Here is a 57,671-nt window from a genome sequence, read left to right as displayed (position 1 = left end):
CGACGAACAGGGCCGAGTCACGCTGCGCAGGACAAGAACGTTGAGCGGCACAGTTCTCGCCTGGCACTTCCAGTGGGACCCAGAAGATCGCCTCACTGATGTGCGTACCCCTCAAGGAGTGCACTGGCGCTACCTCTACGACCCTCTGGGCCTCGCACCGGCGATCAATCACTACGCATACGTCCCCAACCCCCTGGTGCTTTCCGACCCTCTGGGGCTGGCCGGATGCACGGCGGATCCCACGTGGGGCGGGCAGGTTCGGTGGACCCTCGATGACCACGGCCGTCCGTACGAGATGAACGCCATCGTGACCCGGAACATGCTTGACGAGGGCACCGACGCACGCAACACCATCATCCCGCCGGGCTACCAGTCGGGAGTGGGACAAGCCCGCGGGCACATGCTGGCCAATCAACTCGGCGGTTCCGGGGATGAATGGAAAAATCTGTTCACCATCTCGCAGAACCCGACAAACACGCCGTGGATGAGTATGTTCGAACAAAGAGTATACGACGCTGTCGCGGATGGTGACGTTGTCACATACAACGTCTACCTGGAATACGTGAACGATGACCCGGACTCACCGCCGAAGACGATTCATCTCGAGGCCTTCGGCCACCGGAAGGGACCAGATGGAAAGCTCCGGTTCGACCAGGAGGAAATCCGCTCCAACCCAGCTCACGACGAACCTCGCCCCTGACACTTCCCCGGAGTCACCATGACCACCCTGACCGCCCTGACCGCTGTCTGCCCGCCCCCTGCTTCACCTCCCTCAGCCCCCGATTGGAGCCGAGTCGAGACAGAGCTCGGCACCCGGCTTCCCGAGGACTATAAGCAACTCATGGCCACATATGGTCCTGGGGAGTTCTGTAATTTCCTCTCTCTGCACTATCCGCACGCCCCCCGCGAAGCGGCAAGTCTCACCGGGCCTATGCCCGCGCGGCTTCGGCAACAGATCGAAGAAGTCAGGCACAATGCCCGACAGCCCTGGCCCCTGCCCCACCCCCCTGAGCAACTCTTCGCCATGGGGGTCACCGGGAACGGTGACTACCTCTTCTGGGTCACCCAGCCCTCGGACAAGCCGGACGCGTGGGACGTCGCGGTCAACCAGGCGCTGCGCGCGCCCTGGTACACCTTCGCCGGAACGCTCACCGAGTTCCTCCTCGCGGTCGTCAGTGGCGCGATGCGGGTCCCCTTTTTTCCCGGGGACCTCCTCGACAACGGGCCCACGTTCACCCCCGCCCGCCCGATCGTGGAGCCGACCACCCCAACCGACCAGCAGGGCTCCATGAACCCGGCCGAAATCCGCGCGTGGGCCCGCGCCAACGGCCGTTCACTTCCCGACCGCGGCCGCATCCCCATCGAGATCATCGAGGCCTGGAAGCGGGCCAACGCTGTCTGAGCCACGACTGAACGGCCAGGGTCGTCGTACACCTGTCGCATGTAGCGTCCCCGCAGTGCCGGCAGGGTCATGGCCTTCAACCCAGATGCGATCCACGACGGCCGGGAAGCCGGGGAACTGGGGTGCCACTAGCGGATCGTGCGCATCGGGCGATCCGTTGTGCGTGACGTGCTGGTCGACGCCACCGAAGGGCGCTTCGGTGCGCTGCCCTGTTCCCGGGTCCAGTACTGGGCCGACTCCTCGCCCGGCTGCACGCCGCGCGCATCAGCGATGCGGACCCTGATGCGCGATGAGCGACTGACCGCCGCCGTCATCGCCATGGCGTGCCCGGGCGCGTCCCACGCGCCCGCGGATGCTGCCCGGCACCGGAGTCCCAGCGATCAAGATGATCGGGGGATCTGCCATGCATCTGAGCCGCGTGAAGGTGAGCGGTCTGCGCGCGAGCGCAGAGACTCCCATGAGCTGTGAGCTTCCCCGCAGGTTCAGCGTGCCGATCGGTGCGAACGGTGGTTCGGTTCAACACGCGGCGGGCCCTGACGCCCTGCTGCGGGTTGGCGTCGACCGTGCCCACGTCGAGCAGGGCATCGGCCACGAAGCCCTGACCGGCCGTTTGCGGCCGGTGACACGGTCCTTACCGGCACCCGTATACCGACAGTGACGACCCGCACGGTCGCGTCTCCGCGGGCCCCTCCGGCGCTGGGGTGGCGACGTACGAATTCCAGCTTCGGATCAGGCTGGTCGATCGGAGGCATAGCGGGCGAGCGTGGTCTCTACCGCTTGCTCGACGGCGTAGCGGATGTCGGAGGCTGTGGGGTTCCAGTCGGTCAGCAGCATGCGGGGCCACAGGACGTAGTTGGCGATCATCCCGAGGAACTGGTTGGCGGCGCTCTCGGCGTCCGGAACGTCGGCGTTTCCGGCCTCGTGCTCCGACTCCAGGTAGCGCTGGACAGAGGTGAAGTAGGGCAGCTTGCCGAGCTGGAACTGCATCCGTCCCAGTTCGGGGAAGCGAGGCAGCTCGGCGATGACGATGCGGAACAGGGCTGTCATGCCGGGCCGGCTGATCAGGTCGGCGTAGCGGTGGCCGATGGAGGTCAGGCCGGAACGCAGATCTCCGGCCTGAGGTCGCGCCACGGCGTCGGTGGCGTCACGCTGCCATGACTCGGTGACGATGGCCTCGAAGAGGGCTGCCTTGGTGGGGAACTGCTTGAACAAGGTGGACTTCGAGACTGCCGCCCCTTCGGCAATGCGCGCGAGGGACGTGCCGTCGTAACCGTGGTTCAGGAAAAGGTCCGTGGCCGCGGAGATGATCGCCTCACGCTTTTGCTGGGCGAGACGGCGGTGGTGTGCGGAGAGCTCTGCTGCCATGCGTGCAGTATGCCCTGGATCCGAGGCGAGTCACTTGACTCGCCTCTTCGAGGCTGCCTACGCTGCAATGAAAAGGCGAGTCAAGTGACTCGCCTCTTATAGCGGTGCCTGATGTCTCTCCGGTGCCGTGTGATGAGGGAGTAGCGGATGACTGCCGACAGGATCGCTTTGGTGACCGGTGCGAACCGTGGTCTGGGCCGGAGTACGGCTCTTGCGCTGGCGGCGCACGGGGTGCGGGTCGTGGTCACTCATCGCGGTGATGTGGCCGGGGCCGAGGAGACGGAGCAGCACGTGCACGCTGCGGGTGGGACCGCCGCTGTCGTGCGTCTCGACATCAGCGACGTCTCCTCTTTCGGAGCCTTCACTTCCGAGCTGAGCGGACTGCTTGAGCGCTGGGGGGCTTCGCGGCTCGATATCGTGGTCAACAACGCGGGGGTGGGTGTCTTCGGCCCACTGGAAGCTGTCACGACCGACGACTTCGACACGGTGTTCGGCACGAACGTTCGGGGCACGTTCTTCCTCATCCAGTCGCTTGTGCCGCTGCTGGCGGAAGGCGCGCGCGTCATCAACGTCTCGTCGTCGTTGACTCGCCACACCAGCCCCGCGACCTCCGTCTACTCCGCCTCAAAGGCCGCCGTCGAGGCCCTGAGCCGCACTCTGGCCGCAGAACTCGGCCCCCTGGGTATCCGGGTCAACAGCATTGCCCCGGGGCCGACCGCCACCGACTTCAACGGCGGTGCCATGAGGGATGACGCCGGTATGCGCCAGGGGCTGGCCGGGCAGACCGCGCTTGGCCGCGTCGGCGAACCCGAGGAGATCGGCGACGCCATCGCCACGCTGGCCTCCGGCGGCCTGCGCTGGATGACCGCCCAGCGCATCGAGGTCTCCGGCGGTGCCCTCCTGTGACCGACCGTGCGGGTCTGTTCCGGGTCACGGGCAACGGCGCGCCGGATTCATTCCGCACCAGTCTCGTCTTCATCCAGCTCCGACGCGTCCGGGTCGCGCAGCGGGCGTAGAGCGCCGGCGGCCGGGACGCCGGCGGTGGAGCTGTAGCGGCCGAGTAGGTTCAGGTTGCGGTGCTTGAGCGGGGAGAGCCGGGCGATGTCCTCGTCCCGGATCTCGTGGCCCTCGGCGCGGAGCTGGGCGACGGCGGCGTCGATGTACTCCGTGGTCCACAGCACGATGGCGTTGAGGACCAGGCCGAGCGCGCCGAGCTGGTCCTCCATCCCGTCCCGATACGCCTGGTGGATGGTGCCGCGCTTGCCGTGGCACACGTCCCGGGCCAGCTTGTGGCGGGACTCCTGGACGGTGAGCTGCCGGTTCATCTGCCGGCGGTAGGCGTCGTCCACCGGCTCCACCACCCGCAGCAGGTGCTCGGTCTTGGCGATCCGCCCGTACTCGGCGAACGCCGCGCCGAGCGGGGTGGTTCAGGGCCCGGTGCAGCTGCTCCAGCACGCACACCACATACGCGTCCCGGTCCACCGCGCCCTGCGGCAGATCGGGGTTGGCATACCACCGCCTTGCGCCACGCCGGCGGCACGAGCTTGTCGTCCACCTCGCGCGGCAGCAGCGGCTTGACCTCCGTCTTCCTCCTGGCCAGTGCCGGAAGGCCCCGGCCCTCGGCCAGGACGCGTTTCCCGGCGCTCGCCGCGTCCAGTGCCTTCTACTCGCCCAGCAGCGCGAGGAACGGGGGTGCTTGGTTCGGTTCACGGCCGGGTCGGCCCGCCGGGTGTTTCGGGGCCGACGGAGAGAACGTGATCGACGGCTGCGTTGAGGGTCTCGATCTCGGCGATGAGGGCGGATTCGCGGGTAGGCAGGGCGCGTTCGAACGAGAGTCCGTTGAGGATGGTGAGAAGGAACCTGACGTGGCGAGTGTGGTCTCCCGGGGGCAGTGCGCCTTCCTCGGCGAGCACGGTCAGCCAGTGTTCGACCCGGCGCTCCGCCTCCCGCTCGAGGCGGAGGTACGCGGCGCGTACCGGTTCGGTCGCCTCGGGCTCGATGAAGTTCCGGTACGTGGCGCCCCATGCGGTTCGCGCGTCTTCGTTGGTGCCGGTCAGGGCGAGAACCTGCCGCAGGCAGTTGAGCAGCCGTTCGCGGGGCGCCAGGGTCTGATCCCGGATCGGGTCGCCGGGCAGCAGGTGTTCGTAGATCCGCTCGAGCAGGCTGTCCTGCAGCGCGCGCTGAGTGGGGAAGTGGAACCTCAGGGAGCCGATGCTCACTCCCGCACGCGCGGCGACAGCTCGCACGCTCAGCTTCGCCGCTGCATCCTCGGCGATCATCTCCGCAGCGGCCTTGAGGATCTTCTCGCGTGTTTCCATGTCCCGCTCTCCTTCGCTTCTCCCAGCGCCTTTCACTGTACTAGCACGCCGTACTAGTACAGTGTGCTAGCGTCTCCACTAACACGATGTACTAGTGGCGGTGCGGCCGATGCGCTCAGGAAGGGCGGATCATGGCGTTGAAGCAGTGGGCGGCGTCAAGGCGCCTCAAGCCGGGCGACGGCAGAGTACTGCAGCGGTTCCGCTGGTGGCAGCTCCCCGTGCGCTCCCTGTTCTGGTTACGGCTTCCCGGTGACGGCGGGCAGGAACGCCAGCACGCCGTCGACGTACGGCACTGGGCGCGGTTGGACAACAGCAGGATCCGGGCGCATCTGTTCCTGGACGGCAGGCATGTGGCCGAGTCGAAACTGCCCGCACTCTTCCCTGTCGACGGGGGCCTCATCGAGGTGGCGATGAGCAGCTACGGCGTCAAGCGCTGCCACTATCGCCCCTGGGGCGGACAGCCGTCTCAGCTCACGCCCGACCCTGCCTCGGCGGAGGGGCGGAGGGCGCGCTTCGGTGCCCGCCATCCGGGACTGAGCCGGGCGGTCGCCTTCGGATCGGCGTTGCTGCTGGTCATAGGTGTGGGACTGAACCTGTTGCAGCTCGCCGAACCCGTCTCTCACATCCCCCCCGTCACACAGCGGGTCGGAACATTCGTGTCGCCGATACACCTGCCGATCTGGCTGAACCTCGCACTGGGGGGCGGGGCCGTTCTGGCGAGCATGGAGCGCGCACTCCGCCTGCGGTACTCCTCCCTGCTCGACGCCGCCGGTCACTGACTCATCGAAGCGAGGAAGGCGCGACCACGTCACCCCTTTTCGGCCGGCCTCTCGCGCGACCGGCACGGCCAGGGTGCAGGGAATGTCACACGTAGGACGAAAGGAAGATGATCATGATCCGGTTGAGGCCATGGGCCGCCGCCAAGTACGGGGCTGCGTTCGCCACAGCCCTCATGGTCCTGACGGGGTGCTCATCCGGCACCTCGGGACTACGCAGCACAACCGCAGCGGGCGCGTCGGCTCCGGTCCCCTCCCCGGACCCGCTCACTTGGAGCACGTGCGGGAAGGACTTGCAATGCGCCACGATCAAGGTGCCGCAGGAATACATCGAGCCCGAGGGCGCGCAGATCCCGCTCGCGGTCATGCGGCACCGGGCCACTGATCCCGACCAGCGCATCGGCAGTCTGATCTTCAACCCGGGCGGACCCGGGGTCGCCGCCACCGAGACACTGCGTAATCTGCCCAAGACAGCCGGCACTCCGGGCGCTTTCTCGCCCGCTGTGCTCGCCAGATTCGACATCATCGCGATGGACCCGCGCGGCGTCGGCCAGTCGCAGGCCGTTCGCTGCCTGACCGACCAGCAGCGAGCCGACGCCGCCGGTACCTCCTTCGACCCCGCGATCCCCGGGGGCAAGCCTCTGCCGCGACTGCTGGCCGATGCCGCCGCGTTCACCGACGGCTGCGCCAAGCACCAGAACAAAAAGTTCCTGGCCAGCCTGTCCACCGACAACGTGGCCCGCGACATCGACCAAGTCCGCGCCGCGCTCGGCGAGAAAAAGATCACGTACTACGGCTTGTCCTACGGCACCGTGGTCGGCCCGATGTACGCCACCCTCTTCCCTCACCGCATCCGCCAGATGGTGCTCGACGCGCCCGTCGACACCAACCAGTGGTTCGGTAACTCCCTCCCCTTCCAGAACGACGTCGCCGTGGCAAGCGAACGAACCCTCAACGCCTGGTTCAAGACCTGCCGCGCCGAAGGGGCCGCAGTGTGCCCGTTCGGGGCAGGTGACCCGGAGGCGGCGTTCGACACGCTCATGGACACGTTGGAAGCGAAGCCGCTGAAGATCGCATCCGCCAAGGGGGACGCCACTCCGAGCGGCGAACTCGACGGTGCCATGGCCCTGGAGACCACCCGAGCCCTGGCCGGCGACCAGAACACCTGGCCCTTGCTGACCTCGGCGCTGCTGGCCGCGCAGAAGGGCAACGGCGCACCCCTCTACACCCTGTGGAACAGCGTCACGGTATCCCCCTTCCCCGTCCCCACCGCGATGTTCGAAACCCACACAGCGGTACGCTGCGCCGACTGGAAGACCCCGTCCGGCATCGCCGCGCACAAGGCCGCAGCCACCAAGGCCACTACTGAGGCGAAGCGGATCGGGACCCGGGCCGCCTACTCCGCCCTCAACTGCGCTCGGTGGCCCGCGCCGAACAAGGACCGCGTCACCAAGCCGCTCACAGGTGCCGGTGCGCCACCGGCACTGGTGGTCGCAGGCCGACTGGACCCCGTCACCCCCCACCACTGGGCCGAGAACACGACCCGGACTCTGGACTCCGCGGTCCTGCTCACACGTGAGGGAGTCGGACACGGCTCCTACGGCATCAACTCGTGTGTCGACAGAGCAGTTGACGCCGCACTCCTCCACGGCACCCACCCCACCGACGGCACCGTGTGCAGAACGGATACGCCCGCGACCACCCGCCCCCTGGTCCCTGCGAAGCAGTGAGTCACAGCCGACCGTCACCCGCCCACGCATACGCACGGCACGACCTCAGAACAGCGGAATGACTTACTCACGGGGCTGACTGATGTTCAAGGCCACAAGCTAAGGGCCGGCCCGCATTTCCCGCCGGGTGCCCGACGACCTCGGCACGTTGCCGGAGCGTCCCCGTACATCCAGCATGCGGATGCTCCTTCGCCGTGCGATGCACCGCGTCTGGGCGCCACACGCTTGATCCACCGGGAATTGCGGGACAGCCCTCACGCAACCCACTTCAGGGCTGCTCCGCCTGTGCTTGATTCTGCGCCGGCTCGGTGAACTTACGCGCTGCAAAAGCGGGCGGAGAACAGGTCCCGCGTTCTCAACCACGGCGGTCTCGGCGATGTAATACGCGGTTTCTGGCGGCACAGGTCAAACAAGGCAGAAGGAAAACCCGTGCCTTGCCCTCGTCGCCACCCCGCTCACAGCACACCACCTGGCCAGCTCAGGGGGGTAAACCGCCCCCTCATCGGCGACTCCGGTTGCACCAGCGGTCCCTCCCGCTGGTGCAACCGCACGTCCAGCACACCCTTCGCTGGCGTCGACTCCAGTCTCCACACTACCGCGGTACTCCGACCCGCCCCGGTTTGATGGACCGCCCCGGCGACACGACCGGGATCCGCCGGGAGCCCGGCAAGAGAACGTTCATGGCTGCGGTCCTGTGCATCTCGCACGTCTGTCGGGACGCCCCAGGCGCGAGGCGGACGCCAGTTACGCCTCTGTCACGACGGCGGTATGGACGCGCCGTGCAAGGTCACGAAATGTCCATTCTTCAGGCCGTGCAGAACTATGCCGTAACGTCACCAGTTTCACGGCTCGAACCGGAGGTAGGAGAACCGCTGAAAAGCAAATCAGGGGCGAGGGCGTAGCGGTTACTCCGCGAGAGATGCGCGAATGCCACATTCGCTCCATCTAATCCTTGACAGGATTCAAAGAAGGGAGGGCGCAACCAATGATCCTTTTCCCTGCGCGCATTTCAATCTTTTATCGGCGATAGAACCTCTTACTCACTTCAGCTAGCACACAGGGGAGTTCTGATGCCCACGACACTCGCCCAGAAGCTGTATCTGCTTTGCTACACCGTCAAGAAAGAGAAATTCCAGCTCGACAACGTTCAGGGGCTCGGCCAGCTGCTGCGGGCCGGGGCGATGACCGAGTTGGCCCGCGAGGGCCTGCTGGACGCGACCGGGGGGGGAAGGTTCGGCGGCTCCCCGGCAATCCGCCTGAGGATTCGTTCACGGCCTCGGTCTGGTACGACCTGCCCGAGGACAAGTCCAAAGGCTGGCTGAAGTTCCCGCACAACAAGGCGCACACAGCCGAAACCCCGGTCCGCGACCAACTGCTCGCCTCCGGGGATGTCGCCATCGAACGGCAGAAGAGGCTGGGGGTCGTGTCCACCAACCGGGTCACCGTGGTGCACCCGGACCTGGTGCACGCCCTGCAGGACCGGGTGCGCGCGATCGTGCTCGACGGCGCTGGCGCCGATGACCTGACGGACGAGCTGGCGATGGCCGTCCTGGCCGTCGAGCTGGAGCTCACCTCGGTGTGGAGCAAGGAGGACCGTCGCACCCACAAGTCCGCCCTCAAGGCGCAAGCGGCACGGTTCGACGCGTTCGTCCCCGACTGCGCAAGGCGCTGCGCGACTCCTACCTCGCGAGCCGGGCCGTGGGAGGCGGCTGGAGCGCCTGAACCGCACCACGACCGTGACGAGGAATACCCGAAAGACGCTGCAACCGCAGCACGTGACCAGGAGTGATCGATGACCCGACTCGAAGGCGAGCACGCCCCCTCCCCAACTCACAACCGGGGCAACGCGAACGCACCGCCCCCCGCCCCGGGATCGCCCATGCTCGACTCCATGGGCGGCACCGCGGGCTTCGTCTACTCGACCGTCCCGGTCGTGGTGTTCGTGATCGCACTCACCTTGCTGTCGACGAAGGCAGCAGTGATCGCGGCAGTGGCAACCGGTGCGGTACTCACCGTGGCCCGGCTGGTGCGCGGGGAACGGCTCCTCGCCGCCTCGGGCAGCCTGACCGGCGTTCTGGTCGCGGCAGGAATCGTCGCGCTCACCGGCTCCGCCAAGGACTTCTTCCTGTTGGGCATCTGGGTGGCCTTCGCGGGATTCCTCGCCACCTTCGGTTCGGTTCTCTTTCGTCGCCCCCTGACCGGTGTGGCGTGGAACCTCCTGTACGGGGGCACGCACGCGTGGCGCAGGGACCGTCAGGTTCTGCGGGCACACGACATAGCCACGCTCGCAGCGGCGAGCGTCCTCGGCGCCCGGTTCGTGGTCAAGCAGTGGCTCTACGTGCACGACGCCCCCGGCTGGCTCGCCTTCGCGAAGATCGCCATGGGCACCCCCCTCACCGTGGTCGCCGCGCTGGTCGTCGCCTGGGCTTTCCGTGCAACGTCCAAACGTCTGGTGGACAGCCGACCGGTCCCGACCATCGCTCGGCACGAGGCCGAACTCCCCCCTCGTCAGGATGCGTCCAGGTAAGCGAGTAGTCACATCACCTCAGCGAGGAAGGGGCCTCATGTCGAGCAGCCACACGCAGTCGGAGATCGCGAGGGAACTCGGAGCCTTCGAGCGGACCATCGATCTCTACATGCACCGAAACCCTGTCCAGTTCTCCCTGATCGCCGAGATCGACCGCAAGGTCTGTGGCAGACGCTGGCGCGGGCACTGCAGAAGGTGCAGGCACAGCACCCGCTGCTCCGCGTCTCGGTCGACCGCCGAGCCCCCCAGGCCCGGTACCGCTGGGCAGAGGGCTCGATCAGGATCGAAACCGCCACACGCGGCCTCGCTGGGCTCTTGTTCGTGGGCTGCGCCACTTCAGACCTGTGAGGGGGAGTCAGGGTGGCCGGTGTAAGGCGAGGCCAGGTCTCGCAGGTCGTGGCACGGCCAGGGGCCGCGGACGTGGCGGGCCAGTATGCGCCGTTCGGTCTCTGCGGTATCGCATAGCTGGTGGCGATGTCGCGCCGCCCACCCTCGAGGGTGACTCCGACCTGATCTACGCCCACTACGCCATCACTACGCTCCGGCCCCCTGGTCATCAAAGCGCGGTCCAGGTCCACAGGAGTTCCCCGGTGAGCATTCGTGCGCACCACTCAGTTGGCGCGGCCGGGCTCCCCCTCTACAGTCCCCCCGAAGCGACCCACTATCCGAAGAAGCTCAGACGCACCTGCCGGTCCGCATTGTCGACGTTCGTGTCCACCAGACAGACGGACTGCCACGTCCCCAGCTCCAGCCTCCCCCCGATGACCGGCAAGGTGGCGTGCGGCGGTACCAGTGCCGGGAGCACGTGGTCGCGGCCGTGTCCCGGGCTTCCGTGGCGGTGGCGCCAGCGGTTGTCGGCGGGGAGCAGGGTCTGCAGGGCGGTGAGGAGGTCGTCGTCGCTGCCGGCGCCGGTCTCCAGGATGGCGATGCCGGCGGTGGCGTGGGGCACGAAGACGTTGAGCAGGCCGTCCCTGCCGTGAGCGTTGCGGGCCAGGAACTGCGTGCAGTCCTCCGTCAGGTCCATGACCGTTTCGGTCCGTCCCGTGGTGACGTTCAGCAGGTGTGTGGCAAAGGTGTCGGGCATGGCCCCATTCTCCCGTCACCGGTGATGGTCTCGCCCACGGGAAGATCCAGGGCACGAGTACGGTTAGTAGAAAGGTGAACAACTTCGGGGCGCGTGAGCTGGACGTGGTCGTCATCGGTGCCGGTCAGGCCGGGCTGTCCGCCGCCTATCATCTGCGCCGAGCCGGCCTGACCCCCGACAGGGACTTCGTCGTGCTGGACCGTGCGCCCAGGCCCGGGGGCGCCTGGCAGTTCCGCTGGCCCTCGCTCACGTACGGCAAGGTGCACGGGATGCACTCCCTGCCCGGCATGGAGCTGACGGACGCCGACGACAGCAGGCCCTCCTCCGAGGTGATCGGCGCGTATTTCGACGCGTACGAGCTCCGCTTCGGCCTGCGGGTGCACCGGCCGGTCGAGGTGAGCGCCGTACGCGAGGGCACGGGCAGCCGACTGCTCGTCGAGACGTCCGAGGGTGCGTACGCCACGCGCGCGTTGATCAACGCCACCGGCACCTGGGACCGTCCGTTCTGGCCACGTTATCCGGGCCAGGAGACCTTCCGGGGGCGGCAGTTGCACACCGTGAACTATCCAGGGCCGGAGGAGTTCACCGGCCTGCGGGTGGTCGTGGTCGGCGGTGGCGCCTCGGGCACCCAGCACCTGATGGAGATCGCCGAGGTCGCCGCGGAGACGTACTGGGTGACGCGGCGCCCTCCGGTGTTCCGGGAAGGGCCGTTCGGCGAGGAGGAGGGGCGGGCCGCGGTGGCAATGGTGGAGGAGCGCGTACGCAGCGGGCTCCCTCCCCGGAGTGTGGTGAGCGTGACCGGGCTGCCGCTCAACGATGCCGTGCGGCACGCACGCGAGCAGGGGGTCCTCGACCGGCTCCCCATGTTCGAGCGGATCACACCGGACGGGGTGGCCTGGTCCGACGGGCGTACGGTCGAGGCCGACGCGATCCTCTGGGCGACCGGCTTCCGGGCCGCCGTCGATCATCTGGCACCGCTGAAACTCCGCGAGCCGGGCGGCGGCATCCGCGTCGAGGACAGCCGGGCGGTGCGGGATGCACGCGTCCATCTCGTCGGCTACGGCCCGTCCGCCAGCACCATCGGCGCCAACCGGGCCGGCCGGGCGGCGGCCCGTTCGGTCACCCGGCTGCTGGATCGCACACATGCCTGAGGTGACTCAACGGGGTCGATGCCGGCGAGGGCTCCGGCCCGCCACCGGATGAGCTGAGCCCTCGTGCACCGAAGCCGGTACGGGACCCTTGCGGCGTTGGAAGAAACGCAAGGAATCCGGACTCCGCGACATCGCGGCTTCGGGACGATCGCGGAGCCTTCGCCCGGTCGGCGGCCCCATTCCACCCCATTCCAATAGAACAGCCTCGCCTGGATCCGGTTGGACACGACGCCTCGGAGCAGCGCTCCATCCACAACCGCCTCCAGGGGACTTCCTCACCCTTCGGGACAGTCACTGCCGGGGGCGCTGGCGCGGGTGATGCGGCGGCCGATCTCCCGCAGTTGCCTCTGCTGGGGCTTGGTGAGCGGGTCGAAGACCAGACGACGCACTTCCCCCACGTGGCCGGGGGCCGCAGTGAGGACCTTGCCCCATCCCTCGCCGGTGAGCGTGGCCAGGGTGTAGCGGCCGTCCGCAGGATCTGAGGCGCGGCAGACCCACCCCTCCTTCTCCAGCCGTTTGACCGTGTGGGAGAGCCGCGACAGCGACCCGTCGACGAAGTCGGCCAGGACGCTCATGCGCAGCGTGCGCTCAGGTGCGGTGGAAAGACCGGCCAGCACCTGGTATTCGAAGTGACTGATGCCCGCGTCGCGCTGCAACTGGGCGTCCAGGGCCGCCGGCAGCCGAATGACCGTGCCGGCCAGCGCCCTCCAGGTCGCCTTTTCATCATCATCCAGCCACCGAGGCTCATCTTCGCTCACGCTCTCCACCCTAACTTGAATCATCAAGCTGAAGAGCGGCCCTCCCTCGGCTCGGTCACCGGGCTACATGTCTTGACCATTCAAGTGATTGAGCCTTACCTTTCAACTTGAAAGTTCAACTCATCGGTCAGAGGGGAGCTTGATGAACGTCACCTTGTGGATCATCGCGGCTCTCCCGACCGTGGCCTTCCTTGCCGCTGGTGCCGTGAAGCGGAGTCGGCCCAGGCAGAAGCCGGCCGGCTCGGGAATGATCCGGGCCGAGTACGTCCCGGAAGGGACTGCCCAGACCATCGGCGCCCCGGAAGTCCTCGGAGCGCGGGGCGTGTTCCGTCCGCCGCGGTCGTGGCCGGGGGCCGTTTCGGTTCCTTACGCATTCTGAGCGTCAGCCGTCTCTTTGCACCCTCTTATCCCCCCTCTTGCCGCGACTGCCGGCAATTTTGATTGGACGACCTATGCCGACCCCGTCCTCGACTTCCGTCACCTCCACGTCCGCGTCCCAGCCGTCCCCTCTGAAGGTTGCCGGGCTGCTGGCGGGTGCGGTCGTGGCATCGTGCCTCGCCAACACTCTTGTGGCGGTCATCGCGCTGGCCGCCGGAGCCTCCGACAACTTCCAGCCGCTGCAGCCGGGCGCCTACATCTCGTTCACCGTCCTCGGCGTCCTGATCGGCGCCGCCGGCTGGGCCCTCGTCCGCCGCCGGCCGAACGCCTCCAGGCTCCTCAGCATCCTCGTTCCCGTCGTTGTCGTCGTCTCCTTCGTCCCTGACCTGGCGATGCTCGTCAGCGACTACACGCCTGACGCCGACGCCACCGGGGTCGTCGCCCTACTGCTCATGCACGTCGTTGTCGCGGTGATCAGCGTTCTCGTCTACCGGCGCGCCCTGCCCGTCCACTACCGCGACTGACCCCCGAGCGGCGCCGGTCGATACCGGAGGCTCCCGCCTGGGCCGTTGCGCACTCACACACGGCGGCCGGTGCCCCTCCACGCGCCCGGGACTCGCGGCTCCGCGGTACACGACGTACTGAACCGCAGAACAGCTACACCCCAAGGCGGGTTCAGCCGGGCCGAGCCGCTCCGCTCGGCCGAACCCGCCCTTCCCAACTGCGCACGCTCGCGTACCGCACCGCACCCGTCCCGAGGGACGAGCACCCCGACGGCGTCTCCACGCAGCAGGTATCGCTCGGTCTCGAAAAATTCGACCGCAAGCGCCGGGGCGCACTGACAGTGACTCCAGCAGGAGAACACACGAACACGGGATCGGATGTTCGCTCGAACGCGTGATCGTTCGAGTTTTGATTGCCCAACCACCGCCCACTGATCGATGATTACTGCACGCACACGGCGGGCTGCAGACCGCTACTGCGCATGTCCCACAGATGCACCATGCACAAGGAGAATCACCGCATGAACTTCCTGACCGACCTGCTCGCCGGCGTCGTCCACTTCGTGGGTTGGCTCGTCTGACCACCTCCGGACAACGGCGCCGCCGCTCCCCGTCCCACGGGAGCGGCGGCGCTGCCGTGCGATCGCCTTGCCTGCGTCCTGGCGAGAATGTGCGACACCCCGCGAGTTCCTCTGAGCCCCGCTGAGTCCCTGCCCTCGGCCAGGGGGTGTTCCTCATTCGTGTGCTCCGTGGTCTTGTGGCGTGAACTTCGTAATTCCTGCGGCGTTCTCACCGTGTCCGACCGATTCACAGTCGGGCCGCGCGACGAAGTCCAACCGCGCCGGCGACCACTGGATCAGCGCGAACGACTCGCCGACCTGGACGACGAGTACGACATCCTCGAATACGGCGACAGGACATCGGCACACGTCGACGCCGAGGTTCTGACCGAGGCTCATCGGCTCACTCAGCATCCGCGTGTTACACCCGAACCACGGATCCACTGAGCTGAAGCACACCGGTGGGCCCATGGGTTCGCACTGAAGAGACTTCGGTTTCCATGCGCCCAGGGGACTCTCGGGGTCCGAGGAACATCGGTGTCAGAACGTGCGCCGAGCCCATGTCGGCCCTGGTGGGTGAGCGGTGGGCCATCGACGGCAAGGCCGGCCTGAAGTCGCCCACATAGAGCGCCCTGTCATCCGGGGAAGTTCGTCCTGTCACCTGCGGTGGCGTTCTCCGCCTGCTCGCCCCTGGCGACAGCAGACGATGAAGCACACGTGGTCCGTCGGCGGGGAATGCCCGCCGTCAGTTCACCTCCGGACCGAACCGGCGCTTGTACGCCGACGGTGTGACGCCGGTCTCGCGGCGCATCAGCCTGCGCAGATTGGCAGCGGTGCCAAGCCCGCTGCGTCGCGCGACCACCTCGAAGCGCGACTCACCTCGCTCGATCAACCGGCACGCCAGAGAGAGCCGTTCCCCCGTCAGCCACGCCAGCGGCGTCGTGCCCAGTTGCGCCTGGAAGCGGCGATGCAGCGTCGCCGGACTCACCGCCGCACACGCCGCAAGGCCGGACACGGTGAGCGGCGAGTCCAACCGCTCCTGGGCCCAGGCCAGAACAGGCGCCAAGGACTCGTCCGGCAGGTCGGGCATGGGACGCTCCACGAACTGCCGCTGCCCACCGTCCCGGTGCGCCGCGAAGACCAGCCGCCGGCTCACGGAGTTGGCGACCTCCGCGCCGTAGTCGCGACGGACCACATGCAACCCGAGATCGAGCGCAGCCGCACTGCCTGCCGCAGTGAGGATGTCACCGTCATCCACGAACAGCACGTCTGATTCGAGCCGGACGGAGGGGAAGCGGGCCCGGAAGGAATCCGCCCACTGCCAGTGCGCGGTGGCCCGGCGCCCGTCGAGGACTCCGGCCTCGGCCAGTGTGAAGGCACCGCTGCAGAAGCCGACCAGGCGAGCACCGCGTGCGTGTGCCCGGCGGACAGCATCGAGCACGGCCGGACGGCGGGGCACCTCGATGTCCGGACGGTTGGGGACGATCAAAGTGTCCGCCGCATCGGCCGCTTCCAGATCGGCGACTCCCGTGAGCGTGAAGAATCCGTCTCGCATCAGGGTGCTGGGTTCGGGGGAACAGAGCCTGAAGTCGTAGAGATCACGGCCGATCTCCGGTCTGCGCAGACCGAATACCTCGGTCGCGCAGCCGAGCTCGAAGGGGTTCGAGTTCGCGTCCACGATCACGACGACCCGGTGTACGCCCGCCGTGTGAACTGCGTGCGAGGATTCTTTCGGCATGTGCCATTCCTAGCACTCACGGTGGTCAGGCGAAACGGCTCAGGATGAGCCCATGAGCAGCGAACCCATCCCTCTCAGCAAGGCCCTGGCCTCCTTCGACGCCCTGTGGAGTCCCCGTATCGTCATGCGCGTCAACGACTACGACGTCCGCATCGCCAAGGTCGAGGGCGACCACATCTGGCACGTGCACGACGACACCGACGAGTTCTTCCTGGTACTCGACGGCGAGCTGCGCATCTCCCTGCGCGAGCCCGACGGGGAGCGCACGGTCCTGCTCCCTCGGGGGGCGGTCTTCACCGTCCCCCGAGGCACGGAGCACAAGCCGTACGCTCCGTCCGGCGCCGCAATCCTCATGTTCGAGCCCACCGGGACACCGACCGTGGGCGATCGCCACGACGAGATCCCAGAACACGTCGACTCGACAACCGGACACGCACTCGGCACCTGACCCGACAGGCTTCGGGCACGCCCCTTTAACCGTTGGCGAGTGCGTTGCCGTGCCCAGAGAACTGAGACCGTGAGCACGATCGCGGGGCGTTCATAGCGGCCGGGAGGCTCAGGAACCAGCCACGTTTGTGGGCGCGGTCCAGCCGGTAGCTCGGATCCACTCGACCAGATCCAGGGTGGCCGGCTCGATCGAGCGCACCACCGCGAGGTCCGAAGGGCATTCCGCCGCCTTCGCGAACTCGCGGAACATCGCCTTGTCGAGGTCGTTGGGAAGCACGCTCAACGGGAGGACCTCGTACCGTGCCGGGAGCCCGGCGCACACGCCGAACGCAGCGGCGATCTGGGGGCCCGTCAGCTCGTCGCCGACGAGCTCGACGACTCCGCCGGGCGCCTCCGCGGTGTCGAGCAGGAGCGCGGCGGCGACCCGGCCGATGTCCCTGACCGAGACCATCTTCAGGGCGACGCCCTCCGGCAGCGGCAGCCTCAGCACGATCTCCCCCTGCTCCAGGCTCGGTGCCATCACGCTCGCGAAGTTCTCCATGAAGGCGGTCGCGCGAACCATCACGGCCCTCAGGCCGGACTTCCTCAGGTGCTCCTCGATCCGGTGCTTCGAGTCGTGGTGCGGCACACCCGACTCCCGGTCCGCCCCGAAGACCGAGTTGAACACGACGTGCGGGACGCCCGCCTCGACCGCCGCGTCGACGAGCGCGGTACCGATGCGGACCTCCGTCTCGACCTCTTCGAGGCTGTTCGCCTCCGGGGTCATGAAGTAGAACCCCTCGACCGTCGCCAGCGCGGCGGCCAGCGACGCCGGGTCGTCGGCCCGGATGGCCGCCAGCTCGACGCCGCGGGCGGCCAGCGCCTGAGCCCGGTCGGACTGCGGGTTGCGGACCAAAGCCCGCACCCGCGCCTTGTGGTCCAGCAGCGTGTCGACCACCGCCCCGCCCTGTTGCCCCGTCGCGCCGAAGACTGCGATCGTGCCGGTCGTCCGTGTGCTCATCACTGCCACCCTTCGTTAGTTCACGCCATGAACGAAATTAGTTCATGGCGTGAACCTCGTCAAGGTCCGGGTGTGGCGGGACCTCACGGTGTGATGGGTCAGTTCGAGGTGGGCGAAGAGAGGTCCGAGGTCTCCACGACGGCGGTGGCCACGCGCTCGAAGTCGCGCTGGTCGTCGGCGTCGAGGTTCCTCGCGATCTCGGGCAGACGCTTGGCGACCTCGGCGTAAATGGCCTCGGCGAGCACCTTCCCCGTGGGCGTCGCACTGAGCATGACGACCCGTCGGTCCTGCGCCGAGCTCGCCCGGCCGACCAACTCGCGCCGCGCGGTGCGATCGACCAGCTGGCTCAGTGCGTTCTTGGTCATACCCAACGACGCGGCGAGGTCAGCCATCTGCCGCGGCTCGTTCCTGACTGCGCAGAGCAGCGTGGCCTGCGAGGGGGTCAGGTCGAACTCGGCGCAGATCTGCGCGTACTTGCGTTGGATCAGAACCGAGAGCCAGAAGAGCTTGTCGCCATAGTCCACGCCGACCTCCCCGGTCCGATGACGAACGATCAGCCTACTCGTCGCGGGCCGGCAGACCCACGTCACTCACCAGGAGATGCACACCCCTGCGAGACCGGCCTGGCACTCCTGCCCCGACCACTTTGATCGACTTGCGTGTCCCTTCACCCTCAGTATCCGGCAAGGGTTGTCGACATCCTCCACTGGCCCCCGCAGCGGGCGGATCGGCACCGACGGGACGGATCAAGCTCGGATCAGATCCGGTGAGAAGAGACCAGCCCACTGAGAAACTACACATGCAGGCGCCGCCGGCACCTCAGGTGGCGGCCGGGGCGGGCCGGCTGTCGCGGCGGATCAGGGCGGCATAGCGTCCGTCCCGCGCCAGTAGTTCCTCGTGCGTGCCGCGCTCGACAGTGCGCCCGTCGTCCAGCACCACGATCTGGTCGGCGTCCCGGACGGTGGAGAGCCGGTGCGCGATGGTGAGCGTGGTGCGGCCCTTCGACAGGGCGTCGATGGCCTGCTGCACGGCGTGTTCCGTACGTGTGTCGAGGGCGCTGGTCGCCTCGTCGAGGATCAGCACGGGCGGGTCCCGGAGGATCGTGCGGGCGATCGCCAGCCGCTGCTTCTCGCCGCCTGAGAAGCGGTACCCGCGTTCGCCGACGAGGGTGTCGTAACCGTCGGGCAGTCCGGCGATGTGGTCGTGGATCTGCGCCGCGCGGGCCGCGGCCTCGATGTCCTCGTCCGTCGCGTCCGGTTTGGCGAAGCGGAGGTTCTCGGCGACCGAGGCGTGAAAGAGATAGGTCTCCTGGGAGACCACCCCGACGGCGCGGGCGAGGGTGTCGAAGTCCAGGTCGCGCACATCGACGCCGTCGATCGTGACCCGGCCCGCAGTGACGTCGTACAGCCGCGGCACCAGATAGCTGAGCGTGGACTTGCCGGATCCGGTGGGGCCGACGACGGCCAGGCTGTTCCCCGCGGGCACGGTCACGTCGATGCCGCACAGGGTCGGGCCGTTCTTCTCGTCGTAGCTGAAGGTGACGTCCTCGAAGGCGACCTCGCCGCGGATCTTCTCCAGCCGGACGGGGCTCTCGGGCTCGGTGATGTCGACGTCGAGGTCGAGGTACTCGAAGATGCGCGCGAACAGGGCGAGGGAGGTCTGCATCTGCACACCGGTGGAGAGCAGGCTCACGGCCGGCCGGAACAGGCCCTGCTGGAGCGAGACGAAGGCGACGAGAGTACCGATGGAGACGGCCGTGGCACCCGACTGGAGGGTGAGGCCCGCCGCCCAGTAGATGACCGCGGGCATGGCGGCCATCACGATCCCGATGGTCGACATCCTCCAGCGCCCCGCCATGTTGGACCGCACCTCGAGGTCGACCAGGCGCTCCGACTCCTCGGAGAACGCCTTGGTGAGGGAGTCCGAGCGCCCCATGGTCCGGCCGAGCAGGATGCCGCTGACCGAAAGCGACTCGGTGACCGTGGCCGCCATCGTGGCCATCTGCTTCTGGCGCTGGGTGGTGATTCTCTTGCGCTCCCGGCCGACCCGCCGGCTGATCCAGACGAAGACGGGCAGCAGGAGCAACGAGACGACGGTGAGCCGCCAGTCCAGCGCGAGCATGGCCACCACGGTGGCGATGACGGAGGTCAGGTTGGAGACCAGGGAGGTGGCGGTGGAGGTGACCGTCGCCTGCATGCCGCCGATGTCATTCGCGATGCGGGACTGGACCTCGCCCGTGCGCGTCCGGGTGAAGAAGGCGAGCGGCATCCGCTGCAGCTGTGTGTAGACGGCGGTGCGCAGGTCGTGCATGACGCGCTGGCCGACCGTCGTGGAGATCAGGGTCTGCAGGACTCCGAAGACGCTGTTCATCACGGCGGTGAGGATCATGCCGAGCGCGAGCAGCGTGAGCAGGCCCGTGCGCCCCTGGGGGATCGCGGTGTCCAGGATCTCGCGGAGCAGGAACGGGGAGGCGACCGACACCAGTGAGGAGGCACCCACGAGCAGCCCCACCACGGCAAGTCGGCCGCGGTAGGGACGGAAGAGCCGGAAGATGCGGCGCAGCTCGGCGGGTGGCTGCCCGGAGTCCGCGACCGGAGGCGTCCAGGTGGGTTCGTCGGGTTTCATGAGCTCCTTCGAGAGCGTGCGGCGGGTGGGATGCCCGGCCATCCGGCAGCCTAGGGCGGGTCGGGCCGTGGAGGCTGACAGGAGGGCTAGCCATTGAGAGCGTAGCTCATTGTTACCTCTATTCACAATGAACCAGGTCCTGATATTGTTCCCTCATGGACTCCCCCGATTCCGACGGCGTGCTCGCCGAGCAGCTGCTGCGGCTCACTCGCCGCCTCCAGCGCATCCAGAGCCGGCAGCTGGAACCGATCGGCATCACCCCGGCCCAGTTCCGCCTGCTGCGTACGACCGCGCACTACGACGGCGCGCCCCGGATGGCCGATCTCGCCGAGCGCCTGGAGGTCGTCCCACGCGCCGTGACCACGCTGGTCGACGGTCTGGAGGCGAGCGGCCGGGTGCGGCGCGCCCCGGATCCGGCCAATCGCCGGGTGGTCCGCATCGAAATAACGGAGGAGGGCCGGGGGGTGCTCCGTTCGATGCGCGCCGCGCGAAAGGCCGCCGCGGAGGAGATCCTGGCTCCATTGACCGCCGAGCAGCGTGAGGTGCTCGGCGGCCTGCTCACCGCTCTGGTCGACGGAATGCCGGAGCGCCGCCGCTGCTGAGGCACGCGGTGCGGCCGCCGCACCGCAGCGTCGAGGGGACCCTGACATGCCGCTGCTGGAGCCGGAGCCGGAGGCCCTGCGCCCCCGTACGCCACGCGCGCCGTCCCTCGACCGGGTGCCGGACCGGAAGGCCTCCGGGACCCCGGCGGAGCTGCGGGCCGACCTGACCTCTCTGCTCGGTCCGGAGAAGGTGCTGTGGAAGGTCTCCGACCTCGTGCGGTACGCCTCCGACGCCAGCCCCTACCGCTTCCTGCCGCAGGTCGTGCTGGTGCCCGAGGATCTCGACGACGTCTCGGCGATCCTCTCCTACGCGCACGGCAACGGCCGCGGTGTCGTCTTCCGGGCCGCCGGCACCAGCCTCAACGGCCAGGCGCAAGGAGAGGACATCCTCGTCGACGTACGCCGTCACTGGACGGGGATCGAGGTGCTGGAAGGCGGCGCCCGGGCCCGCATCCTCCCCGGGACCACCGTCATGCGGGCCAACGCCGCTCTCGCCCGGCACGGCCGGATCCTGGGCCCCGACCCCGCCAGTGCCATCGCCTGCACCATCGGCGGCGTCGTGGCGAACAACGCCTCGGGAATGACGGCGGGGACCACGAGGAACTCGTACCGTACGGTCTGCTCGCTGACCTTCGTCCTGCCGAGCGGGACGGTCGTCGACACGGGTGAGGAGGAGGCCGACGAGCTCCAGCGGCAGGCGGAGCCGCGCCTGTGCGACGAGCTGCTGGCCCTCAAGGCGGAGATCGAGGCCGATGAGCGGCTCACCGCCCGGATCCGCGCCAAGTACGAGATCAAGAACACCAACGGCTACCGCCTGGACGCGTTCCTCGACGGATCGACGCCCGTGGAGATCCTGCGGGGGCTGATGGTCGGTTCCGAGGGAACCTTCGGCTTCATCTCCGAGGTCGTCTTCGACACCCTGCCCCTCGACCGACAGGTCACCTCCGCCTTGCTGTTCTTCCGCTCGCTCACGGCGGCAGCGGCGGCGGTGCCGCGGTTCAACGAGGCCGGAGCGGCGGCCGTGGAGCTGATGGACGGCAACACCCTGCGCGCCTCGGTGCGGGTGGACGGTGTCCCGTCGGACTGGCGGGGCTCCCGCAGGGCACGACAGCACTGCTGGTGGAGTTCCGCGCCCCGGACGAGAACGCGCTGGCTGCGTGCGAGCGGGCGGCGGCCGCGGTCCTCGCGGAGCTCGACCTGGTGGCTCCGGCCGTCTCGGTCACCAACGAGTTCACCCGGGACGCCGCCACCGTCTCCGGGTACTGGAAGGCACGCAAAGCGTTCGTCACCGCGGTCGGCGGCTCCCGCCCTTCGGGCACGACGCTGATCACCGAGGACTTCGCCGTACCCCCGTCCCGGCTCTCGGAGGCCTGCGAGGCGCTGCTCGGTCTCCAGGCCGTCCACGGTTTCGACGCCGCTGTCGCAGGACACGCGGCGCACGGGAATCTGCACTTCCTGCTCGCCTTCGACGCCGCGAAGCCGTCCGACGTCGACCGGTACGCCGCGTTCATGGACGAGTTCTGCACGCTCGTCGTCGACCGTTTCGACGGATCACTGAAGGCGGAGCATGCCACCGGCCGCAACATCGCCCCCTTCCTGGAGCGGGAATGGGGCCCCACCGCGACCGAGCTCATGTGGCGCACGAAGCGGGCCATCGACCCTGACGGGGTCCTGGCCCCCCGGGTCGTCCTCGACCGGGATCCGGCGGCGCATCTGCGAGGGCTCAAGACCGTCCCCGAGGTCGAGCCGGTCGCCGACCCGTGCATCGAGTGCGGGTTCTGCGAGCCGACCTGCCCCAGTGAGGACCTCACCACCACACCCCGTCAGAGGATCGTGCTGCGCCGGGAGATGATGCGGCAGCCGGGCGGTTCCCCGGTCGAGGCAGCGCTGCTGGACGCCTACGGCTACGACGCGGTGGACACCTGCGCGGGCGATTCCACGTGCAAGCTCGCCTGTCCCGTAGGGATCGACACCGGGGCGATGATGAAGGACTTCCGCCATCACCGGCACTCCCCTCGTGAGGAGCGGGTCGCGGCCCTGACCGCGCGGCACTTCAAGACCGTCGAGTCCTCGGCGCGGGTCGCTCTCGGCGTGGCGGACGCGGTCACCCGCCATGCGGGTGACCGGCTGCTCGCGGCTGTGACCCGGCTCGCCCGCAAGGCGGTGAATCCGGATCTGATCCCGGAATGGCTGCCCGAGATCCCCGGCGCCGCCCGCCGCGCCCTGCCGCCCACCTCACGGACGGGAGCGAGCGCCGTCTACTACCCGGCCTGTGTGAACCGCATCTTCGCCGGCCCCTAGGGCACTGACGGTGCGGGGACGCTGTCGCTCGCCGAGTCCCTCGTCTCCCTGTCCGCACGGGCAGGAAAGCCCGTCTGGATCCCCGAGGACGTCGCCGGGACCTGCTGCGCCACGATCTGGCACTCCAAGGGGTACGACGCGGCCAACGCGGTCATGGCCAACCGGATCGTGGAAGCGGCCTGGGGCTGGACCGCCGGCGGCGCGGTCCCGCTGGTCGTCGACGCGTCGTCGTGCACCCTCGGCCTGGCACACGAGGTGGTTCCGTATCTCACCGAGGACAACCGGGCACTGCACCGGGAGCTGACCGTCGTCGACTCACTCGTCTGGGCCGCCGACGAACTGCTCCCCTCGCTGACCGTGTTCCGCCGCACGGGTTCCGCCGTACTGCATCCCACCTGCTCGATGGAGCATCTGGGCGATGTGGCACAGCTGCGTACGCTGGCCGAGGCGTGTGCCGAGGAGGTCGTCCTGCCGGACGACGCGGGCTGCTGCGGCTTCGCGGGCGACCGCGGCATGCTGCACAAGGAACTCACCGACTCGGCGGCCGCCAAGGAGGCGGCGGAGGTCAACTCCCGGCGGTACGACGCCTATCTGTCGGCGAACAGGACGTGCGAGATCGGGATGGACCGGGCGACGGGCCACCGCTACCACTCGGCGCTGATCGAGCTGGAGCGGGCCACCCGGCCGGTCCTCTGACAGCGGGGGTCCCGCCGGTCCCTTCCTGACTCCCCCGGCCCCGGCCCCGCGCGGCGGCCCGGCCGTTTCCCCGTGCCCTTCACCATCCGTCCGGGGCCCGCCGCAGCAAAGTCCATGGGTTACGCACGAGAGTCCACATCGCATCCCTTGCGCGACAACAGCCTCTCCCTCCAGGGTCCTTACCAAGGTCCGGGTGCCCGCGTCCTCGCGGGCTGCCGGCACCCGTACGCGCACCGTCGGATCGCCCTTTCTGGAGGCTCGATGAATGACGACGCACCACAGGATCTGGACACACAGACCACGGACGACGGCTCGATGAGCCGTCGTTCCGTGCTTCGCACCACCGCCGGGGCCGCCGGAATCGCCGGTGCGGGGCTCGGGTTCGGATCCCTCGGCAGCGGCACCGCGTCGGCGGCGGAGAACCGACCGGCCGCCACCTCCGTCCCCGCCTCCCCCGTCCGCGAGGGCGTCACCATGGCCGGCGTTCCCTTCGACCGCCGTTCCACCGTGCGGGTGGGCATCGTCGGCCTCGGCAACCGTGGCGGCAGCATGATCGATCTCTTCCTCGCCGTCACCGGGGTGCGGGTCGTCGCGCTCTGCGACCCCGTGAAGGCCAAGGTCGAACAGGCCGCCGCGAAGGTCGCGGCGGCGGGTCAGCCCACGCCCGCCGTGTACACGAACGGCGAGGACGACTACGAGAACCTCTGCAAGCGTGGTGACATCGACTTCGTCTACGTGGCGACGCCCTGGGACTTCCACTTCGAGATGGCGAAGACCGCCATGCTCAACGGAAAGCACGTCGGCGTCGAGTGTCCCGTCGCACTGCGGCTCGACCAGCTCTGGCAACTGGTCGACCTCTCCGAGCGGACCCGGCGGCACTGCGTGCAGTTGGAGAACTGCTGCTACGGCCGCAACGAGATGCGGGTGCTGCGGATGGCGCACGCCGGGCTCTTCGGCGACCTGCTGCACGGCGCGGGCGCGTACAACCACGATCTGCGCGGGCTGATGTTCGATCCCGACTACTACGAGGGCCCGTGGCGCCGGCTGTGGCACACCCGGCTGCGCGGCGATCTCTACCCCAACCACGGGTTCGGGCCCGTCGCGAACTACATGGACGTCAATCGCGGTGATCGCGCGGTGAGCATCACCAGTGTCGGCTCTCCCGCGCTCGGCCTCTCCGAGTACCGGGAGAAGCACATGCCGCCCGGTGACCCGAGCTGGAAGGAGACCTATATCGAGAGCGACCGGACGATCAGTCTCGTCCGGACCGCCAAGGGCCGGGTGATCCGCCTGGAGCACGACGTGTCGACCCCTCACCCGTACTCACGGATCAACAGCCTCGGAGGCACGAAGGGCGTCTTCGAGGACTACCCGACCCGCATCTACCTGGAACCCGATCACGGCGACGACCGGTGGGCGGACTTCTCCGCGTACGCCGACTGGGACCACTGGCTGTGGAAGGAGCACTCCGACCCGCCCGGCGGGCACGGCGGGATGGACTACATGATGGTGTTCCGGCTGATGCAGTGCATGCGCCTCGGGCTCGTCCCCGACTTCGATGTGTACGACGCGGCCACCTGGACCGCGCCGGTCCCGCTGAGCCACCTCTCCATCAAGGCCGGGGGTGCCCCGCAGCAGATCCCGGACTTCACCCGCGGCGAGTGGAAGAAGGCCCGCTCGGGCATGGACTCCCAGCAGCCCGCCGAGTAGGGCGGACCGGGCCCCGGCGCCGGGGCCCGGTCCCGCGCGCAGGAAATAATCACTTGCCTCGGACGGGGGCAGGAAGCGAACCTTGCACGGTTTGGTCCCCCCACAGTTCCACGAGACCCCGCGGGTCTCCGCCCCTTCCGATCCTTGGGACGTCATGCAGATTCGCGATCTTCCGTACTCGGATCCCGGCGATCCCGATGTCCGGTCAGGCCCACGCTTCCTGTTCTGGCTCGGCCGCAGTCAGATCGCCGGCCAGCTCAAGTCCCTCGCCTGGGGGCTGCTCCACCACTGTGCGATCGCGGGCCTGCCGCTCGCCGTCGGCCTGGCGGTGGAGGCCGTCATCGACAGCTCCGGCCGGGGTCTCGCGGTGGCCGGCGGCCTCCTCGTCGCCCTCGGCGTCCTCATCGCCGTGGGCGACACCATGCTCCACCGGACGGCGGTCACCAACTGGATCACCGCCGCGGCCCGGGTGCAGCAGCTGCTGGCCCGCAGGACGGCCGAGCTGGGTTCGGCGCTGACCCGCCGGGTCGCGGCCGGTGAGGTGGTCGCGGTGTCCACGGGCGACGTCGAGAAGATCGGATGGTTCGTCGAGGCGCTGTCACGTTTCCTGGCCGCCGCGACCGCGCTCGTACTGATCTGCGTCGGGCTGGTCCTCTACCTTCCCTCGCTCGGTGTGCTGGTCGCGATCGCCACCCCCGTCCTGGCGTTGGCCGTCCTGCCCCTGCTCCCCCGGGCCACACGCCGGGCGGATCTGCAGCGCGAGAAGGCGGGCCGGGCCACGGAGCTGGCCTCCGACACGGTCGCCGGGCTTCGGGTGCTGCGCGGCATCGGCGGCGAGGAGCTGTTCCTGGAACGCTACCGAAGGGCCTCCCAGGAAGTACGCGAGGCGGCTGTGCACAGTGCGCGGATGTGGGCACTCATCTCGGCGATCCAGGTGTTCCTCCCTGGCGTGCTGCTGATCTCCCTGGTCTGGTACGGCGCGACGCTGGCCCGGGACGGCCGGGTCGACGTCGGCCAACTGGTCACCGTGTACAGCGCGGCGACCCTGATGCTCTTCCCGCTGCGCAACGTGGAGGAGATCGCCATGGCGTACTCCTTCTCGCGGCCGTCGGCGCAGCGCGCGGTCCGGGTGCTGTCCCTGCGTCGCAGCACCCGTCCCCCCACGTCGGACGCCGGTTCGCCGCGGGGCGACCTCTACGACCCGGTGACCGGACTGATGGCACCGCAGGGCCTGTTCACCGCCGTGGTCTGCGGTGATCCCGACGAGGCGGGCCGGTTGGCGGAACGCCTCGGCGGCCACGCCGAGCCCGACGACGAGGCGGGGCCCGCCCTCTCGGTGCTGCTCGGCGGTGTGCCGCTGGACGAGCTGCCGCTCGCCTCTGCCCGGGAGGCGGTGCTGGTGCAGGACAAGGATCCGGTGCTGCTCTCCGGGACGCTGCGGGAACTGCTGGACGTCCCGTCCTCGGGCTCCGTGACACCCGATGAGGCACTCGCCGCCGCCCGGTGCGGTGACGTACTGGACGCGCTGGCCCAGGCGTCCGTCGACGCGGACGGCGACCCGATGAACACCCGGATCACCGAGCGCGGAAGATCGCTGTCCGGTGGTCAGCGGCAGCGGCTGGCACTGGCCCGTTCGCTGGTCACCGACCCGGAGACACTCGTGCTCGACGAGCCGACGTCGGCCGTCGACTCGCACACGGAGGCCAGGGTCGCCGCCGGCATCGAGCAGCTGCGCCGGGGCCGTACGACGGTGGCGTTCGCCTCGTCGCCGCTGCTGCTGGATCTGGCCGACCGCGTCGTGCTCCTCCACGGAGGAACGGTCGTGGCGGCGGGCAGCCACCGCGAACTGCTGCGCGACGAGCCGCGCTACCGGGCGGTCGTGACCCGTGAGACCGACGACGAGGCGGCGACACCGGCCGCGCGGGAGGAACCCGCCGCGATCGACGGATTCCGGTCCGCCCGGGCGGCCGAGGAAATCGAGGAGAGCGCATGATCGGGCTGGCACCACCGGAGTACGACCCGGCGGCACCGCAGTCGGCGACGACCCTGCCGGTCGGCACGCCGACGACGGTACGGGCTTACGTGAGTGCGCTGCTGCGGCGTCACCGCACCCCCTTCATCCTCCTCATCACGGTCAACGCCGTGGCGGTGATCGCGTCGATCACCGGCCCGTACCTGCTGGGCGGACTCGTGGAGGACCTCTCGAACGGGGTCACCGACCTCCATCTGGAACGCACCGCCGCTGTCTTCGCGCTGGCGCTGGTCGTGCAGACCGTGTTCACGCGGACGATGCGGCTGCGTGGGGCCGTGCTCGGTGAGGAGATGCTCGCCGATCTGCGCGAGGACTTCCTCGTACGGTCGGTCAAGCTGCCGCCCGGCGTCCTGGAGCGGGCCGGCACCGGGGATCTGCTGTCCAGGATCACGACGGACATCGACCGGCTGGCCAACGCGATGCGTGAGGCCGTTCCGCAGTTGGCGATCGGCGTGGTCTGGGCCGGGCTGCTGCTCGGTGCGCTGACGCTCACCGCCCCGCCGCTGGCACTCGCCGTGCTGATCGCACTCCCGGTGCTGATCGCCGGCTGCCGCTGGTACTTCCGTCGGGCGCCCTCCGCGTACCGCTCGGAGGCGGCGGGCTACGCCTCGGTCGCCGCCGTGCTCGCCGAGACCGTGGACGCCGGGCGGACCGTGGAGTCGCACCGGCTGGGGGCGCGCCGGATCGCGCTGTCGGACCGGCGGGTCAAGGAGTGGACGGCCTGGGAGCGGTACACCCTGTTCCTGCGCTCGGTGCTCTTCCCCGTCATCAACACCACGTACGTGACGATCCTCGGCGCGGTGCTGATGCTCGGCGGCTGGTTCGTGATCGAGGGCTGGATGACCGTCGGGCAGCTGACGACGGGGGCGCTCCTGGCCCAGATGATGGTGGACCCGCTCGGCCTGATCCTGCGCTGGTACGACGAGCTGCAGGTCGCCCAGGTGTCGCTGGCCAGGCTCGTCGGTGTCCGGGAGATCGAACCCGACGCGGGTGACGAACTCGTCGGGCCCGACGGCCGGGAGGTGAGGGCCGATGAGGTGCACTTCGGCTACCGCGCGGGCGTCGACGTCCTGCACAGGGTGTCCCTGGACGTCGCCCCCGGTACGCGGCTGGCGCTGGTCGGGCCGTCCGGGGCGGGCAAGTCCACGCTGGGGCGGTTGCTGGCGGGGATCTACGCTCCCCGTGCCGGTTCGGTCTCGCTGGGAGGTGCCGAGCTGTCCCGGATGACGGCGGAGCGGGTACGGACCCATGTGGCACTCGTGAACCAGGAGCACCACGTGTTCGTGGGCTCGCTCCGGGACAACCTCCTGCTCGCCCGTACGGACGCCGAGGACGCGGAGCTGTGGGCGTCGCTCGCGGCAGTGGACGCGGACGGCTGGGCGAAGGCCCTCGACGGGGGGCTGGACGCCGAGGTCGGCTCGGGCGGTCTGGTGCTCACCCCGGCGCAGGCGCAGCAGATCGCCCTGGCCAGGCTCGTCCTCGCGGACCCGCACACGCTGGTGCTGGACGAGGCGACTTCGCTGCTCGACCCGCGGGCCGCCCGGCACCTGGAGCGGTCGCTGGCCAGGGTGCTCGACGGCCGGACGGTGATCGCGATCGCGCACCGGCTGCACACGGCGCACGACGCGGACGTGATCGCGGTGGTCGAGGACGGCCGGATCAGCGAACTGGGCAGCCACGACGAACTCGTGGCCGCGGACGGCGCGTACGCGGCGCTGTGGCGCTCCTGGCACGGCTGAGGGGACTCGGACGGGGCGGGTCCGGTGCTGCCGCGGCTGTCCAGGTCGACGGGGACGGTCGCGGGTGTCGCTGACGTTCACGTAGGTCGTCGGGCCGGGGCGGCGGCGGTTGCCCGCCCCGGCGGCTTCGCCCGCCTCACAGGAGGCGAAGTCTTTCCTCCGAGGTGAGGATGAGAAGTGACTGGCCCCGGATACGGGGCAGGCGAGCGATGACCGCGTAAGCCCGAGAAGGGACGCACACCGTGGCACGACCCAGGATTCTCGTTGTCGGCGCCGGCTTTGCCGGGGTCGAGTGCGTGCGCCGGCTGGAGCGCAGTCTCGCGCCCGGCGAGGCGGACATCGCGCTCGTCACCCCGTTCTCGTACCAGCTCTACCTGCCGTTGCTCCCCCAGGTCGCGTCCGGGGTGCTCACTCCCCAGTCCGTCGCCGTCTCGCTGCGCCGGAGCCGCCGGCACCGCACCCGGATCGTGCCGGGCGGGGCCATCGGAGTGGACACGAAGGCGAAGGTCTGCGTGATCCGCAAGATCACGGACGAGATCGTGAACGAGCCGTACGACTACCTCGTGATGGCCGCCGGCAGCGTCACCCGGACGTTCGACATCCCCGGACTGGTCGACAACGCCCGGGGCATGAAGACCCTGGCCGAGGCCGCCTACATCCGGGACCACGTCATCTCCCAGCTGGATCTGGCCGACGCCAGTCACGACGAGGAGGAGCGGGCGTCCCGGCTGCAGTTCGTGGTGGTGGGCGGCGGGTACGCCGGTACGGAGACGGCCGCGTGTCTTCAACTGCTCACCAGCAACGCCGTCAAGCACTATCCCCGTCTCGATCCCAGGTTGATCAAGTGGCATCTGATCGACATCGCGCCCAAGCTCATGCCGGAGCTCGGCGACAAGCTCGGTCTCAGCGCCCTGGAGATCCTGCGCAAGCGCGGCATCGAGGTCTCTCTCGGTGTCTCCGTGGCCGAGGCGGGGCCGGACAGGGTGACGTTCACGGACGGCCGGGTGCTGCCGTGCCGCACCTTGATCTGGACCGCGGGGGTCGCGGCGAGTCCGCTCGTCGCCACCCTCGGCTCGGAGACGGTACGCGGCCGACTCGCCGTGACGCCGGAGATGACCCTGCCCGGCGTCGACGGCGTGTTCGCGCTCGGCGACGCGGCGGCGGTACCGGACCTGGCCAAGGGGGACGGCGCGATCTGCCCGCCCACCGCCCAGCACGCCATGCGCCAGGGCCGCAAGCTCGCGGACAACATCATCGCGTCCCTGCGCGGCCGCCCGTTGCAGCCGTACGTCCACAAGGACCTCGGCCTGGTGGTGGACCTCGGCGGCCGGGACGCTGTGTCCAAGCCGCTGGGCATCGAGCTGAAGGGCATGCCGGCCCAGGCCGCGGCGCGCGGGTACCACTGGGCGGCGTTGCGGACGAACGTCGCCAAGACCCGGGTCATGACCAACTGGCTGCTCAACGCGATCGCCGGTGACGACTTCGTCCGCACGGGTTTCCAGTCCCGGAAGGCGGCCACGCTGCGCGACTTCGAGTACACCGACGCCTACCTCACGCCGGACGAGATCCGCGCGCACACCGCCGGAGCGCGGGCCCGCGGCTGAGCCGCTCGCCCCGGCCCCCGCCCCGTCGCGTGGGCGGGGGCCGGAGTCATGTCCGGCGGGAGAGAACCGTGTCGACGGTGTCCGCCTCCTCGGCCCGTTTCTCCTCGCGGTAGCGCAGGACCCGGGCGAACCGCAGGGTGACACCCGCCGGGTAGCGGGTGGAGCTCTGGAGTCCGTCGTAGGCGATCTCCACGACGAGTTCCGGGCGGACCGTCACCACGTTTCCGTCGTCCCCGGTGGCCAGCTCCCGGAGGCGTCCGGTCTGCCAGGTCAGCATGGCGTCGGTCAGCCCTTTGAAGGTCTTGCCGAGCATCGCGAACGTGCCGTCCTCCCGGCGCGCCCCCAGGTGCAGGTTGGAGAGCTTGCCGGTGCGTCTGCCGTGCCCCCATTCGGCGGCCAGCACCACGAGGTCCAGGGTGTGCACGGGCTTCACCTTCAGCCAGGAGGCGCCCCGGCGCCCCGCGCTGTACGCCGCCCCGTCCCCCTTGACCACGACGCCCTCGTGGCCGCGGGCCAGCGTGGCCTCGGAGAACTCCACCGCGGCCCCGCGCTGCGCTTCGTCCGTGGGGTCCTGGACGACGACGCGTCGTACGCGCATGTGCTCGGGCACGAGCGCGGCCAGTTCCCGGTGGCGTTCGGCGAAGGGGAGGTCGAGGAGGTCACGCCCGCCGACGTACAGCGCGTCGAAGAAGACGGGAACCACGGGGACGGCGCCGGACGCGGTGGCGACGTCGCGCCGGGATCCCACGCGGCCGGCGGTCTCCTGGAAAGGCCGGGGCCTTCCGTCGTCGCCGAGCGCGATCACCTCGCCGTCCAGGACGAACCGGTCGGCGGGGAAGCCGGCTACCGCTTCGGCGAGTTCGGGGAGCCGGTCGGTGATGTCGTCGAGGGTGCGGGTGTAGGCGCGTACCCGTGGCCCGTCCCGGTGCACCTGGACGCGGATCCCGTCCAGCTTCTCCTCGACGGCACAGGGACCCAGCCGGTCGATCGCCTCGGTCACCGACCGGGCGGTGTGCGCCAGCATGGGCTGGACGGGACGGCCGACGGTGAGCCGGAAGGAGGCGAGCGCCCCGGGGCCCTCCGCGAGGAGCTTACGGGCGACGGGGCCGAGCGATCCGGCGAGCATGACCGCGCGCCGCACGTCGGCGGGCGGGGCCCCCGCCGCGTCGGCCAGGGCATCGACGGCCACGGCGTCCAGAGCCCCCTGGCGTACCTCGCCGGTGAGCAGTCCGCGCAGGAAGTGCTGCTCGTCCGCGGTGGCGGCTCCGAGCAGCCGTGTCAGCCGCTCCTTACGGGCGGCCTGCGACCCCGTGCCGGTCAGGGCGCCGATCGCGGTCAGTTCCGCGTCGGTCTCCGTCACGGTCAGCGTGGGCACGTCGGCGGGCGTCACCGGGGCGCGCAGGACGCTCCATCCGATCCCGAGCCGTCCCTGCGGGAGGCGGCCGGCGAGATACGGGATGACGACCGGGACGTCGTCCGGCCCGGCTTCCCGGAAGAGTCCTGCGAGCAGGGCCGTCTTCCGGGTCCGGGCCGATGTCGCGGCGACCTCCCGGGACACGTGGGCGAGCCTGGCGAGCAGCATGCGGCCATGGTCCTACGCGACCGGGGACACCGCCCCCGGAGCGGGGCACGCCGGCTCAGATGACGTTGAGCGCCGCCGCGCCGCCCACTCCTCCGAGGATCATGAAGGCGGGCATCAGCACCTTGAGCTCCACCCAGCTGCCGGCCCGGAACCGCATCGCCTTGGGCGGACCGATCGGGTACCAGCGCTTGCGGCCCAGCGGGATGGGCCACAGGATCGGGCAGCCCGAGACGGTCAGTGCGTCGCCGATGTCGTGGACGAGGGCGCCGAGCACGATCGGCAGCCCCAGCCAGAGGTATTCCTGCCCGGGTGCGCCGAAGAGCCAGTCCGAACCGTTGCCCGGCTGGTCGAGGACGCCCGCGAGGATCCATGCGCTGGTCGCGCCGAGCAGCCAGACGAGGACGTCGCTGGAGACCCGGGCCGCCCGCCACAGCAGGCCTTCCACCGCGAGCACGAGGTGCACGAAGAGGATGGCCAGCACCGCCCAGCGGCCTCCGAAGACGGCGGCGGCCGAAGCTCCGCCACCGATCAGTACCGCCCAGAGCCACGTGTGGGTGAGGGTGCGGTGCCCACCGGTCCTGCGCGGGTCGCCGGGGCCCCGTGTCGCCTTGTAGACGGCGTAGGAGAGCTTGTCGACTATCTCGCAGAGTGCCTTGGAGACCGGCCCGAAGGCCCGGGAGATGGTGGCCGACTTGTGGTCGAGGTCCGGGGCGAGCGCGGCGCCGGCGGTGATCAGGGCGCCCACGACGAGGACGGGCCAGGGCATCGTGTGGCCCGCGGCGGCGGCTGCGGCACCCACCCCCAGCCAGGCCGCTGCCCCTGACAGAGAGTGTGCCGGTCCCATCATGGCTGTTCCCGCCCCCATCGTGATTCGGCCGCGTGCCCGGGCCGGGCCGCCATCGTCTCTGTGCGGCAGCCGAGTTGAGTGGGAAGCGTATCGTCCGTGATCTTCGCCGGATCCTCCGGTTCCCTCATCCGGGCCGGAGGCATGCAAGATGGGGGCGTGACCCTTATCGATCAGCTGCCCCCGACCGCCGACCCGGACGCCCTCTTCGAGGCCTTCTCGTCATGGACCGAATCGCAGGGCATCACCCTCTATCCAGCTCAGGAGGAGGCGCTGATCGAGGTGGTCTCCGGGGCGAACGTGATCCTTTCCACCCCCACCGGGTCCGGAAAGAGCCTGGTCGCGGCGGGTGCGCACTTCACGGCACTGGCGCAGGACAAGGTCACCTTCTACACCGCGCCGATCAAGGCGCTGGTCTCGGAGAAGTTCTTCGACCTGTGCAAGCTCTTCGGCACGGAGAACGTCGGCATGCTGACCGGTGACGCCTCGGTCAACGCCGACGCCCCGGTCATCTGCTGCACCGCCGAGGTGCTCGCCTCGATCGCGCTGCGTGACGGCAAGTACGCCGACATCGGCCAGGTCGTGATGGACGAGTTCCACTTCTACGCGGAACAGGACCGCGGCTGGGCCTGGCAGATCCCGATCCTGGAGCTGCCGCAGGCCCAGTTCGTGCTGATGTCGGCGACGCTCGGCGACGTGTCGATGTTCGAGAAGGACCTGACGCGCCGCACCGGGCGCCCGACCTCCGTGGTGCGTTCCGCGACCCGGCCGGTGCCACTGAGCTACGAGTACCGGCTGACGCCCATCACGGAGACGCTCACCGAGCTCCTGGACACCCGGCAGTCGCCCGTGTACATCGTGCACTTCACACAGGCCGCTGCCGTCGAGCGGGCTCAGTCGCTGATGAGCATCAACATGTGCACGAAGGAGGAGAAGGAGAAGATCGCCGACCTGATCGGCAGCTTCCGCTTCACCACCAAGTTCGGCCAGAACCTCTCCCGCTACGTGCGGCACGGGATCGGGGTGCACCACGCGGGCATGCTCCCCAAGTACCGCCGGCTCGTGGAGAAGCTCGCGCAGGCGGGCCTCCTGAAGGTCATCTGCGGGACGGACACCCTGGGCGTCGGGGTCAACGTGCCCATCCGCACGGTGCTGTTCACCGCCCTGACCAAGTACGACGGGACGCGTGTGCGGACGCTGCGCAACCGTGAGTTCCACCAGATCGCGGGCCGCGCCGGCCGGGCCGGGTTCGACACGGCGGGCTTCGTCGTCGCGCAGGCACCCGAGCACGTCATCGAGAACGAGAAGGCCGTCAAGAAGGCCGGTGACGATCCGAAGAAGAAGCGCAAGGTGGTCCGCAAGAAGGCCCCCGAGGGTTTCGTCGCCTGGTCGGAGACGACCTTCGACAAGTTGATCCAGTCCGAGCCCGAGCCGCTGACCTCCCGTTTCCGGGTCACGCACACGATGCTGCTGTCGGTGATCGCCCGCCCGGGCAACGCCTTCGCTGCGATGCGCCATCTGCTGGAGGACAATCACGAGCCGCGCCGGGCGCAGCTCCGGCACATCCGCCGGGCCATCGCGATCTACCGCTCGCTGCTCGACGGCGGTGTCGTGGAGCAGCTCGACACGCCCGACGCCGAGGGCAGGATCGTACGGCTCACCGTCGATCTCCAGCAGGACTTCGCGCTCAACCAGCCGCTGTCCACGTTCGCGCTGGCCGCCTTCGATCTGCTGGACGCCGAATCACCTTCGTACGCCCTGGACATGGTCTCCGTCGTCGAGTCGACGCTCGACGACCCGCGGCAGATCCTGGCCGCCCAGCAGAACAAGGCGCGCGGCGAGGCCGTGGGGCAGATGAAGGCGGACGGTGTCGAGTACGAGGAGCGGATGGAGCGGCTCCAGGAGGTCACGTACCCGAAGCCGTTGAGTGAGCTGCTCTGGCATGCCTACGACGTGTACCGCACGAGCCACCCGTGGGTCGGCGACCACCCCGTGTCGCCGAAGTCGGTGATCCGCGACATGTACGAACGTGCCATGACCTTCACGGAGTTCACGTCGAACTACGAGCTGGCCCGTACCGAGGGCATCGTGCTGCGCTATCTGGCGAGTGCGTACAAGGCTCTGGAGCACACCATTCCGGACGATCTGAAGTCGGAGGACCTCGAGGACCTGATCTCCTGGCTCGGCGAGATGGTGCGTCAGGTGGACTCCAGCCTGCTGGACGAGTGGGAGCAGCTGGCCAACCCTGAGGTGGAGACCGCCGAGCAGGCGCAGGAGCGGGCCGACGAGGTCAAGCCGGTCACGGCCAACGCCCGCGCCTTCCGGGTCCTGGTGCGCAACGCGATGTTCCGCCGGGTGGAACTGGCCGCGCTGGACCGCGTCCGTGACCTGGGCGAGCTGGACGGCGACGCGGGCTGGGACGAGGACGCCTGGGGCGAGGCGATGGACGGCTACTGGGACGAGCACGAGGACCTGGGGACGGGCCCGGACGCGCGCGGACCGAAGCTGCTGAAGATCGACGAGGACCCCGAGCACGGTCTGTGGCGGGTGTGGCAGGCGTTCGCCGACCCGGCGGGGGATCACGACTGGGGAATCCGTGCGGAGGTCGATCTCGCGGCCTCCGACGAGGAGGGCCGGGCAGTCGTCCGGGTCACGGCCGTGGGCCGGCTGTGACGGCGCACCGGCCAGGAGAGTGGAGAAGAACCGCATGACGAACCCCGCCGACAGCCTGGTCGATCTGCTCGACCTGGAGCGGATCGAGGTCAACATCTTCCGCGGCCGCAGCCCCGACGAGTCCCTGCAGAGGGTCTTCGGCGGGCAGGTCGCGGGCCAGGCACTGGTCGCGGCCGGGCGCACCACGGACGGGGACCGTCCGGTGCACTCGCTGCACGCGTACTTCCTGCGTCCCGGCCGTCCCGGTGTGCCGATCGTGTACGACGTGGAGCGGGTGAGGGACGGCCGGTCCTTCACCACGCGCCGGGTCACGGCCGTGCAGCAGGGCCGGACGATCTTCAACCTGACGGCGTCCTTCCACCGCCCGGAGGAGGCGAGCTTCGAGCATCAGCTGCCGCCCGCCCGTACGGTGCCGGATCCCGACGATCTGCCGACGGTCGCCGACGAGGTGCGTGAGCACCTGGGCGGCCTGCCGGAGGCTCTGGAACGGATGGCCCGTCGCCAGCCCTTCGACATCCGTTACGTCGACCGGCTGCGCTGGACGCGGGAGGAGATCGAGGACGCGGACCCGCGCAGTGCGGTGTGGATGCGCGCGGTCGGGCCGCTGGGCGACGACCCTCTCGTGCACACCTGTGCGCTGACGTACGCGAGCGACATGACACTGCTGGACGCGGTACGGATCCCGGTGGAGCCGCTGTGGGGCCCGCGCGGCTTCGACATGGCCTCGCTGGACCACGCCATGTGGTTCCACCGGCCGTTCCGCGCTGACGAGTGGTTCCTGTACGACCAGGAGTCGCCGATCGCCACGGGCGGGCGTGGGCTGGCCCGGGGGCGGATCTACGACCGTCAGGGGCAGCTGCTGGTGTCGGTGGTGCAGGAGGGCCTGTTCCGCCGCCTCGACGGCGCGTAGGCACCGCGTCAGGTGCCGGGCAGCGGGTCCTGGTCCACCTCGTGACGGCGGGTCCGGATGTCCGGGCCCGCCGGGTGCAGTTTGGCGTCGCAGGCGGGACCGAGTCCGGTGCGGCGTGATTCCGCGCCGGTGAGGGGGCGTCCGCAGAGGGCGCACCGCACCGGGCGGCGGACCTCTCGGCGGGCGGCTTCGGGCTGCGGCCCCGGGAAGAGGCCGGGAAGGGGTTCGGAGGATTCCACGTACGGATCCTCTCAAGCCGGTATGACACACCAGGCGCGTGGCAGCCTGATTCGCCGCACCCCGACAGCGGTTACATCCGAGACATAACACGACATCGTGGTATCACCGTGTGGACCCCGGCGGAACAGCACGATCCGGCCGGGACCCGACACCAAGGAGACCATGACATGTCGGCCGAACCGGTCGGTGCGCCGGGCGCGAAGGGCCCGGATCCGCTCATGGTGGTCAGCACCCGGGGGTACGCGCTGCTCCTGGTCCTGGTCGCGGCGCTCGGAGTTCCCATTTCGGCGGCGGCGTTCGGCTTTCTCGCGCTCGTCCATGAGATCCAGACCCTGACCTACGAGGACCTGCCCCGCGCACTGGGTTTCGGAAGCACACCGTCGTGGTGGCCGGTTCCGCTGCTCGCCGCGGCGGGACTGCTGACCGGACTGGCCGTCCGGCACCTCCCGGGGACGGGTGGCCACAGACCGGCCGAGGGGGCGGTGCACGAAGGGGCGCCGGCCGCCTCGGAGCTCCCGGGTGTGGCACTCGCCGCGCTGGCGTCCCTCGGACTCGGCGCGGTACTCGGGCCGGAGGCCCCGCTCATCGCCCTCGGAGCGGGGCTGGCCGTCCACTCGGTACGGCTGCTCAAGCCCGGCATCGAGCCGGGTGCGCGTGCCATGATCGCGGCCGCCGGAAGCTTCGCCGCGGTCAGCGCCCTTCTCGGCTCACCGCTCCTCGGTGCTTTCCTGCTGATGGAGGCGTCGGGCCTCGCGGGCATGATGCTCGGCGTCACGCTCGTGCCGGGGCTGCTCGCCTCAGGCATCGGGTCCCTCGTCTTCGTCGGCCTGGGTTCATGGACCGGGCTGGGTACGTACTCGCTGGCACTCCCCCAGGTACCGCACGCCTCCCAGCCCGCCGTCGCCGAGTTCGGCTGGGCCGTCGTCCTCGGAGCCGCGGCGGCCCTGGCGGGCACGGGCATCCGGAAGCTCTCCCTGACCCTGCAGGGGCGGGTCGAACAACGGGGGGTCGTCGCGGCCGTGGTGACGGGCCTGGCCATCGGAGTGCTCGCGCTCCTCTACGTCGAGAACACGGGGAGGAGCGCGTCCGAGGTGCTGTACTCCGGCCAGGACGCCCTCGGCGGTCTGCTCGCCGAGGACGCCGCCTACACGGTCGGGTCGCTCCTGCTGCTGATCGTCTGCAAGGCCCTCGCGTACTCCGCCTCACTGAGCTGCCTCAGGGGTGGCCCCATCTTCCCGTCGATGTTCCTGGGGGCGGCGGGCGGCCTGGCCCTGTCACATCTCCCCGGCCTTGACGCCACGTCAGGTTTCGCCATGGGAATCGGGGCCATGTGCGTGGCGATGCTCAAGCTGCCCATGACATCGGTCCTGCTGGCCACGCTGCTGCTGGGATCCGAGGGCATCACCGTCATGCCTCTCGTGATCGTCTCCGTCGTGGTCTCCTACGTCCTCTCTCTCAGGCTCGACCGGCCTTCCGCGGCCCCGCACGCGGCACCCGCCTGAGGAGGCGTTGGTCACCGTCCTGCCCGAACGTGAAAGGATCCGCGTCATGACCGAAATCGTCCCCGTGTCCGGCCCCGAACTGGTCACGTACGCCGATGAGCTCGCCGCCCTGCTGATCGAGAGCGTGGAGGGCGGGGCCTCGGTGGGGTTCCTCGCCTCGCTGGACCGGGCCGAGGCCGCCGCCTGGTGGCGGAAGCGGGCCGCGGACGTGGAGGCGGGTGGCCAGCGGGTCTGGATCGCCCGGGACGACGAGCGGGTGGCCGGCACGATCGGCCTCGTCAGGGCGGCCCTGCCCAATGCCCGCCACCGCGCGGAGGTCGCCAAGCTCGTCGTGAGGCCCTCGGCACGCGGTCGGGGAATCGGCCGGGCGCTGCTCGCGGCGGCCGAAGGGTACGCCGTGGACGAGGGGCTGACGCTGCTGGTCCTCGACACCGAGACGGGTAGCGACGCCGAGCGACTGTACCGCTCGGCGGGCTGGACCGAGTGTGGTTCGGTCCCGGGCTACGCCGCGAACCCGTTCGGCACCCTCAAGGCGACCACGCTCTACTACAAGGCACTCGGCCACCGGCCGGACTGACGCGAAGCCACACTACCGAGGAGTTCTCTCATGACGCTGCACGACATCCCCCTCCACACGCTCGACGGCGAACCGACCACGCTGGGCGCGTACGAGGGCTCGGCCGTCCTGCTGGTGAACGTCGCCTCCAAGTGCGGGCTCACTCCGCAGTACGCCGGCCTGGAGAGGCTTCAGAAGGAGTACGCGAACCGCGGGTTCACCGTGCTCGGGGTGCCCTGCAACCAGTTCGCGGGGCAGGAACCGGGCACAGCCGAGGAAATCCGGACGTTCTGCTCGACGACGTACGGAGTCAGCTTCCCGCTGCTGGAGAAGATCGACGTCAACGGCGAGAACCGGCACCCGCTGTACACGGAGCTGACGCGGCTGGACGACGCGGAGGGCACGGCCGGGGACGTCCAGTGGAACTTCGAGAAGTTCCTGATCTCCCCTGCCGGCGAGCCGGTCGCCCGGATCCGCCCCGGCACCGAGCCGGAGGCCCCCGAGGTCGTGGCACTCATCGAGGCGCAACTGCCCCGCTAGCGGGGCGGACGGCATGCGGGGCCGGACCGGTGCGGCCCGGCCCTGCGACGCCGTCAACGGATCGGCATCCCCGACAGGGTGCGGGCGATCACCAGGCGCTGGATCTCGCTGGTGCCCTCGAAGATGGTGTAGATCGCGGCGTCCCGGTGCATGCGCTCGACCGGGTACTCACGGGTGAAGCCGTTGCCGCCGAGGATCTGCACGGCCTGGGCGGTGACCGTCTTCGCCGTCTCACTCGCGTAGAGCTTCGACATCGAGCCCTCGGCGGCCGTGAACGGCTTTCCGGCGCTCGCCATCCAGGAGGCGCGCCAGACGAGCAGCCGCGCGGCGTCGATCTGCGTACGCATGTCGGCCAGTTGGAAGGCGATGCCCTGGTTGTCGATGATCGGGCGGCCGAACTGGGTCCGCGTCTTCGCGTAGTCGAGGGCGACCTCGTAGGCGGCGCGGGCGGTGCCGACCGCCATGGCGCCGACGGCCGGGCGGGATGCCTCGAAGGTCGCCATGGCGGCGTTCTTCACGCGCTCGCCCCCGGACTTCGCGCGCTCACGGGCCCGGGCGAGGCGCTCGTCGAGTTTCTCCTTGCCGCCGAGCAGGCAGTGGCCGGGGACGCGGACGTCCTCGAGGACGACCTCGGCCGTGTGCGAGGCGCGGATGCCGTGCTTCTTGAACTTCTGCCCCTGCGAGAGGCCGGGGGTGGCCGGAGGGACGATGAAGGAGGCGTGGCCCTTCGAGCCGAGCTCCGGGTCGACGACGGCCACGACGACGTGGACGTTGGCGATACCACCGTTGGTCGCCCAGGTCTTGGTGCCGTTGAGCACCCACTCGTCCTTGGCCTCGTCGTAGACCGCGCGCGTGCGCATCGAGGCCACGTCCGAGCCGGCGTCGGGCTCGGAGGAGCAGAAGGCGGCGACCTTCACGTCGGAGGCGTCGCCGTACATCTGGGGGATCCAGGTGCCGATCTGTTCCTCGGTGCCGTTGGCGAGGACACCGACGGCCGCCAGGCCCGTGCCGACGATCGACAGGGCGATACCCGCGTCGCCCCAGAAGAGTTCCTCCATGGCCATGGGGATGCCGAGGCCCGTGGGGTCGAAGAACTGCTGGGCGTAGAAGTCGAGGGAGTAGATGCCTACCTTGGCCGCCTCCTGGATGACGGGCCAGGGCGTTTCCTCACGCTCGTCCCACTCCGAAGCGGCCGGCCGGATCACCTCGGCGGCAAAGCCGTGCAGCCAGTCACGGACCTGCTTCTGATCGTCGTTGAGCTCGAGCGTGAACTCGGCCATGGTTCCCTCCATGCACTTCTGGATAAACCCGTTACTAGCGGTAACAACAGTCTGTTACCAGCAAGTAGCCTCTGTCAACCTGTCACGTACGCATCCGCGTGTGTCCGAGCAGGGTGTTACGTTGCCCGGGCATGACGAGATCGCAGGACAGCTGGGTGGGGCGGGAGAGTACGACATGGAGACCACACGAGGGGCCGAACGGCAGCGCACGGCGGCCGAGCGGCGCCGTCGGGAGCTGCTGGAAGCCGCGGACCGAGTGGTGCTCAGGGACGGTCCCAAGGCGTCGATGAACGCGATCGCCTCGGAGGCCGGCATCACGAAGCCCATCCTCTACCGGCACTTCGGCGACAAGGGAGGGCTCTACCGGGCGCTCGCCAAACGCCACACCGACGCCCTGCTGAGCGCGCTGCGGGCCGCGCTCGACGCACCCTCCGGACGGCGCGAACGGGTCGAGGCGACCCTGGACACCTACCTCGCGGCGATCGAGGCACGCCCGCAGGTCTACCGCTTCCTGATGCACCCGTCCGACGACGCCGCCCCCACACCCGAGCAGGGCTTCGACGTCGGCCGGCACTCGGCGCCGCTGCTGCGCCGACTCGGCGAGGAGCTGGGCAAGGTGATCCTGGAGCGGGTCGATCTCGGCCCGGACAGCGAGCAGATGGCCCGCATCTGGGGACACGGCATCGTCGGCATGATGCACGCCGCGGGCGACTGGTGGCTCGGTGACCGCCCGTGTTCGCGCGAGCAGTTGGTGCGCAGCCTCGCCGACCTTCTGTGGGGCAGGCTGGCCGACGCGGGCGACCTGCCGGGCGGCCCGGGGTTCTGAGGCGCTCCTCCCGGCTCAGCCGGCCGCTGGGCGCCCCCAGGGCGCCCGCCGGGCCGCGCGCAGCGCCCTGGTGCGACGCAGCCCCGTGAGGCGGTCGGTGTAGATCGTGCCGTCGAGGTGGTCGCACTCGTGCTGCAGGCAGCGGGCGAACCAGCCGGTGCCGGTGATCCGCACCGGCTCCCCGGTCACGGTCCGGCCCTCGACCACGGCGTGGTCGAAGCGCGGGGTGCCGGCTTCCAGACCCGGAAGTGAAAGACAGCCCTCCGGTCCGCGTACGGTGATCCCGTCGGCCTCGACGAGTACGGGGTTGACGAGATGTCCGAGGTGCCGGACCTCGTCGTCGTCCGGACAGTCGTAGACGAACACCTTGAGCGGCACGCCGATCTGGTTCGCGGCGAGCCCGACGCCGTTCGCGGCGTACATGGTGGCGAACAGGTCCTCGACGAGACGGGCGAGCGGCGGACCGAAGTCGGTGACGTCGTCGCACGGGGCGTGAAGTGCCGGGTCGCCGAACAGGCTCAAGGCACGGACGCGTCCGGAACTGCCGGGGATCGGGCGGTTTCGCATGGGGAGAAGCGTACGTTCCACGTGACCTCCACCTTCCCCGTGGTGCCGACGTGCGGTCGTCGCGCCGGACATCGATAGGCTGGGCGCGGACTTACGCAAGGAGGATCTAGGACGATGGCAGGCAACACGGAGCCGTTGTCGCCGCGGGCCAAGCTCGCCGTGACGGCGGGCAAGGCCGCGGCGGCGGTGTCGCGCGCTGCGGGGCGCGGCAGCGGATCGGTGATCGGCGGCCGGGTGGCGCTCAAGCTCGACCCCGACCTGCTCGGGCGGCTGGCGCAGCACCTGGACGTGATCCTCGTGTCCGCGACGAACGGCAAGACGACGACGACCCGGCTGATCGCCGAGGCACTCCGGGCCGCCGGGCCCGTCGTGTCGAACGCGCTCGGCGCCAACATGCCGGCGGGGATCACCTCCGCGCTGGCCGGCGGCTCGGACGCGAAGTACGGCGTGATCGAGGTCGACGAGAAGTACCTCGCCGGCGTGGCGCGCGACACGACACCGAAGGTGATCGCGCTGCTCAACCTCTCGCGCGACCAGCTGGACCGCGCCGCGGAGACCCGGATGATGGCGGAGCAGTGGCGTGAGGGCCTGTCGGGCTCGAAGGCCGTGATCGTGGCCAACGCCGACGACCCGCTGATCGTCTGGGCAGCCTCCTCCTCCCCCAACGTGGTGTGGGTGGCGGCGGGACAGGCGTGGAAGGACGACGCCTGGTCCTGCCCGTCCTGCGGCGGTGTGATGCAGCGCCCCGGGGACGACTGGTTCTGCGGCGGGTGCGGTTTCCGCCGCCCCGCTCCGAGCTGGGCGCTGAACGGTGACTACGTGCTGGACCCGCACGGTTCCGCGTGGCCCATCCACCTCCAGCTGCCGGGCCGGGCCAACAAGGCCAACGCCACGAGCTCGGCAGCGGTGGCCGCGGTCTTCGGCGTGCCGCCGCAGGTCGCCCTGGAGCGCATGTACCAGGTGCAGGCGGTGGCGGGCCGCTACGACGTGGTGGGCTTCCTCGGCCGTGAGCTCCGGCTCCTGCTGGCGAAGAACCCGGCGGGCTGGCTCGAGACGTTCTCCCTGATCGATCCGCCGCCCACTCCGGTGATCCTCTCGGTGAACGCCCGGGGCGCCGACGGCACGGACACCTCCTGGCTGTGGGACGTCGACTACACCCAGCTCTACGGTCACCCGATCTTCGTGCTCGGTGACCGCAAGCTGGACCTCGCGGTCCGGCTCGAGGTGGCCGGACTCGACTTCCGGGTCTGCGAGAACCTGGACGAGGCCGTCCAGATGTCTCCGCCCGGCCGCATCGAGGTCATCGCCAACTACACCGCCTTCCAGGATCTGCGCCGTCGTGTCGGCAACTGACCCCCGCGCGGGCAACCCCCGGAGAGGACGAAGCATGAGCAACAACAGCCTGCGGCTGGTGTGGGTCTACCCCGACCTCCTCAGCACCTACGGCGACCAGGGGAACGCCCTGGTGGTGGAGCGCCGGGCGCGCCAGCGCGGTCTCGACGTGTCGCGCGTGGACGTGCGCAGCGACCAGCCCGTCCCGACATCGGGCGACATCTATCTGATCGGTGGCGGTGAGGACCGTCCGCAGCGGCTCGCCGCGGAGCGGCTGCGCCGTGACGGCGGACTCAGCAGGGCGGCGGCGAACGGCGCCATCATCTTCTCGGTCTGCGCGGGCTACCAGATCCTCGGTCACGAGTTCATCAACGACCTCGGTGAGCGCGAGGCGGGCCTCGGGCTGCTCGACGTCGTCTCGACCCGGGGCGAGGGTGCCCGGTGCGTCGGCGACGTGCTCGGGGACATCGACCCGAATCTGGGCCTGCCGCCGCTGACCGGCTTCGAGAACCACCAGGGCATCACCCATCTCGGCCCGGCCGCACGCCCGTTCGCGCGGGTGAGGCTGGGCGGTGGCAACGGCACGGGTGACGGCACCGAGGGCGCGTACAACGACACGGTGTTCGGCACCTACATGCACGGGCCGGTCCTGGCACGCAACCCGCTGATCGCGGACCTGCTGCTGAAGCTGGCCCTGGACGTGAACGCGCTGCCGCCGTGCGACGACCGGTGGTACGAGGCGCTGCGCGCCGAGCGGATCGCCGCGGCGACCCAGCCGGCCTGACGGACCCGTCCGGCCGCACACGCTCGGACCGGCCCCTGGCGAGGGGCCGGTCCGCGCGTGTGCGGCCGGTGTACATCCGGTGGACGTCCAGCAGTCGGACAGCGGGTTCGGTACCGACACCCCACGCCGGTAGGGTGGCGGGATTCCAACCGGACGACGTGGTCCGGCGTCGGCCCACGTTGCAAAGGTTTCCCGGGCAATGCGAATTGGTGTGCTCACCTCCGGTGGCGACTGCCCCGGCCTCAACGCCGTCATCCGTTCCGTCGTGCACCGCGCCGTTGCCGACCACGGCGACGAGGTCATCGGCTTCCACGACGGGTGGAGGGGCCTCCTCGAGTGCGACTACCGCAAGCTCGACCTCGACGCGGTGGGCGGCATACTCGCCCGCGGTGGCACGATTCTCGGCTCATCCCGCGTCCAGCCCGCGCACCTGCGTGACGGCGTGGAGCGCGCCAGGGGCCATGTCGCCGATCTCGGCCTGGACGCGATCATCCCGATCGGCGGCGAGGGCACGCTGAAGGCCGCCAACCTCCTCTCCGAGGCCGGCCTGCCCATCGTGGGCGTGCCCAAGACCATCGACAACGACATCGCCTCCACCGATGTGACCTTCGGTTTCGACACGGCCGTCGGGGTCGCGACCGAAGCGCTGGACCGGCTGAAGACGACGGCCGAGTCGCACCAGCGGGTGCTGATCGTCGAGGTCATGGGACGCCACACCGGATGGATCGCCCTGCATTCGGGCATGGCTGCCGGGGCGCACGCCATCGTCGTGCCCGAGCGGCCCTTCGACATCGACGAGCTGACCGCGCTGGTCGGCAAGCGATTCTCGGACGGCAAGAAGTTCGCGATCGTCGTCGTGGCGGAGGGCGCGAAGCCCCGGGAGGGCTCCATGGAGTTCGACCAGGGCAAGAAGGACATCTACGGCCACGAGCGCTTCGCCGGTGTGGCCACGCAGCTCTCCGGTGAGCTGGAGCAGCGCCTCGGCAAGGAGGCCCGTCCGGTGATCCTCGGCCATGTGCAGCGCGGCGGCACCCCGACCGCGTACGACCGCGTCCTGGCCACCCGGTTCGGCTGGCACGCGGTGGAGGCCGCTCACCGCGGCGAGTTCGGCATGATGACGGCGCTGCGCGGCACGGACATCACGATGGTTCCGCTGGCGGCGGCGGTGGAGACCCTGAAGACGGTCCCGGCCGAGCGCTACGCCGAGGCGCAGGTCGTGCTCTGACGGTCATCACGCCCCGTGAACCGCCCCCGGCCGCACCCACGGCCGGGGGCGGTTCTAGTCTGGACCGGACAACCGGCACGAAACGGGGACGTCCCCAGCGGGAGTGAACAGATGGATCACAGCGGGCACGGCATGAACATGGATCTGCCGCCGTTCACGCTGGGACGCGGCCTCGAATTCTCCGCGGACCCGTTCTTCCTCATCGGCTGCCTCGTCGCACTCGCCCTGTACGGCTACGGGGTCACGCGGCTGCGCGGCCGGGGCGACGGCTGGCCGGTGAACCGGATCGTGTTCTTCGTCATCGGCGTGCTGTCCATCGCGCTGGTGATGTGCACGGGACTCAACGACTACGGCATGGTCATGTTCAGCGTGCACATGGTGCAGCACATGGTGATCAGCATGGTGTCGCCGATCCTGCTCCTGCTGGGCGCCCCCGTGACGCTGGCGCTGCGGGCGCTCCCCGTGGCGGGGCGGGGCCGCACGGGCCCGCGAGAGCTGCTGCTCAAGCTGCTCCACAGCCGCTACATGAAGATCATCAGCCACCCCGTGTTCACCATCCCGCTGTTCATCGCGAGCCTGTACGGGCTCTACTTCACGCCTCTGTTCGACTTCCTGATGGGGTCGAAGACGGGCCACATCGCGATGATGGTGCACTTCCTGGCGGTCGGACTGGTCTTCTTCTGGCCGATCATGGGCGTCGACCCCGGTCCGCACCGGCCCGGTTACGTGATGCGCATGCTGGAGCTCTTCGCGGGCATGCCGTTCCACGCGTTCTTCGGCATCGCGCTCATGATGGCGAGCCAGCCGATGGTCAAGGCGTACGAGAACCCTCCGGGCTCCCTCGGTATCGACGCCCTGAGCGACCAGTCCGCCGCGGGCGGCATCGCCTGGGCGTTCAGCGAGATCCCGTCCGTGCTGGTGCTGATCGCGCTGGTCTTCCAGTGGTACCGCTCCGAGCAGCGGACGGCCAAGCGGTCCGACCGGGCCGCCGACCGGGACGGGGACCAGGAGCTGAAGGCGTACAACGCCTATCTCGCCTCGTTGCAGGCGCGTGGACAGTAGCGGTGTACGCCCCCGTGGGGTGACCATGGCTGCAACGGCCGTGCGGCCGGGTGAGGAGCGTGTGCTCATGCCTGGATCCACGAAGACCATGGGAGTGCTCACCGTCGGTGCGCTGGTCGCGGTGACGGCGTACACGGTGGCGCTGGGAAGCAATGGCTGGCTCTGGTTCGGCTGGGTGATTCTGGGGCTCGCCACACTGGGGATGGTGGCCACCCGCGACACCTGAGGCGCCCGTACGGCAGGCGTAGCCCCTCAGAGCACACAGCTGCCCGGAAGGTACTGCGGGAGAGACGTGCGGCCGGCCGGGGGTGGATCCCGAGTGCCCCACCGGCCGGAGAACCCTCACGGTCAGCAGCGACCCCCCGGCGCTCGGTAGGCGTCCGACCTGCGAACGGCTGTTACACAACGATCATTGAGTGCGCCCGAACGGCCTCTGCATACTTCAGACCTCGGGGCCGCACACACATCCGATTGCGCCCCGTGCGGGCTGGGCCTTCGCCCGCCTGACTCACTCCTGAGCAGGGGCAATCTTGCGTAAAAGACCGAAGAAGGCGTACGCCCTCGCCGCCGCGGCCGCCGTCGTCCTGACGGCCGGCACGACCGGCCCGGCATCGGCGGGCAGCAACGGCCCGGACCCCGTGTCCCCGGCCGGCGCCGAGGGCTTGGGGACGGTCGGCAGGACCGTGCACACCCTCACCCTGATCACCGGCGACCGGGTCCTCGTGGACTCCCGTGGCCGGGTCGGCGGTATCCAGCGGGCGAAGGGCCGGGAGGACATGCCCTTCTTCACCGAGACCCACGAGGGCCGTACCCATGTGGTGCCCCGTGACGCGCGGCGGCTGATCGCCGACGGCACACTCGACCGGCGGCTGTTCGACATCACCGGGCTCACCGAGCCGGCGAGCCTCAAGGCCAACCGGGCCGGGCTGAAGGTGATCGTCGGTTACGAGGGAACGGCGGCACGAGCCGCCCGCGCCGAGGTGCGGTCCGTCGACGGCACCACCGTCCGGCGGACGCTGCGGACCCTCGACGCCGATGCGGTCACCGACGCGGGCACCGACGGCAGCACGGAATCGCTGTGGGACGCCCTGACCCGTCAGCGGGACGACGGGTCGGCTGCCGCGGCCTCGGGTATCGCCCGCATCTGGCTGGACGGTACGCGGAAGGCGACGCTCGACCGCAGCACCGGCCGGATAGGCGCCCCGGCCGCCTGGGCCCGGTCGTACGACGGCTCCGGTGTGAAGATCGCCGTCGTGGACACCGGGATCGACTCCACCCATCCCGACCTGACGGGCCGGGTGGTGGCGGAGAAGAACTTCAGCGGATCCCCGGACGCACGCGACCGTGTCGGGCACGGCACGCACGTGGCCTCGATCGCGGCCGGCTCGGGGGCGAAGGACACCCGGTTCAGAGGCGTGGCGCCCGGAGCACAGCTGATCAACGCCAAGGTCCTGGACGACGGAGGCTCGGGTGACGACTCCGGTGTCCTCGCGGGGGTCGACTGGGCCGTCTCCCAGGGTGCCGACATCATCAACATGAGCCTGGGCGGCCCCGACACCGTCGGGATCGATCCGCTGGAGGCCCAGGTCGACACGGTCTCCGCGGAGAAGGGCGTCCTGTTCGCGGTGGCCGCGGGCAACAGCGGTCCTGAGCGGGGCACGGTCGGGTCGCCGGGCAGCGCCGACGCGGCCCTGACGGTCGGTGCCGTCGACGACGACGACCTGATCGCCGGCTTCTCCGGCGTCGGTCCCCGCATCGGGGACGGCGCCGTCAAGCCCGACATCACCGCGCCGGGCGTGGCGATCACCGCGGCCGCCGCAGCCGGCGTCCAGGGGCAGAACCCGGCTGGGTACGTCACCCAGGACGGGACATCGATGGCGACCCCGCACGTCGCGGGCGCCGCGGCGATCCTCAAGCAGAAGAACCCCGCCTGGACGGGCTCGCAGATCAAGGCCGTCCTGACGGGCTCGGCGGAGGGCGGTGCCCACTCCGTCTTCCAGCAGGGCGCCGGCCGGCTCGCCGTCGACCGGGCGATCGGCCAGACGCTCGTCTCCGAGCCGGGCTCGGTCGACCTGGGCACCCAGGCATGGCCCCACGCCGACGACACACCCGTCACCGAGCAGGTTCGGTACCGGAACGACGGCACCGACGACGTGACGCTGGACCTTTCGCTGGCGGCACCCGCCGGCGCGGACGGACAGCCCGCCCCGGCCGGGTTCTTCACCCTCGGGACGCAGCGGATCACGGTCCCGGCAGGCGGCGACGCCACCGTGGGCCTGACCGCCGACACCCGCCTCGGCGGCGCGGTCGACGGCTCGTACTCGGCCACGGTCGTCGCCTCCGGAGACGGCCGGACCGTACGCACTCCGGTGGCGGTCGAGCGTGAGAGCGAGTCGTACGACGTCACCTTCAGGACCATCGGGCGGGACGGTGCGGCGAGCACCGGCTGGCAGGCCGATCTGAAGGGCTACCGCGAGTCGGCGGCAGGGCAGCGGTTCTTCCCGGACCTGTCGTCGGGGTCCACCACCGTCCGGCTGCCGCGCGGCACCTACAGCCTCGCAGCCGACATGCTGGTCGACCCCGCCGCCCCGCGCGAGGGCGCCGATCTCATCAGCGATCCCCAGCTCTCGGTGACCGGCCCCACCACGGTCACGCTCGACGCCCGGACCACCCGGCCCGTGGCCTTCACGGTGCCGGACGCTGCCGCACGCCCCACGCGCGCCGGAATGATGTACACCGTGAACACGCCCGAGACCTTCCTCATGGAGGGGCGCGAGTTCAGCAGCTTCGACAACCTGCGCACCGCGTACCAAGGCCCCGAGATGGACGAGGACGTCCTCGTCCAGCAGTGGTCCGCGCAGTGGTCGCACGGCACCAGCGAGTACAACGTCCTCACCGGCGGTCCGGTGCGGAAGCTGGCCACCGGCTACAGCAAGACCTACACGTCCGCGGACATGGCGCTGGTGAAGGCGGGGATCGGGTCGTCCGTACCCGGTCGGGAGGCCGCCCTCGCGGCACACGGTGTACTGGACTACGGAGGCGGCGTGCAGGCCGCCTACTCGGTGCGGCCGGCGCCGGGAACCCGCCAGGTGTACCTGTCCACGGCCGACGGGGCCGCCTGGGACATCGTCGCGGGTGTCCTGGGAGAGCCGGACCCGACGGGCTACCGGGACTTCGACTCGGTGTACATGTTCGACGAGCCGAAGCGGTTCGAGGCGGGGGCGACGTACACCGAGAGCTTCAACACCGGTGTGCCGGGGCCGCGGTTGAACGCGAACGACGGGATCGTGCGCGACGGCGACGACATCTACGGCGCTTTCCCGATGGTCAGTGACGGGGCGGGCCACCCCGGGTCCGTCGAGTACGCGGCGGCGAGCACCACCATCCACCGCGACGGCGCGCTGTACGCGCGGAAGGACGCCGCCGTCGACCAGGAGTCCTTCACGCTGCCGTCGGATTCCGCCGTGTACACGGTGGCGACCACGGTTCACCGGAACCCGGCGGTCAACCGCACCGGAACCCGGATCGACGCCTCGTGGACCTTCCGCTCGGCCCGCACCGAGAGCCCGGCCATGCTTCCGGTCTCCACGGTCCGCTTCCTGCCGCGGCTCGCCCTGGACTCCACCGTCCCGGCGGGCGGCATGCAGACCGTCCCCGTCCAGGTGCAGGGTGCGGCGGCCGGTGACCGCCTGAAGGCCCTCCGCGTCCTGGTCTCGTACGACGGCACGAAGTGGCTGCCCGCCCCGGTGGAAGCGGACCGGATCACGGTACGCGCTCCGGAGAAGGGCAGGACGATCTCGCTGAGGGCCGTCGTCACCGACAAGGACGACAACAAGTCGACCGTGACCGTCCACAACGCCTTCTCCGGCAGGTGAAGCCCCACGGGTCCGGAAACCCCCGTGTGACGTGAGGAGAGCGGCCCGCCGGAACCTCGGTTCCGGCGGGCCGCTCCGCCTTGCCGCACCGCTCCGACGGGAAGCCACGAGTCGGTGCCGAGCCGTCCCAGGCCGTCCGCCATGGTTCAGCGCGGCGGCGCCGGAACAGGGCGGACGGGGCAGTCGGCCGGTGCGAGGGGTCCGTCCTGCCCGACCAGGCGTACGGACACGGCCCCTTGGTCGTGCGCCGCGTACGCGGTCGTACAGACGAGCTGGTCGCGGGCGGAGGCGGTCAGCTCCGTCACCCTCAGGCCCAGCTCCACGTCGACGGTGGTTCCACCCGCCACCACCCCACCCGCCACGGACGCCGAACGGGGCAGCGAGGGAGCGTTACGGAACCCGGCCCGGCGTTCGGCCTTGTCGGGCCCGGCGAGCAGAGCGGTGACTGCCGCGCCTGGCGAGAGGGGCCCGCTCGTCTCCTCACCCGCCGGGGCCGAGGTGCTCCGCCACGGTGTGTCGACGTTTCGTGGCACGGGCAGCAGTTCGCCGTCCGGGGAGAAGAAGAACAGCAGCACACGCTGCTCACGCGGGGGAAGCAGATCGGCGACCGCCGGGCGGCCGGCCTCGATCACAGCGGTCTCCTGGATGCCGCAGCCCACGAGCGGACCCCCGGCGAGCGCCAGCAGCGTGCAGAGCCGTGCCGCTCGCCGCGCGCGGAAGCCCGTCCTCCTCATCCGGTGGCCTCCGTCCGGCCGCCGCTGTCCGCCTGCCCCGGGCCACCGTGCGCGAGCGACGGCCCGTCCGGCGCGCCGCTCCCGGAGCCGGGCCCGTCGAAGGGGAGCTCCACGGTGAACAGCGCACCGCCACCGGGCGCGTTCTCCGCACGGACCGTGCCGCCGTGCAGCCGTACGTTCTCCTCGGTGATCGCCAGCCCGAGGCCGCTGCCCGACGACCGGGAACGTGCGGCGTCCGCCTTGTAGAAGCGGTCGAAGATGTGCGGCAGCACATCCGGCGCGATTCCGGGCCCGCCGTCGTGCACCTCGGTGATCAGCGCTCCCCCGCGTGCCGACAGGCGCACGGTGACCGGTTCGGCACCGTGGCGCAGGGCGTTGCCGACGAGGTTGGCCACGATGACGTCGTAACGGCGCGGGTCGAGACGGATGCGGAAGCCGTCGGGCAGCTCCGTGCGGACCCGGCCGAGCCACTGCCTGCCGGACAGGGTGCTGCGCACGGCCTCCGCCGCGTCCACCTCGTCGGTGGTGAGCTCGACGGCTCGGGCGTCGAAGCGGGAGATCTCCATCAGGTCCTCCACCAGTGCGGCCAGTTTGCCGGTCTCGGCACTGATCAGGCGCACCGCCCGGGCGGTGTCAGGGGTGAGTGTCCCGGCGTCCTCGTCCACCACGTCCGTGACGGCGAGCATCCCGGCGAGCGGGGTGCGCAACTCGTGCGAGACGTCCGAGGCGAAGCGCCGGGCCCGCGCCCCGGCGTCCCGCAGCTCCTCCACGGAGCGTTCGAGGCGGGCCGCCGACTCGTTGAACGTCCGGGCCAGATCGGCCATTTCGTCCCGCCCGTGGATGGGGATGCGCGTGTCGAGCCGCCCGCCGCCCATGGAGTGTGCGGCACGCCTCAGTTCACGGACGGGGCGCAGCACGCTGCGCGCCGCGAGCAGTGCCGGTACCAGGGCCACGGCCAGTCCCGGCAGCGCTCCGTCGCGGGCAGCTGTCACCAGGGCGTCGATGTCCACCTCCTCGTTCGTCATGGGCATCACGGCGAAGAGGACGAGGCCGCTGGGGACCGCGCCGCCGCCGGCGATGACCCGGGTCATCACCGGCATCCCGATCGTCAGATACGCCTTCCCGTCCTTGACGACCCTCTCGAAGCTGCCCCGAGGTGACGTGAGCGCGGTTCGGCGCAGCTCCGCCGTGACCACGCCGGAGACGGGCCGGTCGCCTGAGGAGGCCCGCACCGAGCCGTACTCGGCGAAGACGATCCACGGGTGGGGCTTGGCGCGCGCCGCGATGTCGTAGAGGTACGACTGCAGCGAGTCGGGGTCCATGGGCAGGCCGGGGACGAACCGCTCGACCTCCTCACGGAAGGAGACGACGGCTGTGTCCTGGGCGCGTACGAGGACCGCGCTGCGCGCCTCCCGGTAGGTGAGCGCGGCGGTCGTGACGGCGCTGACCGATGCCACCAGCAGGAACGCGATCACCAGCCGGGTGCGCAGCCCGAACGCCGCGGTCACCGCGGACGTCCTCACAGCGGGCCGAAGCGGTAGCCGAGGCCCCGTACGGTCTGGATGTACCGAGGACTGGGGACCTCGTCCTCGATCTTGATGCGCAGTCTGCGCACGCAGGCGTCCACCAGGCGGACGTCACTGTGGTAGCTGTGCTCCCAGACGTCCTCCAGGAGCCGCTGTCGGCTGAAGACCTGTTCCGGCACCGCGGACAGGTGCAGCAGGAGCTTCAGTTCGGAGGGCGCGAGGGCGATCGGGGCGCCCGACTTGAGGACTGTGTGACCGGCGCGGTCGATGCCGAGTTCGCCATGGTGGTCGACGGCGGGTCTCGGGTCGGCCGGGGCTTCGGTGCGGCGCAGCACGGCACGTATGCGTGCCTCGATGACCTCGGTACGGGCGGGTTTGACGATGTAGTCGTCCGCGCCCGCCTCCAGGCCGACGACGATGTCGACGTCGTCGCCGCGCGCGGTCAGCATGATGATCGGCATCTGGCTGGTCTCGCGCACCCGGCCGCACACCTGGACGCCGCTCATGGCGGGCAGCATCAGGTCGAGCAGCAGCAGGTCGGGTCGGAAGGAGCGCAGGGAGTCCAGACCGGCCTCGCCGGTCGCGACGGCGAGGACCTCGTGCCCGCGCCGGCGCAGCCCCAGCTCGACGCCCTCGCGTACGGAGGGGTCGTCTTCGACGAGGAGGACGCGTGACATGACGGTGTCTCCAGGAGGCGGGGCGGCGTTGACTCCTCATCTTCCCAGGCGTACGCCGTTCCGGTGACAGGCCGTCATATGCACGGCGTGCACCCCGAGGGGCGAGGACGGCCGTCGGGGGCTTCCTCGGGAACGCCTGACATCCGGCCCCGGCGGCCCGCGTTCAGTCCGGGGCTCGTCTCCCGAGGAGGTACTCCGCGGTGACCGCCACCCCGCGGTCCTCGTCGCGCGAGAGCTTTTCGAGAGCGCGTGTCGTGGTGGCACCCGGGATGTCCGCGAGGGCCTGGGCCAGCCGTCGGCGCACGGCCGGGCCGGAGTCCGGGTGGGCGAGGCGGCCGACGAGGCCGTCCGCGATCCGGTCCGTCGACGCGGGGCTGCCCGCCAGGGCGCTGAGCGCGTCGGCCGCGTCGACGTCTCTCAGCTCCTCGACGACCATGTCGATGAGCGCCGGTACCGCCTCGGTCATTCCGCGCGCGGCGAGCTCAAGGGCGGCGTAACCGCGGACGGCGGGGTCCTCGCCGGTGAGCGCGCCCCGCAGCAGCGCGGTCACCTCGTCCCCCGGGATCTCGGTGAGGGTCAGCACGGCGCGCTTGCGCACCTCGGCGTCCCGCGAGGCGAGCCCTTCCGCGAGCAGCGCCGGTCCGCCGTCGCCCGACTGTGCCAGGGCCCATCGGAGCGCGCCGGCCACATGCGGATCGCTCTCGCTCAGCACGGCCGCGACCAGTGCCTCCACCGGTACCGGTGGATCGTCGACCGCGGACAGGGCCGCACGCTGGCGCCGCCCGGCGCTCTCCGACCTCAGTGCCCGGAGGACCGCCACGGTCTGCAGGACGTCCTCCCAGTCGGCGGGCTGCGCGGCACCGATCCGGTCGAGCCGCGTGAGCAGCTCCGTCTCACGTGCGACGCGCTCCCGGGTCTCGCGGATCAGGTCCGCGACGAGCTCGGCGGGCGTGAAGCCGGGATCGTCCAGTGCGCGCCCGACGTCCCGCAACGAGAGCCCGAGCGACCGCAGGCTCTCGATGTGGAAGATCCGCCGGATGTCCTCGTCCGCGTACTCCCGGTAGCCGCCTCCGGTCCGCCCCGTCGGCCTGACCAGACCGAGCGACTCGTAATGCCGGAGCATGCGGGCGCTGACCCCGGACCGCCGTGCCACCTCACCGATCAGCATGTACCGGCCCCCACTCCTTCCCCCGTTCCGAGGGCCACCACACGCTTCGCCTCCTCGATCGCGAACTCGAACCCGGCTTCCGGGTCGTGCAGCATCCGCTCCGTGGCGAGCGCGTGCGCGCGTACGCCGGGGGCGGCGTCCGCCTTCACCCCACGCAGGACCGGCAGGATCACCTCGCCGAGTTCGATCAGCGCCCGGCTGAGACTCAGCTGCATCTCCCTGCCGCCCCGGCCCAGTTGCGGCGCCAACAACGCCGCCAGCTCGGCCTCCTCGCCGTGCGGCACCAGTACGGCCGCGGCCCGCCAGGCGCTCCGCGCCACCTCGTCGTCGGCGTCGGACAGCAGAGCCCGTGTGATCGCCGGCCAGGCCTGCCGGTCCCCGATCTTGGACAACGTGTGCAGGGCCTGGCTCCGTGCCTGGGCGCGGGCCGAACGGAGCTCACCGAGGAGTACGGGGACGGTCTGCGCGGCCGAGTGCCGGGTCAGCGCCCAGGTGAGCATTTCACGCACCTGGAAATCGGGTTCGACCGCGCAGCGTTCGACGAGTCCTCCGACGAACCGGGGGTCGGGCATCGTGCCGACCGCCATCGCCGCACGCAGCCGCACCGACGAGCGGTCGGCCTCCAGCCCTTCGAGGGCACACGTCACATCCGTGTCCTGCACCGGCAGGGTCATCGGTACCACCTCCTCGGCCCCAGTGAAGACCTTGCCACGATGGCAGGGTCAAGCCTGGTCGATCCTCTTCTCCCGCATCAGCTCCTCCAGCTCCGGGTCCGACAGCGGGCGCAGCGTGTCCAGCAGGCGACGCAGCCCGGCCTCGTCGAGGGTCTGGCTGGTGACCTCGGCCTCGGCTTTCGGGAGACGGCGGGTGAGAGTGACCTCTTGGCTGCCGCCGGGCAGGTCACGCACCGTGCGCATCTCACCGCGCGCGTCCGTCGCGCAGGTCAGGCCCTTCTCCTCGATCTCGGGGCACCCGGCTCTCGGCATGAGCAGCGAGCGCACGGTGAGGCCCACGTACGCGAACTCGTCCTGCCGGACGGCGCGGTAGTCGACGCTGAAGTGGGACGGGCCGACGACCGCACGGGAGACCTCCAGGCCGGACGGCGGGGTGCCCAGGTACAGGAGCTCCGGGTGTTCCCGGTAGCGTGCGATCTCCGCCTCGTGCCGGCGCTCCTGCGACCGCGCGGGCCCGACGAAACCCCCGTAGGCCACTCCGGCCACCAGCACGGCCGCCGCCCCCAGCCGTATCCACCGGCTCGGTACGAAGAACGCCGCGACCACCGCGTACGGCACCCCTGTCAGCGCGAACCGCACACCGGGGCTGCCCAGGTCGACGTCTCCGCCGTAGGCCGCGAGTCCGGCAAGGACGCCGAGCGTGCCGGCGGCGAAGACCAGGACCGCCCAGCCGAGTCGCCGCGTCCCGGTGGCGCACAGCGGCACGACGGTGCGCACCGGCAGACCCGTCAGGGCCAGCAGTCCGACCACCGCCGGCAGTCCCAGCACGACGAGCGGCACCGACGCACCGCTCCCGCCGCTCCACGCCACCAGCATCAGTCCGATGCCGAGCACCGGCACGGCGATCATCGTCGTCGCCCAGACCAGGAAGAGATGCAGGGCCGTCAGCGCCCGTCTGTCGCTCGTCATACCGCGGATGGTGCCAGCCGCCTCCCGCTCGCACATGAGTTCCCGTACTCAGCAGGGGACTTCTCGAACCGCCGTCGACCCACGACTTGCCGGAGACACCGGGAACACGGCTACGATCGATCGCCGGGAGCAGCGACGAGCTCGTACGGACCGTCGACCGCATGCGACCTGGCAGAACGCGGCCAACAGCCCGGTCCAGAAGGCTAGGAGAGATGCTGTGTTCTATTACGTCCTCAAGTACGTCGTACTGGGTCCCCTGCTCCGGCTGGTGTTCCGGCCCCGCATCGAGGGACTCGAACACATCCCCGACGACGGTGCGGCCATCGTCGCGGGCAACCACCTCTCCTTCTCCGACCACTTCCTGATGCCCGCGATCCTCAAGCGCCGCATCACGTTCCTCGCGAAGGCCGAGTACTTCACCGGTCCCGGCATCAAGGGCAAGCTGACGGCCGCCTTCTTCCACAGCATCGGGCAGATCCCCGTGGACCGGTCCGGCAAGGAGGCGGGCCAGGCGGCCATCCGCGAGGGTCTCGGGGTGCTGAGCAAGGGTGAGCTGCTGGGTATCTACCCGGAAGGCACGCGCTCGCACGACGGGCGGCTGTACAAGGGCAAGGTCGGGGTGGCCGTGATGGCGATCAGGGCAGGCGTCCCGGTCATCCCCTGCGCGATGGTCGGCACGTTCGAGATCCAGCCGCCCGGACAGAAGGTCCCCAAGATCAAGCGGGTCACGATCCGCTTCGGGAAGCCGCTGGACTTCTCCCGTTACGCCGGCCTCGAGAACCAGAAGGCGGCGGTCCGGGCGGTCACGGACGAGATCATGTACGCCGTCCTCGGGCTCTCCGGACAGGAGTACGTCGACGAGTACGCCGTCAAGGCGAAGGCGGCCCAGGCCGAGGAGTCCAGGAAGTCCCCGCGGCGGCCGCGCTGAGGCGGTGTCGGGGAGACGCCGTGCGGCGGCGCGCATGAGGGCGTGACCGTACCGGCGGGGGGTGCCTCTATGTCGTTCGTCAATCCTGCGCTGTCGGTTTTGGGGGTTTCGGTCCCGTTCATGTGGCGAGGGTGACGGCGGGGGTTCGGGA

At 70.0% G+C, this 57,671-nt stretch carries 48 protein-coding genes and 2 pseudogenes (1 of these 50 running past the window's edge); 29 read left to right on the top strand and 21 right to left on the bottom strand.

The window, feature by feature from the left end:
* Positions 1-700 carry the 3' portion of a DUF6531 domain-containing protein gene (locus ABT001_RS23950; protein WP_351280985.1) on the top strand. Its footprint begins 3,563 nt before the window's first position, so the window shows 700 of its 4,263 coding nt (coding positions 3,564-4,263); its start codon lies beyond the left edge, outside the window; it ends in the stop codon at positions 698-700.
* A gap of 18 nt (positions 701-718) precedes the next feature.
* Entirely contained in the window at positions 719-1,402 is a 684-nt protein-coding gene (locus tag ABT001_RS23945) for an Lsr2 family DNA-binding protein (RefSeq protein ID WP_351280982.1), read from the top strand.
* A 729-nt stretch (positions 1,403-2,131) separates the two neighbouring features.
* Here ABT001_RS23945 and ABT001_RS23940 read toward each other — a convergent pair.
* A complete protein-coding gene (locus ABT001_RS23940; RefSeq protein WP_351280979.1) occupies positions 2,132-2,767 on the bottom strand; it encodes a TetR/AcrR family transcriptional regulator in 636 nt (211 codons plus the stop codon).
* Positions 2,768-2,914: 147 nt separating this feature from the next.
* Here ABT001_RS23940 and ABT001_RS23935 point away from each other — a divergent pair, with 147 nt between their 5' ends.
* A complete protein-coding gene (locus ABT001_RS23935) occupies positions 2,915-3,673 on the top strand; it encodes an SDR family NAD(P)-dependent oxidoreductase (protein WP_351280976.1) in 759 nt (252 codons plus the stop codon).
* Positions 3,674-3,720: 47 nt separating this feature from the next.
* Here the strand turns inward: ABT001_RS23935 and ABT001_RS23930 are convergent.
* Positions 3,721-4,188 (bottom strand): annotated as a pseudogene (locus tag ABT001_RS23930) (Tn3 family transposase); the annotation flags it as partial.
* A gap of 285 nt (positions 4,189-4,473) precedes the next feature.
* Positions 4,474-5,085 (bottom strand): TetR/AcrR family transcriptional regulator, encoded by a 612-nt coding sequence (locus ABT001_RS23925; RefSeq protein ID WP_351280973.1) that lies wholly within the window; start codon positions 5,083-5,085, stop codon positions 4,474-4,476.
* Between the two features lie 131 nt (positions 5,086-5,216).
* Between ABT001_RS23925 and ABT001_RS23920 the strand changes: the two genes are divergently transcribed.
* The 4 genes from ABT001_RS23920 to ABT001_RS23905 all read left to right on the top strand — a co-directional run bounded on the left by ABT001_RS23920 (position 5,217) and on the right by ABT001_RS23905 (position 10,118).
* On the top strand, positions 5,217-5,864 hold the full coding sequence (locus ABT001_RS23920; protein ID WP_351280970.1) for a hypothetical protein: 648 nt from the start codon (positions 5,217-5,219) through the stop codon (positions 5,862-5,864).
* Positions 5,865-6,175: 311 nt separating this feature from the next.
* Positions 6,176-7,591, top strand: coding sequence for an alpha/beta hydrolase (locus ABT001_RS23915; RefSeq protein ID WP_351280969.1), 1,416 nt, complete (start codon positions 6,176-6,178; stop codon positions 7,589-7,591).
* 1,105 nt (positions 7,592-8,696) lie between these two features.
* Complete coding sequence (locus ABT001_RS23910; RefSeq protein WP_351280966.1) at positions 8,697-9,380, top strand: GPP34 family phosphoprotein; 684 nt, start codon at positions 8,697-8,699, stop codon at positions 9,378-9,380.
* A gap of 3 nt (positions 9,381-9,383) precedes the next feature.
* Complete coding sequence (locus ABT001_RS23905) at positions 9,384-10,118, top strand: DUF3159 domain-containing protein (RefSeq protein ID WP_351280963.1); 735 nt, start codon at positions 9,384-9,386, stop codon at positions 10,116-10,118.
* 661 nt (positions 10,119-10,779) lie between these two features.
* Here ABT001_RS23905 and ABT001_RS23900 read toward each other — a convergent pair.
* Positions 10,780-11,202, bottom strand: a complete 423-nt coding sequence (locus ABT001_RS23900; RefSeq protein WP_351280960.1) for a secondary thiamine-phosphate synthase enzyme YjbQ — start codon at positions 11,200-11,202, stop codon at positions 10,780-10,782.
* Between the two features lie 74 nt (positions 11,203-11,276).
* Between ABT001_RS23900 and ABT001_RS23895 the strand changes: the two genes are divergently transcribed.
* Positions 11,277-12,353, top strand: coding sequence for an FAD-dependent oxidoreductase (locus ABT001_RS23895; RefSeq protein WP_351280957.1), 1,077 nt, complete (start codon positions 11,277-11,279; stop codon positions 12,351-12,353).
* Between the two features lie 275 nt (positions 12,354-12,628).
* Here the strand turns inward: ABT001_RS23895 and ABT001_RS23890 are convergent, their stop codons facing one another.
* Positions 12,629-13,111 (bottom strand): MarR family winged helix-turn-helix transcriptional regulator, encoded by a 483-nt coding sequence (locus tag ABT001_RS23890; RefSeq protein ID WP_351280955.1) that lies wholly within the window; start codon positions 13,109-13,111, stop codon positions 12,629-12,631.
* A 452-nt stretch (positions 13,112-13,563) separates the two neighbouring features.
* Here ABT001_RS23890 and ABT001_RS23885 point away from each other — a divergent pair, with 452 nt between their 5' ends.
* The gene (locus tag ABT001_RS23885) at positions 13,564-14,013 is read left to right on the top strand and encodes a DUF6069 family protein (RefSeq protein WP_351280952.1); all 450 of its coding nucleotides are present in this window, start codon (positions 13,564-13,566) and stop codon (positions 14,011-14,013) included.
* 713 nt (positions 14,014-14,726) lie between these two features.
* Here the strand turns inward: ABT001_RS23885 and ABT001_RS23880 are convergent.
* Positions 14,727-14,951, bottom strand: coding sequence for a hypothetical protein (locus ABT001_RS23880; protein ID WP_351280950.1), 225 nt, complete (start codon positions 14,949-14,951; stop codon positions 14,727-14,729).
* A 346-nt stretch (positions 14,952-15,297) separates the two neighbouring features.
* Complete coding sequence (locus ABT001_RS23875; protein WP_351280947.1) at positions 15,298-16,290, bottom strand: GlxA family transcriptional regulator; 993 nt, start codon at positions 16,288-16,290, stop codon at positions 15,298-15,300.
* A gap of 52 nt (positions 16,291-16,342) precedes the next feature.
* Between ABT001_RS23875 and ABT001_RS23870 the strand changes: the two genes are divergently transcribed.
* Positions 16,343-16,738, top strand: a complete 396-nt coding sequence (locus ABT001_RS23870) for a cupin domain-containing protein (RefSeq protein WP_351280944.1) — start codon at positions 16,343-16,345, stop codon at positions 16,736-16,738.
* A 108-nt stretch (positions 16,739-16,846) separates the two neighbouring features.
* Here ABT001_RS23870 and ABT001_RS23865 read toward each other — a convergent pair whose 3' ends face one another.
* The 3 genes from ABT001_RS23865 to ABT001_RS23855 form a co-directional block, all read right to left on the bottom strand.
* Positions 16,847-17,737: an NmrA/HSCARG family protein gene (locus ABT001_RS23865; protein WP_351280942.1), complete on the bottom strand. Its 891-nt coding sequence runs from the start codon at positions 17,735-17,737 to the stop codon at positions 16,847-16,849.
* Positions 17,738-17,835: 98 nt separating this feature from the next.
* Positions 17,836-18,261, bottom strand: a complete 426-nt coding sequence (locus ABT001_RS23860; RefSeq protein WP_351280939.1) for a MarR family winged helix-turn-helix transcriptional regulator — start codon at positions 18,259-18,261, stop codon at positions 17,836-17,838.
* A gap of 295 nt (positions 18,262-18,556) precedes the next feature.
* Entirely contained in the window at positions 18,557-20,362 is a 1,806-nt protein-coding gene (locus ABT001_RS23855) for an ABC transporter ATP-binding protein (RefSeq protein ID WP_351280936.1), read from the bottom strand.
* 155 nt (positions 20,363-20,517) lie between these two features.
* Between ABT001_RS23855 and ABT001_RS23850 the strand changes: the two genes are divergently transcribed.
* The 6 genes and pseudogenes from ABT001_RS23850 to ABT001_RS23825 all read left to right on the top strand — a co-directional run bounded on the left by ABT001_RS23850 (position 20,518) and on the right by ABT001_RS23825 (position 31,046).
* On the top strand, positions 20,518-20,964 hold the full coding sequence (locus ABT001_RS23850; protein WP_351280933.1) for a MarR family winged helix-turn-helix transcriptional regulator: 447 nt from the start codon (positions 20,518-20,520) through the stop codon (positions 20,962-20,964).
* A gap of 46 nt (positions 20,965-21,010) precedes the next feature.
* Positions 21,011-23,961, top strand: a pseudogene (locus tag ABT001_RS23845) (FAD-binding and (Fe-S)-binding domain-containing protein).
* Positions 23,962-24,222: 261 nt separating this feature from the next.
* Positions 24,223-25,671: a Gfo/Idh/MocA family protein gene (locus ABT001_RS23840; RefSeq protein ID WP_351280930.1), complete on the top strand. Its 1,449-nt coding sequence runs from the start codon at positions 24,223-24,225 to the stop codon at positions 25,669-25,671.
* A 154-nt stretch (positions 25,672-25,825) separates the two neighbouring features.
* Entirely contained in the window at positions 25,826-27,664 is a 1,839-nt protein-coding gene (locus ABT001_RS23835; RefSeq protein WP_351280927.1) for an ABC transporter transmembrane domain-containing protein, read from the top strand.
* Positions 27,661-29,442 carry an ABC transporter ATP-binding protein gene (locus ABT001_RS23830; protein ID WP_351280925.1) on the top strand — a complete coding sequence of 594 codons (1,782 nt, stop codon included), beginning with the start codon at positions 27,661-27,663 and terminating at the stop codon, positions 29,440-29,442. The genes ABT001_RS23835 and ABT001_RS23830 overlap by 4 nt, the downstream gene beginning before the upstream one ends.
* Before the next feature lie 242 nt (positions 29,443-29,684).
* Positions 29,685-31,046 carry an NAD(P)/FAD-dependent oxidoreductase gene (locus ABT001_RS23825; RefSeq protein ID WP_351280922.1) on the top strand — a complete coding sequence of 454 codons (1,362 nt, stop codon included), beginning with the start codon at positions 29,685-29,687 and terminating at the stop codon, positions 31,044-31,046.
* A gap of 46 nt (positions 31,047-31,092) precedes the next feature.
* On the opposite strand, the gene ABT001_RS23820 is transcribed toward ABT001_RS23825, so the two are convergent.
* Both ABT001_RS23820 and ABT001_RS23815 read right to left on the bottom strand, forming a co-directional pair.
* Entirely contained in the window at positions 31,093-32,628 is a 1,536-nt protein-coding gene (locus ABT001_RS23820) for an ATP-dependent DNA ligase (RefSeq protein ID WP_351280919.1), read from the bottom strand.
* Positions 32,629-32,683: 55 nt separating this feature from the next.
* A complete protein-coding gene (locus ABT001_RS23815; RefSeq protein ID WP_351280917.1) occupies positions 32,684-33,475 on the bottom strand; it encodes a metal-dependent hydrolase in 792 nt (263 codons plus the stop codon).
* 156 nt (positions 33,476-33,631) lie between these two features.
* Between ABT001_RS23815 and ABT001_RS23810 the strand changes: the two genes are divergently transcribed.
* Both ABT001_RS23810 and ABT001_RS23805 read left to right on the top strand, forming a co-directional pair.
* Positions 33,632-36,145, top strand: coding sequence for a DEAD/DEAH box helicase (locus ABT001_RS23810; protein WP_351280915.1), 2,514 nt, complete (start codon positions 33,632-33,634; stop codon positions 36,143-36,145).
* A 34-nt stretch (positions 36,146-36,179) separates the two neighbouring features.
* A complete protein-coding gene (locus ABT001_RS23805; RefSeq protein WP_351280912.1) occupies positions 36,180-37,055 on the top strand; it encodes an acyl-CoA thioesterase in 876 nt (291 codons plus the stop codon).
* Positions 37,056-37,063: 8 nt separating this feature from the next.
* On the opposite strand, the gene ABT001_RS23800 is transcribed toward ABT001_RS23805, so the two are convergent.
* Positions 37,064-37,294 (bottom strand): DUF6011 domain-containing protein, encoded by a 231-nt coding sequence (locus tag ABT001_RS23800; RefSeq protein ID WP_351280910.1) that lies wholly within the window; start codon positions 37,292-37,294, stop codon positions 37,064-37,066.
* 168 nt (positions 37,295-37,462) lie between these two features.
* Between ABT001_RS23800 and ABT001_RS23795 the strand changes: the two genes are divergently transcribed.
* From ABT001_RS23795 to ABT001_RS23785, 3 genes are read left to right on the top strand one after another with little or no spacing between them, the layout of a single operon-like run.
* Positions 37,463-38,797, top strand: a complete 1,335-nt coding sequence (locus tag ABT001_RS23795) for a chloride channel protein (protein WP_351280907.1) — start codon at positions 37,463-37,465, stop codon at positions 38,795-38,797.
* 46 nt (positions 38,798-38,843) lie between these two features.
* A complete protein-coding gene (locus ABT001_RS23790; RefSeq protein ID WP_351280905.1) occupies positions 38,844-39,374 on the top strand; it encodes a GNAT family N-acetyltransferase in 531 nt (176 codons plus the stop codon).
* 30 nt (positions 39,375-39,404) lie between these two features.
* Complete coding sequence (locus ABT001_RS23785) at positions 39,405-39,893, top strand: glutathione peroxidase (protein ID WP_351280902.1); 489 nt, start codon at positions 39,405-39,407, stop codon at positions 39,891-39,893.
* A gap of 53 nt (positions 39,894-39,946) precedes the next feature.
* Here the strand turns inward: ABT001_RS23785 and ABT001_RS23780 are convergent, their stop codons facing one another.
* The gene (locus ABT001_RS23780) at positions 39,947-41,173 is read right to left on the bottom strand and encodes an acyl-CoA dehydrogenase family protein (protein ID WP_351280899.1); all 1,227 of its coding nucleotides are present in this window, start codon (positions 41,171-41,173) and stop codon (positions 39,947-39,949) included.
* 175 nt (positions 41,174-41,348) lie between these two features.
* On the opposite strand from ABT001_RS23780, the gene ABT001_RS23775 reads away from it, so the two are divergent.
* Positions 41,349-41,999 (top strand): TetR/AcrR family transcriptional regulator, encoded by a 651-nt coding sequence (locus ABT001_RS23775; protein ID WP_351280896.1) that lies wholly within the window; start codon positions 41,349-41,351, stop codon positions 41,997-41,999.
* A gap of 15 nt (positions 42,000-42,014) precedes the next feature.
* On the opposite strand, the gene def is transcribed toward ABT001_RS23775, so the two are convergent.
* Positions 42,015-42,566 (bottom strand): peptide deformylase, encoded by a 552-nt coding sequence (def, locus tag ABT001_RS23770; protein WP_351280894.1) that lies wholly within the window; start codon positions 42,564-42,566, stop codon positions 42,015-42,017.
* Between the two features lie 114 nt (positions 42,567-42,680).
* Between def and ABT001_RS23765 the strand changes: the two genes are divergently transcribed.
* The 6 genes from ABT001_RS23765 (at position 42,681) to ABT001_RS23740 (ending at position 50,844) form a co-directional block, all read left to right on the top strand.
* Positions 42,681-43,919: a Mur ligase family protein gene (locus tag ABT001_RS23765; protein WP_351280891.1), complete on the top strand. Its 1,239-nt coding sequence runs from the start codon at positions 42,681-42,683 to the stop codon at positions 43,917-43,919.
* A gap of 34 nt (positions 43,920-43,953) precedes the next feature.
* A complete protein-coding gene (locus ABT001_RS23760; protein ID WP_351280889.1) occupies positions 43,954-44,682 on the top strand; it encodes a type 1 glutamine amidotransferase in 729 nt (242 codons plus the stop codon).
* A 199-nt stretch (positions 44,683-44,881) separates the two neighbouring features.
* Positions 44,882-45,907, top strand: coding sequence for a 6-phosphofructokinase (locus ABT001_RS23755; protein ID WP_351280887.1), 1,026 nt, complete (start codon positions 44,882-44,884; stop codon positions 45,905-45,907).
* 111 nt (positions 45,908-46,018) lie between these two features.
* On the top strand, positions 46,019-46,969 hold the full coding sequence (locus tag ABT001_RS23750; RefSeq protein ID WP_351280884.1) for a cytochrome c oxidase assembly protein: 951 nt from the start codon (positions 46,019-46,021) through the stop codon (positions 46,967-46,969).
* Positions 46,970-47,036: 67 nt separating this feature from the next.
* Positions 47,037-47,195 (top strand): hypothetical protein, encoded by a 159-nt coding sequence (locus ABT001_RS23745; RefSeq protein ID WP_351280882.1) that lies wholly within the window; start codon positions 47,037-47,039, stop codon positions 47,193-47,195.
* Between the two features lie 304 nt (positions 47,196-47,499).
* A complete protein-coding gene (locus ABT001_RS23740) occupies positions 47,500-50,844 on the top strand; it encodes a S8 family serine peptidase (RefSeq protein ID WP_351280879.1) in 3,345 nt (1,114 codons plus the stop codon).
* Between the two features lie 146 nt (positions 50,845-50,990).
* On the opposite strand, the gene ABT001_RS23735 is transcribed toward ABT001_RS23740, so the two are convergent.
* The 6 genes from ABT001_RS23735 to ABT001_RS23710 form a co-directional block, all read right to left on the bottom strand.
* A complete protein-coding gene (locus ABT001_RS23735) occupies positions 50,991-51,578 on the bottom strand; it encodes a hypothetical protein (protein WP_351280877.1) in 588 nt (195 codons plus the stop codon).
* On the bottom strand, positions 51,575-53,086 hold the full coding sequence (locus ABT001_RS23730; RefSeq protein WP_351280875.1) for an ATP-binding protein: 1,512 nt from the start codon (positions 53,084-53,086) through the stop codon (positions 51,575-51,577). The genes ABT001_RS23735 and ABT001_RS23730 overlap by 4 nt, the downstream gene beginning before the upstream one ends.
* 11 nt (positions 53,087-53,097) lie before the next feature.
* A complete protein-coding gene (locus tag ABT001_RS23725; protein WP_351280873.1) occupies positions 53,098-53,781 on the bottom strand; it encodes a response regulator in 684 nt (227 codons plus the stop codon).
* 163 nt (positions 53,782-53,944) lie between these two features.
* The gene (locus ABT001_RS23720; RefSeq protein WP_351280871.1) at positions 53,945-54,949 is read right to left on the bottom strand and encodes a MerR family transcriptional regulator; all 1,005 of its coding nucleotides are present in this window, start codon (positions 54,947-54,949) and stop codon (positions 53,945-53,947) included.
* Positions 54,943-55,623, bottom strand: coding sequence for a HEAT repeat domain-containing protein (locus ABT001_RS23715; protein ID WP_351280868.1), 681 nt, complete (start codon positions 55,621-55,623; stop codon positions 54,943-54,945). Before ABT001_RS23715 ends, ABT001_RS23720 begins: the two co-directional genes overlap by 7 nt.
* A gap of 48 nt (positions 55,624-55,671) precedes the next feature.
* On the bottom strand, positions 55,672-56,592 hold the full coding sequence (locus tag ABT001_RS23710) for a hypothetical protein (protein WP_351280865.1): 921 nt from the start codon (positions 56,590-56,592) through the stop codon (positions 55,672-55,674).
* Between the two features lie 217 nt (positions 56,593-56,809).
* Here ABT001_RS23710 and ABT001_RS23705 point away from each other — a divergent pair, with 217 nt between their 5' ends.
* Positions 56,810-57,520 (top strand): lysophospholipid acyltransferase family protein, encoded by a 711-nt coding sequence (locus ABT001_RS23705; protein ID WP_351280863.1) that lies wholly within the window; start codon positions 56,810-56,812, stop codon positions 57,518-57,520.
* The last annotated feature ends 151 nt before the right edge of the window (positions 57,521-57,671 follow it).

The organism is Streptomyces sp. NPDC002793 (genome assembly GCF_040295485.1).
GTDB lineage: Bacteria > Actinomycetota > Actinomycetes > Streptomycetales > Streptomycetaceae > Streptomyces.
This window is presented reverse-complemented; position numbering and strand designations above follow the sequence as displayed.

Excerpts from the sequence above, each read along its gene's own strand:
- ABT001_RS23875 (WP_351280947.1), bottom strand. The coding sequence starts at position 16,290 with ATGCCGAAAGAATCCTCGCACGCAGTTCACACGGCGGGCGTACACCGG.
- ABT001_RS23760 (WP_351280889.1), top strand. The coding sequence starts at position 43,954 with ATGAGCAACAACAGCCTGCGGCTGGTGTGGGTCTACCCCGACCTCCTC.
- ABT001_RS23940 (WP_351280979.1), bottom strand. The coding sequence starts at position 2,767 with ATGGCAGCAGAGCTCTCCGCACACCACCGCCGTCTCGCCCAGCAAAAG.
- ABT001_RS23795 (WP_351280907.1), top strand. The coding sequence starts at position 37,463 with ATGTCGGCCGAACCGGTCGGTGCGCCGGGCGCGAAGGGCCCGGATCCG.
- ABT001_RS23745 (WP_351280882.1), top strand. The coding sequence starts at position 47,037 with ATGCCTGGATCCACGAAGACCATGGGAGTGCTCACCGTCGGTGCGCTG.
- ABT001_RS23775 (WP_351280896.1), top strand. The coding sequence starts at position 41,349 with ATGGAGACCACACGAGGGGCCGAACGGCAGCGCACGGCGGCCGAGCGG.
- ABT001_RS23880 (WP_351280950.1), bottom strand. The coding sequence starts at position 14,951 with ATGAGCCTCGGTCAGAACCTCGGCGTCGACGTGTGCCGATGTCCTGTC.
- def (WP_351280894.1), bottom strand. The coding sequence starts at position 42,566 with ATGCGAAACCGCCCGATCCCCGGCAGTTCCGGACGCGTCCGTGCCTTG.
- ABT001_RS23885 (WP_351280952.1), top strand. The coding sequence starts at position 13,564 with ATGCCGACCCCGTCCTCGACTTCCGTCACCTCCACGTCCGCGTCCCAG.
- ABT001_RS23750 (WP_351280884.1), top strand. The coding sequence starts at position 46,019 with ATGGATCACAGCGGGCACGGCATGAACATGGATCTGCCGCCGTTCACG.
- ABT001_RS23715 (WP_351280868.1), bottom strand. The coding sequence starts at position 55,623 with ATGACCCTGCCGGTGCAGGACACGGATGTGACGTGTGCCCTCGAAGGG.
- ABT001_RS23945 (WP_351280982.1), top strand. The coding sequence starts at position 719 with ATGACCACCCTGACCGCCCTGACCGCTGTCTGCCCGCCCCCTGCTTCA.
- ABT001_RS23765 (WP_351280891.1), top strand. The coding sequence starts at position 42,681 with ATGGCAGGCAACACGGAGCCGTTGTCGCCGCGGGCCAAGCTCGCCGTG.
- ABT001_RS23815 (WP_351280917.1), bottom strand. The coding sequence starts at position 33,475 with ATGATGGGACCGGCACACTCTCTGTCAGGGGCAGCGGCCTGGCTGGGG.
- ABT001_RS23920 (WP_351280970.1), top strand. The coding sequence starts at position 5,217 with ATGGCGTTGAAGCAGTGGGCGGCGTCAAGGCGCCTCAAGCCGGGCGAC.
- ABT001_RS23755 (WP_351280887.1), top strand. The coding sequence starts at position 44,882 with ATGCGAATTGGTGTGCTCACCTCCGGTGGCGACTGCCCCGGCCTCAAC.
- ABT001_RS23870 (WP_351280944.1), top strand. The coding sequence starts at position 16,343 with ATGAGCAGCGAACCCATCCCTCTCAGCAAGGCCCTGGCCTCCTTCGAC.
- ABT001_RS23905 (WP_351280963.1), top strand. The coding sequence starts at position 9,384 with ATGACCCGACTCGAAGGCGAGCACGCCCCCTCCCCAACTCACAACCGG.
- ABT001_RS23840 (WP_351280930.1), top strand. The coding sequence starts at position 24,223 with ATGAATGACGACGCACCACAGGATCTGGACACACAGACCACGGACGAC.
- ABT001_RS23710 (WP_351280865.1), bottom strand. The coding sequence starts at position 56,592 with ATGACGAGCGACAGACGGGCGCTGACGGCCCTGCATCTCTTCCTGGTC.
- ABT001_RS23925 (WP_351280973.1), bottom strand. The coding sequence starts at position 5,085 with ATGGAAACACGCGAGAAGATCCTCAAGGCCGCTGCGGAGATGATCGCC.
- ABT001_RS23790 (WP_351280905.1), top strand. The coding sequence starts at position 38,844 with ATGACCGAAATCGTCCCCGTGTCCGGCCCCGAACTGGTCACGTACGCC.
- ABT001_RS23900 (WP_351280960.1), bottom strand. The coding sequence starts at position 11,202 with ATGCCCGACACCTTTGCCACACACCTGCTGAACGTCACCACGGGACGG.
- ABT001_RS23735 (WP_351280877.1), bottom strand. The coding sequence starts at position 51,578 with ATGAGGAGGACGGGCTTCCGCGCGCGGCGAGCGGCACGGCTCTGCACG.
- ABT001_RS23865 (WP_351280942.1), bottom strand. The coding sequence starts at position 17,737 with ATGAGCACACGGACGACCGGCACGATCGCAGTCTTCGGCGCGACGGGG.
- ABT001_RS23850 (WP_351280933.1), top strand. The coding sequence starts at position 20,518 with ATGGACTCCCCCGATTCCGACGGCGTGCTCGCCGAGCAGCTGCTGCGG.
- ABT001_RS23720 (WP_351280871.1), bottom strand. The coding sequence starts at position 54,949 with ATGCTGATCGGTGAGGTGGCACGGCGGTCCGGGGTCAGCGCCCGCATG.
- ABT001_RS23855 (WP_351280936.1), bottom strand. The coding sequence starts at position 20,362 with ATGAAACCCGACGAACCCACCTGGACGCCTCCGGTCGCGGACTCCGGG.
- ABT001_RS23805 (WP_351280912.1), top strand. The coding sequence starts at position 36,180 with ATGACGAACCCCGCCGACAGCCTGGTCGATCTGCTCGACCTGGAGCGG.
- ABT001_RS23935 (WP_351280976.1), top strand. The coding sequence starts at position 2,915 with ATGACTGCCGACAGGATCGCTTTGGTGACCGGTGCGAACCGTGGTCTG.
- ABT001_RS23830 (WP_351280925.1), top strand. The coding sequence starts at position 27,661 with ATGATCGGGCTGGCACCACCGGAGTACGACCCGGCGGCACCGCAGTCG.
- ABT001_RS23780 (WP_351280899.1), bottom strand. The coding sequence starts at position 41,173 with ATGGCCGAGTTCACGCTCGAGCTCAACGACGATCAGAAGCAGGTCCGT.
- ABT001_RS23725 (WP_351280873.1), bottom strand. The coding sequence starts at position 53,781 with ATGTCACGCGTCCTCCTCGTCGAAGACGACCCCTCCGTACGCGAGGGC.
- ABT001_RS23835 (WP_351280927.1), top strand. The coding sequence starts at position 25,826 with ATGCAGATTCGCGATCTTCCGTACTCGGATCCCGGCGATCCCGATGTC.
- ABT001_RS23785 (WP_351280902.1), top strand. The coding sequence starts at position 39,405 with ATGACGCTGCACGACATCCCCCTCCACACGCTCGACGGCGAACCGACC.
- ABT001_RS23820 (WP_351280919.1), bottom strand. The coding sequence starts at position 32,628 with ATGCTGCTCGCCAGGCTCGCCCACGTGTCCCGGGAGGTCGCCGCGACA.